The organism is Streptomyces sp. NPDC050164 (assembly GCF_044459945.1).
GTDB classification, from domain to species: Bacteria; Actinomycetota; Actinomycetes; order Streptomycetales; family Streptomycetaceae; genus Streptomyces; species Streptomyces coeruleorubidus_A.
On sequence record NZ_JBITJK010000016.1, the window covers coordinates 38344 to 93690 of the forward strand.

Annotated in this window: 56 protein-coding genes, 1 tRNA gene and 2 pseudogenes (1 of these 59 only partly in view); 33 read left to right on the forward strand and 26 right to left on the reverse strand. The window is 70.0% G+C overall.

Translation table 11 applies throughout. The features are described from left to right. Together ACIBNA_RS21875 and ACIBNA_RS21880 are read left to right on the forward strand one after the other, a co-directional pair. On the forward strand, window positions 1-742 hold a 742-nt coding region (locus ACIBNA_RS21875), incomplete at its 5' end, for a tetratricopeptide repeat protein (RefSeq protein WP_399166817.1). A 49-nt stretch (window positions 743-791) separates the two neighbouring features. Next, a pseudogene (locus ACIBNA_RS21880) lies at window positions 792-1872 on the forward strand (tyrosine-type recombinase/integrase). A 79-nt stretch (window positions 1873-1951) separates the two neighbouring features. On the opposite strand, the gene ACIBNA_RS21885 reads toward ACIBNA_RS21880, so the two are convergent. Continuing rightward, a tRNA-Gly gene (locus tag ACIBNA_RS21885) sits at window positions 1952-2025 on the reverse strand. A gap of 515 nt (window positions 2026-2540) precedes the next feature. On the opposite strand from ACIBNA_RS21885, the gene dcd reads away from it, so the two are divergent. Next, window positions 2541-3116: a dCTP deaminase gene (dcd, locus tag ACIBNA_RS21890; RefSeq protein ID WP_399166818.1), complete on the forward strand. Its 576-nt coding sequence runs from the start codon at window positions 2541-2543 to the stop codon at window positions 3114-3116. A 26-nt stretch (window positions 3117-3142) separates the two neighbouring features. Next, entirely contained in the window at window positions 3143-3640 is a 498-nt protein-coding gene (locus ACIBNA_RS21895) for a phosphoribosyltransferase (RefSeq protein WP_399166936.1), read from the forward strand. 66 nt (window positions 3641-3706) lie between these two features. On the opposite strand, the gene ACIBNA_RS21900 is transcribed toward ACIBNA_RS21895, so the two are convergent. From ACIBNA_RS21900 to ACIBNA_RS21955, 12 genes are all read right to left on the reverse strand, one after another. Beyond that, window positions 3707-4723 carry a Yip1 family protein gene (locus tag ACIBNA_RS21900; RefSeq protein WP_399166819.1) on the reverse strand — a complete coding sequence of 339 codons (1017 nt, stop codon included), beginning with the start codon at window positions 4721-4723 and terminating at the stop codon, window positions 3707-3709. Between the two features lie 83 nt (window positions 4724-4806). Beyond that, the gene (locus ACIBNA_RS21905) at window positions 4807-6249 is read right to left on the reverse strand and encodes a VCBS repeat-containing protein (protein WP_399166820.1); all 1443 of its coding nucleotides are present in this window, start codon (window positions 6247-6249) and stop codon (window positions 4807-4809) included. Between the two features lie 55 nt (window positions 6250-6304). Then, complete coding sequence (locus ACIBNA_RS21910; protein WP_399166821.1) at window positions 6305-7657, reverse strand: FG-GAP and VCBS repeat-containing protein; 1353 nt, start codon at window positions 7655-7657, stop codon at window positions 6305-6307. Window positions 7658-7674: 17 nt separating this feature from the next. Continuing rightward, window positions 7675-9123, reverse strand: coding sequence for an FG-GAP repeat domain-containing protein (locus tag ACIBNA_RS21915; RefSeq protein ID WP_399166822.1), 1449 nt, complete (start codon window positions 9121-9123; stop codon window positions 7675-7677). Between the two features lie 23 nt (window positions 9124-9146). Continuing rightward, a complete protein-coding gene (locus ACIBNA_RS21920; protein ID WP_399166823.1) occupies window positions 9147-10571 on the reverse strand; it encodes a hypothetical protein in 1425 nt (474 codons plus the stop codon). A gap of 29 nt (window positions 10572-10600) precedes the next feature. Next, a complete protein-coding gene (locus ACIBNA_RS21925; RefSeq protein WP_399166824.1) occupies window positions 10601-12004 on the reverse strand; it encodes an FG-GAP-like repeat-containing protein in 1404 nt (467 codons plus the stop codon). A gap of 71 nt (window positions 12005-12075) precedes the next feature. Next, window positions 12076-12234 (reverse strand): hypothetical protein, encoded by a 159-nt coding sequence (locus ACIBNA_RS21930; protein WP_399166825.1) that lies wholly within the window; start codon window positions 12232-12234, stop codon window positions 12076-12078. A 230-nt stretch (window positions 12235-12464) separates the two neighbouring features. Beyond that, on the reverse strand, window positions 12465-13058 hold the full coding sequence (locus ACIBNA_RS21935; protein ID WP_399166826.1) for a dihydrofolate reductase family protein: 594 nt from the start codon (window positions 13056-13058) through the stop codon (window positions 12465-12467). Beyond that, entirely contained in the window at window positions 13055-13636 is a 582-nt protein-coding gene (locus ACIBNA_RS21940) for a dihydrofolate reductase family protein (RefSeq protein ID WP_399166827.1), read from the reverse strand. The genes ACIBNA_RS21935 and ACIBNA_RS21940 overlap by 4 nt, the downstream gene beginning before the upstream one ends. A 96-nt stretch (window positions 13637-13732) precedes the next feature. Next, on the reverse strand, window positions 13733-15067 hold the full coding sequence (locus ACIBNA_RS21945) for a glycosyltransferase (RefSeq protein ID WP_399166828.1): 1335 nt from the start codon (window positions 15065-15067) through the stop codon (window positions 13733-13735). Continuing rightward, the gene (locus ACIBNA_RS21950; RefSeq protein ID WP_020269611.1) at window positions 15064-15237 is read right to left on the reverse strand and encodes a hypothetical protein; all 174 of its coding nucleotides are present in this window, start codon (window positions 15235-15237) and stop codon (window positions 15064-15066) included. Before ACIBNA_RS21950 ends, ACIBNA_RS21945 begins: the two co-directional genes overlap by 4 nt. 27 nt (window positions 15238-15264) lie before the next feature. Next, the gene (locus tag ACIBNA_RS21955) at window positions 15265-16530 is read right to left on the reverse strand and encodes a nucleotide sugar dehydrogenase (protein WP_399166829.1); all 1266 of its coding nucleotides are present in this window, start codon (window positions 16528-16530) and stop codon (window positions 15265-15267) included. Between the two features lie 601 nt (window positions 16531-17131). Here ACIBNA_RS21955 and ACIBNA_RS21960 point away from each other — a divergent pair. Further along, window positions 17132-18154 (forward strand): type II CAAX prenyl endopeptidase Rce1 family protein, encoded by a 1023-nt coding sequence (locus tag ACIBNA_RS21960; protein WP_399166830.1) that lies wholly within the window; start codon window positions 17132-17134, stop codon window positions 18152-18154. A 41-nt stretch (window positions 18155-18195) separates the two neighbouring features. Here ACIBNA_RS21960 and ACIBNA_RS21965 read toward each other — a convergent pair whose 3' ends face one another. Both ACIBNA_RS21965 and ACIBNA_RS21970 read right to left on the reverse strand, forming a co-directional pair. Beyond that, window positions 18196-18858, reverse strand: coding sequence for a response regulator (locus tag ACIBNA_RS21965; protein WP_399166831.1), 663 nt, complete (start codon window positions 18856-18858; stop codon window positions 18196-18198). After that, window positions 18855-19982, reverse strand: a complete 1128-nt coding sequence (locus tag ACIBNA_RS21970; protein WP_399166832.1) for a sensor histidine kinase — start codon at window positions 19980-19982, stop codon at window positions 18855-18857. The genes ACIBNA_RS21965 and ACIBNA_RS21970 overlap by 4 nt, the downstream gene beginning before the upstream one ends. A 227-nt stretch (window positions 19983-20209) precedes the next feature. Between ACIBNA_RS21970 and ACIBNA_RS21975 the strand changes: the two genes are divergently transcribed. After that, window positions 20210-20602, forward strand: coding sequence for a DUF6223 family protein (locus tag ACIBNA_RS21975; protein WP_399166833.1), 393 nt, complete (start codon window positions 20210-20212; stop codon window positions 20600-20602). A gap of 87 nt (window positions 20603-20689) precedes the next feature. On the opposite strand, the gene ACIBNA_RS21980 is transcribed toward ACIBNA_RS21975, so the two are convergent. The 4 genes from ACIBNA_RS21980 to ACIBNA_RS21995 all read right to left on the reverse strand — a co-directional run bounded on the left by ACIBNA_RS21980 (window position 20690) and on the right by ACIBNA_RS21995 (window position 23358). Continuing rightward, window positions 20690-21010, reverse strand: a complete 321-nt coding sequence (locus ACIBNA_RS21980; protein ID WP_399166834.1) for an antibiotic biosynthesis monooxygenase family protein — start codon at window positions 21008-21010, stop codon at window positions 20690-20692. 82 nt (window positions 21011-21092) lie between these two features. Next, window positions 21093-21485, reverse strand: a complete 393-nt coding sequence (locus ACIBNA_RS21985; protein WP_399166835.1) for a DUF5958 family protein — start codon at window positions 21483-21485, stop codon at window positions 21093-21095. 41 nt (window positions 21486-21526) lie between these two features. Then, complete coding sequence (locus tag ACIBNA_RS21990; RefSeq protein ID WP_399166836.1) at window positions 21527-22078, reverse strand: flavoprotein; 552 nt, start codon at window positions 22076-22078, stop codon at window positions 21527-21529. After that, window positions 22075-23358 carry a helix-turn-helix domain-containing protein gene (locus ACIBNA_RS21995; protein WP_399166937.1) on the reverse strand — a complete coding sequence of 428 codons (1284 nt, stop codon included), beginning with the start codon at window positions 23356-23358 and terminating at the stop codon, window positions 22075-22077. The genes ACIBNA_RS21990 and ACIBNA_RS21995 overlap by 4 nt, the downstream gene beginning before the upstream one ends. 537 nt (window positions 23359-23895) lie before the next feature. Between ACIBNA_RS21995 and ACIBNA_RS22000 the strand changes: the two genes are divergently transcribed. Further along, window positions 23896-24231, forward strand: a complete 336-nt coding sequence (locus ACIBNA_RS22000) for a hypothetical protein (protein ID WP_399166837.1) — start codon at window positions 23896-23898, stop codon at window positions 24229-24231. 266 nt (window positions 24232-24497) lie between these two features. On the opposite strand, the gene ACIBNA_RS22005 is transcribed toward ACIBNA_RS22000, so the two are convergent. Next, window positions 24498-26828, reverse strand: a complete 2331-nt coding sequence (locus ACIBNA_RS22005; RefSeq protein ID WP_399166838.1) for a (Fe-S)-binding protein — start codon at window positions 26826-26828, stop codon at window positions 24498-24500. Between the two features lie 216 nt (window positions 26829-27044). Here ACIBNA_RS22005 and ACIBNA_RS22010 point away from each other — a divergent pair, with 216 nt between their 5' ends. The 7 genes from ACIBNA_RS22010 (at window position 27045) to ACIBNA_RS22040 (ending at window position 34860) form a co-directional block, all read left to right on the forward strand. Then, window positions 27045-27962 (forward strand): MraY family glycosyltransferase, encoded by a 918-nt coding sequence (locus ACIBNA_RS22010; protein WP_399166839.1) that lies wholly within the window; start codon window positions 27045-27047, stop codon window positions 27960-27962. 94 nt (window positions 27963-28056) lie between these two features. Continuing rightward, window positions 28057-29919 (forward strand): molecular chaperone DnaK, encoded by a 1863-nt coding sequence (gene dnaK, locus ACIBNA_RS22015; protein ID WP_399166840.1) that lies wholly within the window; start codon window positions 28057-28059, stop codon window positions 29917-29919. Continuing rightward, window positions 29916-30572, forward strand: a complete 657-nt coding sequence (gene grpE / locus ACIBNA_RS22020; RefSeq protein ID WP_399166841.1) for a nucleotide exchange factor GrpE — start codon at window positions 29916-29918, stop codon at window positions 30570-30572. The genes dnaK and grpE overlap by 4 nt, the downstream gene beginning before the upstream one ends. Before the next feature lie 36 nt (window positions 30573-30608). Further along, complete coding sequence (gene dnaJ / locus ACIBNA_RS22025) at window positions 30609-31799, forward strand: molecular chaperone DnaJ (RefSeq protein WP_399166842.1); 1191 nt, start codon at window positions 30609-30611, stop codon at window positions 31797-31799. A gap of 5 nt (window positions 31800-31804) precedes the next feature. Beyond that, entirely contained in the window at window positions 31805-32257 is a 453-nt protein-coding gene (locus ACIBNA_RS22030) for a heat shock protein transcriptional repressor HspR (protein ID WP_020269597.1), read from the forward strand. A gap of 271 nt (window positions 32258-32528) precedes the next feature. After that, on the forward strand, window positions 32529-33638 hold the full coding sequence (locus ACIBNA_RS22035; protein WP_399166843.1) for a sugar ABC transporter substrate-binding protein: 1110 nt from the start codon (window positions 32529-32531) through the stop codon (window positions 33636-33638). A gap of 184 nt (window positions 33639-33822) precedes the next feature. Further along, window positions 33823-34860 (forward strand): LuxR C-terminal-related transcriptional regulator, encoded by a 1038-nt coding sequence (locus ACIBNA_RS22040; protein ID WP_399166844.1) that lies wholly within the window; start codon window positions 33823-33825, stop codon window positions 34858-34860. Here ACIBNA_RS22040 and ACIBNA_RS22045 read toward each other — a convergent pair. Further along, a complete protein-coding gene (locus ACIBNA_RS22045) occupies window positions 34823-35809 on the reverse strand; it encodes a LuxR C-terminal-related transcriptional regulator (RefSeq protein WP_399166845.1) in 987 nt (328 codons plus the stop codon). The two genes, ACIBNA_RS22040 and ACIBNA_RS22045, sit on opposite strands and share 38 nt — an antisense overlap. Then, on the reverse strand, window positions 35806-36825 hold the full coding sequence (locus ACIBNA_RS22050) for a helix-turn-helix transcriptional regulator (protein ID WP_399166846.1): 1020 nt from the start codon (window positions 36823-36825) through the stop codon (window positions 35806-35808). Before ACIBNA_RS22050 ends, ACIBNA_RS22045 begins: the two co-directional genes overlap by 4 nt. A gap of 116 nt (window positions 36826-36941) precedes the next feature. On the opposite strand from ACIBNA_RS22050, the gene ACIBNA_RS22055 reads away from it, so the two are divergent. Both ACIBNA_RS22055 and ACIBNA_RS22060 read left to right on the forward strand, forming a co-directional pair. Further along, the gene (locus ACIBNA_RS22055) at window positions 36942-37124 is read left to right on the forward strand and encodes a hypothetical protein (protein WP_399166847.1); all 183 of its coding nucleotides are present in this window, start codon (window positions 36942-36944) and stop codon (window positions 37122-37124) included. 2 nt (window positions 37125-37126) lie between these two features. Continuing rightward, complete coding sequence (locus tag ACIBNA_RS22060) at window positions 37127-37462, forward strand: hypothetical protein (RefSeq protein WP_399166848.1); 336 nt, start codon at window positions 37127-37129, stop codon at window positions 37460-37462. Between the two features lie 167 nt (window positions 37463-37629). Here ACIBNA_RS22060 and ACIBNA_RS22065 read toward each other — a convergent pair whose 3' ends face one another. Further along, the gene (locus ACIBNA_RS22065) at window positions 37630-38046 is read right to left on the reverse strand and encodes a pyridoxamine 5'-phosphate oxidase family protein (RefSeq protein WP_399166849.1); all 417 of its coding nucleotides are present in this window, start codon (window positions 38044-38046) and stop codon (window positions 37630-37632) included. A gap of 104 nt (window positions 38047-38150) precedes the next feature. Here ACIBNA_RS22065 and clpB point away from each other — a divergent pair, with 104 nt between their 5' ends. Continuing rightward, window positions 38151-40772 (forward strand): ATP-dependent chaperone ClpB, encoded by a 2622-nt coding sequence (gene clpB / locus ACIBNA_RS22070; RefSeq protein WP_399166850.1) that lies wholly within the window; start codon window positions 38151-38153, stop codon window positions 40770-40772. 4 nt (window positions 40773-40776) lie between these two features. Here the strand turns inward: clpB and ACIBNA_RS22075 are convergent, their stop codons facing one another. Further along, the gene (locus ACIBNA_RS22075; RefSeq protein ID WP_399166851.1) at window positions 40777-41214 is read right to left on the reverse strand and encodes a hypothetical protein; all 438 of its coding nucleotides are present in this window, start codon (window positions 41212-41214) and stop codon (window positions 40777-40779) included. A gap of 198 nt (window positions 41215-41412) precedes the next feature. Between ACIBNA_RS22075 and ACIBNA_RS22080 the strand changes: the two genes are divergently transcribed. Continuing rightward, the gene (locus ACIBNA_RS22080; RefSeq protein WP_010032094.1) at window positions 41413-41940 is read left to right on the forward strand and encodes a YbjN domain-containing protein; all 528 of its coding nucleotides are present in this window, start codon (window positions 41413-41415) and stop codon (window positions 41938-41940) included. A gap of 151 nt (window positions 41941-42091) precedes the next feature. Then, window positions 42092-42646, forward strand: coding sequence for a Uma2 family endonuclease (locus tag ACIBNA_RS22085; RefSeq protein ID WP_399166852.1), 555 nt, complete (start codon window positions 42092-42094; stop codon window positions 42644-42646). A 20-nt stretch (window positions 42647-42666) separates the two neighbouring features. On the opposite strand, the gene ACIBNA_RS22090 is transcribed toward ACIBNA_RS22085, so the two are convergent. Then, a complete protein-coding gene (locus ACIBNA_RS22090) occupies window positions 42667-43116 on the reverse strand; it encodes an ATP-binding protein (protein WP_399166853.1) in 450 nt (149 codons plus the stop codon). Between the two features lie 177 nt (window positions 43117-43293). Here ACIBNA_RS22090 and ACIBNA_RS22095 point away from each other — a divergent pair, with 177 nt between their 5' ends. The 6 genes and pseudogenes from ACIBNA_RS22095 to ACIBNA_RS22120 all read left to right on the forward strand — a co-directional run bounded on the left by ACIBNA_RS22095 (window position 43294) and on the right by ACIBNA_RS22120 (window position 46583). Beyond that, window positions 43294-44208: a helix-turn-helix domain-containing protein gene (locus tag ACIBNA_RS22095; protein ID WP_399166938.1), complete on the forward strand. Its 915-nt coding sequence runs from the start codon at window positions 43294-43296 to the stop codon at window positions 44206-44208. After that, entirely contained in the window at window positions 44171-44302 is a 132-nt protein-coding gene (locus tag ACIBNA_RS22100; RefSeq protein WP_399166939.1) for a DUF397 domain-containing protein, read from the forward strand. Before ACIBNA_RS22095 ends, ACIBNA_RS22100 begins: the two co-directional genes overlap by 38 nt. A gap of 282 nt (window positions 44303-44584) precedes the next feature. Further along, the gene (locus ACIBNA_RS22105; protein ID WP_399166854.1) at window positions 44585-45454 is read left to right on the forward strand and encodes a hypothetical protein; all 870 of its coding nucleotides are present in this window, start codon (window positions 44585-44587) and stop codon (window positions 45452-45454) included. Between the two features lie 97 nt (window positions 45455-45551). Beyond that, window positions 45552-46208 carry a DUF433 domain-containing protein gene (locus tag ACIBNA_RS22110; protein ID WP_399166940.1) on the forward strand — a complete coding sequence of 219 codons (657 nt, stop codon included), beginning with the start codon at window positions 45552-45554 and terminating at the stop codon, window positions 46206-46208. Continuing rightward, window positions 46171-46347, forward strand: a pseudogene (locus ACIBNA_RS22115) (hypothetical protein); the annotation flags it as partial. The gene ACIBNA_RS22110 and the pseudogene ACIBNA_RS22115, both read left to right, overlap by 38 nt. Before the next feature lie 83 nt (window positions 46348-46430). Continuing rightward, on the forward strand, window positions 46431-46583 hold the full coding sequence (locus tag ACIBNA_RS22120) for a hypothetical protein (protein ID WP_399166941.1): 153 nt from the start codon (window positions 46431-46433) through the stop codon (window positions 46581-46583). Between the two features lie 36 nt (window positions 46584-46619). Here ACIBNA_RS22120 and ACIBNA_RS22125 read toward each other — a convergent pair whose 3' ends face one another. Beyond that, window positions 46620-47804 carry a pyridoxal phosphate-dependent aminotransferase gene (locus ACIBNA_RS22125; protein ID WP_399166855.1) on the reverse strand — a complete coding sequence of 395 codons (1185 nt, stop codon included), beginning with the start codon at window positions 47802-47804 and terminating at the stop codon, window positions 46620-46622. Window positions 47805-47931: 127 nt separating this feature from the next. Here ACIBNA_RS22125 and ACIBNA_RS22130 point away from each other — a divergent pair, with 127 nt between their 5' ends. The 8 genes from ACIBNA_RS22130 to ACIBNA_RS22165 form a co-directional block, all read left to right on the forward strand. Further along, a complete protein-coding gene (locus ACIBNA_RS22130; RefSeq protein ID WP_399166856.1) occupies window positions 47932-48198 on the forward strand; it encodes a hypothetical protein in 267 nt (88 codons plus the stop codon). Between the two features lie 546 nt (window positions 48199-48744). Beyond that, window positions 48745-49275, forward strand: a complete 531-nt coding sequence (locus tag ACIBNA_RS22135) for a DUF2617 family protein (protein ID WP_399166857.1) — start codon at window positions 48745-48747, stop codon at window positions 49273-49275. A 120-nt stretch (window positions 49276-49395) separates the two neighbouring features. Next, window positions 49396-51051 (forward strand): polyamine aminopropyltransferase, encoded by a 1656-nt coding sequence (locus ACIBNA_RS22140; protein WP_399166858.1) that lies wholly within the window; start codon window positions 49396-49398, stop codon window positions 51049-51051. 112 nt (window positions 51052-51163) lie between these two features. Continuing rightward, window positions 51164-52291, forward strand: coding sequence for an SRPBCC domain-containing protein (locus ACIBNA_RS22145; protein ID WP_399166859.1), 1128 nt, complete (start codon window positions 51164-51166; stop codon window positions 52289-52291). 52 nt (window positions 52292-52343) lie between these two features. Beyond that, window positions 52344-53132, forward strand: a complete 789-nt coding sequence (locus ACIBNA_RS22150) for an aldose 1-epimerase (protein ID WP_399166860.1) — start codon at window positions 52344-52346, stop codon at window positions 53130-53132. A gap of 10 nt (window positions 53133-53142) precedes the next feature. Next, window positions 53143-53691 carry an orotate phosphoribosyltransferase gene (gene pyrE, locus ACIBNA_RS22155; RefSeq protein ID WP_399166861.1) on the forward strand — a complete coding sequence of 183 codons (549 nt, stop codon included), beginning with the start codon at window positions 53143-53145 and terminating at the stop codon, window positions 53689-53691. 144 nt (window positions 53692-53835) lie between these two features. Beyond that, window positions 53836-54858 carry a class II fructose-bisphosphate aldolase gene (gene fbaA / locus ACIBNA_RS22160; RefSeq protein WP_399166862.1) on the forward strand — a complete coding sequence of 341 codons (1023 nt, stop codon included), beginning with the start codon at window positions 53836-53838 and terminating at the stop codon, window positions 54856-54858. A gap of 65 nt (window positions 54859-54923) precedes the next feature. Then, window positions 54924-55347: the beginning of an MFS transporter gene (locus ACIBNA_RS22165; RefSeq protein WP_399166863.1), read on the forward strand. The gene runs 1046 nt beyond the window's last position; 424 of the gene's 1470 nt are visible here — the first part of the coding sequence; the start codon lies at window positions 54924-54926; the stop codon falls past the right edge of the window.

Consider the following 55347-nt stretch of genomic DNA (forward strand, 5'->3'; position numbering starts at 1 on the left):
CAGCTATGCCTGGGCCCTCGGTACCCGCGGCGAAACACACCGGCAGGCCGGCCACTACGACCAGGCCATTGCCGACCTCACCGCCGCACTCGAAATCGACCCCAGCTATGCCTGGGCCCTCGGTACCCGCGGCGAAACACACCGGCAGGCCGGCCACTACGACCAGGCCATTGCCGACCTCACCGCCGCACTCGAAATCAAGCCCAGCTATGCCTGGGCCCTCGGCACCCGCGGCGAAACACACCAGCAGGCCGGCCACTACGACCAGGCCATCGCCGACCTCACCGCCGCACTCGAAATTGACCCCACACTCGCCTGGGCACTTAGCATCCGCGGCAGGGCACACCGACAAGCAGGCCATTACGAGCAGGCGCGAGTAGACCTGGAGCGGGCAGTGGAAGTAGATCCCGAAGACCTCTCCTGCAGGTTCGAGAAGCTCATGTTCGACACCGTGGAGGGAGGGCTCGAAGGGTGTGCCGAACGGTGGAGTCAACTGCTCGCGTCCCCCATCAGCCCGCCGGACGGGGCTAGTGCAGAGACTTTGAACCTTTTTCGAGCCCTGCTCGTCGAACCGGAAAACCGTGTGCCGGAAGCAACAGAGGATTTGCTCGCTACACAACCGGGGCCGGGCAACCTCACGGAGATACTGAGCTATTTGGCTGAGCTCTCTGCTGTGGGAAACAGGGTGGCTGGCCGGGCACGGCAGTGCCATAACCTGATCATTGAGCACACGTCAAGTTGAGCCGTCATTGACGGCACCAAAGGTCACGCAAATCGTGGCGCTGGTATTTCTGGAGCTCGCCCACTCACACAAGCCCACCACCCACCCCAGCTCCCATCCCGTCTGCCGTCGACCCACACACCGTGGAGCGGGCGTGGTCCCTGGTGTCCAGGTGGAGCGCGCCACTGTACGAACGACCTGGGCGCCAGGGGCCGCCGAGATCTGGCTCTCCCAGGTGGAGGCGGACCTCAGCCGCGGGGACTGGCGCGCCCCCGACGCCGGAGCCGTCAACTTCCGGGTGTACGCCGAGAAGTGGGTCGAAGAGCGGCAGCTGTCCGTCCGCACCGACGATTTGTACAAGCATCTCCTGCGCCTGTACATCTTCCCGACCTTCGCCCCCCTCGACTCTCAAGGCCATCCTGGAGACGGCGGTCGACGACGACCTGATCAGCCGTAATCCGTGCCGGATCAAGGGCGCGGGCAAGGAGTCGGCCGCCGAACGCCGTATCGCCACTGTCGCCCAGGTCGACGCTCTCGCCGACGCGATCGGCATCCGCTGGCGTCTCATGGTCTACCTGGGCGCGTACGGTCCGATGCGCCCGGAGGAGCTGGCCGGCCTTCGCCGCCGAGACGTCGACCTGGACAACCTCGTCATCCGCGTCCGCGTCGCCGAGCCCGAGCGAACGAACGGCAGACGCGCCCCCGGCGAGACCAAGTCCGACGCGGGCGTCCGCACCGTCGTCCTCCCGGCCTTCCTCCACAAGGAGGTGAAGCGGCACCTCGCTTGGTACGCCGAGAAGGGACCAGATGGCCTGGTCTTCGTCGGCGAGAAGGGCGCCCCCTTCCGGCGTACCTCCTTCGGTCGGAAGTGGCGCCGCGCTCGCACGGTCGCCGGTCTCCCGGACGGCTTCCGCTTCTACGACCTCCGTCACACCGGGCACACCCTGTCGACCCGCTCCGGCGCCACCCTCAAGGACACGATGGTCCGTGCCGGGCAGTCCTCCGAGAAGGCCGCGCTGATCTACCAGCACTCCGACGAGGAGCGGCAGCGGGAGGTGGCTGCCGGGCTCGACGACCTGGTGCGTGCCGAGCGTGCGAAGTGCCACAAGGACGACCCCGCGCACCACAGCGAAGAGGCTGCCGAGAGCTAATGGTGCGGTTGTGGTGCGCGACCGGCCCACCGGTCTAGACAACAAAGAACCCCCGGGTCTCTGACCTGGGGGTTTCACATGGAGCGGGTGACGAGAATCGAACTCGCGCTCTCAGCTTGGGAAGCTGATGTTCTACCATTAAACTACACCCGCGTAAGACGCCGACCGGAGGCGGTGTCCGAACGGTCGCCACTTTACCTCATCTCAGGCTCCCGGTGTTCATGCCCGTGGAGCCTGAGGGCGTTTCAGGGGCAGGACGCGGCTGCGGGTGACCGGAGTTGGGGCGTACGGTGGGGGCGCGGGCGAGGGCCCGGACGGGACCGGAGTGCCGCCTACAGGGCCGTCCCTTTGATCCCGTACTGTGGCTTTTGTCGTCAGGCAAGCAGCAGCCCGACGCGGCTCTTGGGGAAGGGACTCTTGGACTTGATGGAGCGCACCGTCGTCCGTTGTGCGGATGGGCACGTGTTCACCACCGCTTCGTTCCCGATGCAGCAGGCCGAGCGGCTCGGCCCCGGCCGGCTGCTTCGGTGTCCGCGATGTGCGCGGCTGAGGAGCGTGGTGCCCGTGAGCTACGAGAAGCGGTAGCGGCCCGGCAGTAGAAGCACGCAGGCAGGCGCGCGGAGACGTCCGGTTGTGGTCGCTCCGCGCGCCTTGCGTATCCTCGGGGCGTGCTTCTCTCAGACAAGGACATCCGGGCCGAGATCGACGCCGGGCGGGTACGGATCGATCCCTATGACGACGCGATGGTGCAGCCGTCGAGCATCGACGTGCGGCTCGACCGCTACTTCCGGGTGTTCGAGAATCACCGGTACCCGCACATCGACCCCTCGATCGAGCAGGCCGATCTGACCCGGCTCGTCGAGCCGGAGGGGGACGAGCCGTTCATCCTGCATCCCGGGGAGTTCGTGCTCGCCAGTACGTACGAGGTCATCTCGCTGCCCGACGATCTCGCCTCCCGGCTGGAGGGGAAGAGTTCGCTGGGGCGGCTCGGGCTGGTCACGCATTCGACGGCCGGCTTCATCGACCCCGGGTTCAGCGGGCACGTGACCCTCGAGCTGTCCAACCTGGCCACCCTGCCCATCAAGCTGTGGCCGGGGATGAAGATCGGGCAGCTGTGCATGTTCCGGCTCAGCTCGCCCGCCGACTACCCGTACGGGAGCGAGCGGTACGGGTCGCGGTACCAGGGGCAGCGGGGGCCGACCGCCTCCCGGTCCTTCCTCAACTTCCATCGGACCCAGGTGTGAGTGACCCGAGCATGAGCGACACAAGCATGAGTGGCGTGCGGGAGAACCTCTCCTACGAGCAGTTCGGCGTCGCCGTGCGCGAGCTCGCGCAGACCATCGCCGACGACGGGTACGAGCCCGACATAGTGCTCAGCATCGCCCGCGGCGGTGTCTTCGTGGCCGGCGGGCTCGCCTACGCCCTCGACTGCAAGAACATCCATCTCGTGAATGTGGAGTTTTATACGGGTGTGGGCACGACGCTTGCGATGCCCGTCATGCTCGCTCCCGTCCCCAATGTGATCGACTTCTCCGAGAAGAAGGTGCTGATCACCGACGACGTCGCCGACACCGGCAAGACGCTCAAGCTGGTCCGCGACTTCTGCCTCGACACCGTCGCCGAGGTGCGCAGCGCCGTCGTCTACGAGAAGTCACAGTCGCTGGTGAAGTGCGAGTACGTGTGGAAGCGGACCGACGAGTGGATCAACTTCCCGTGGTCCGTGGAGCCGCCCGTGGTGCGGCGGCCCGACCAGGTGCTCGACGCCTGACACCAAGGAACATCAGAAAAGGGGCTCACCCTTCCGGGGAGCCCCTTTCCTGCGCCGTGCCGAGCCTCAGACCGTGCCCAGCTTCACGATCGACAGCAGCGCGATCAGCTGGATCGCCGACGCGCCCAGCGCCTTCGGCCAGGGCAGGTCGTGGGAGCGGCCGACCATGAGGGTCAGCAGCACGCCGCCCGCGATCCAGGTGGCCCAGCCCAGCAGCTGCACGAACGTCGCGTCGCCGCCGGCGAACATCGCGAAGACCAGGCGGGGTGCGTCCGTGATGGACATGATCAGCATGGACAGGCCGACCGTGGGCTGCCAGGCGCCGTCGCCGCCGAGCTGGCGGGCCAGGCTGTGGGTGACCACGCCCAGGATGAACGCGCTGATCACCATCGCGACCGCCGTCGTCAGGACGATGGGGATCGCGTTCGAGAGTGTCGCGTTTATCGCATCCTTGCGGGCGCCGTCGAAGCCGAAGACCGCGAGCAGGCCGTAGAGGAACGTGACGATGAGGGCCGGGCCCCACATCGTGTAGTCCCGCATCTGGAGGAACGTCTGCTTGGGGGCGAGGACGATGCCCCTCAGCAGGGCCTTCCAGTGCAGGCGCGGGCCGACCGGGCCGGGCGGCTGGGCGGCCGAGCCGGCGCGGTAGGTGTCGCCCTGGTTGTAGGGGTCCTCGCCGACCGAGAAGGCCTGGGTGTGGCCCGGGTTGTTCGCCGCGTACGGGTCGTGCGGGCCCTGGGGGCCGGGCGGGTACGCGCCGTCGCCGAAGTACTCCGGCTCGCCCTGGTCGCCGTAGCCACCGCCGGGCCGCCCGGCGTTCGGCTGCGGCCACGTGGGGCCGCCGCCGTTGCCGTGCGGCGGCTGCTGCGGGTACGGCTGAGGCGGCGCCGGCGGGTAGCCGTACGACGGTCCCTGCGGCGTCTGCTGCCCGTACGGAGGGTTTTGCGGTCGCGTCTGAGGAGCGCCGTTGTTCCGGCCGCGTCCGATCCTGAATCCAGCCACGTCTTCGAACGTACCTGGTCCCGCGCGGTGGCGTGCCGGGCCCGGGCTTCCGGGCCCGGCTTTGCGGCCGAGCTGTGACATCCCTTAGGGGGTAAGGGCCTTGGGCGTCCGTGGGCGGTCAGGGTTCCGCCGTACGGGCAGCGCCACGGCCCCTCGCGGCGGCGTCAGCCGAGCATGTCCTGGCCGAGCCTCAGGTAGCCGGTCGTCGACATGCCGAGCGAGCCGGGGCCGAAGCTGATCGCGTTCTTCGTCGTCACGCCCGAGGCCGAGCCGCGCAGGCTGTAGACGGCGCCGGAGGGGTGGTTCTCGCCGTCGGCGCCCACGGACAGGTCCGCCTTGCCGTCGCCGGTGAGGTCGGACAGGCGTACGGAGGCGCCGAAGCGGTCGGCGGACTCGGCGGTGCCGGGGACGCCGGCCGTGTTCTGGGTGAACGACTGGGCGCCGGTGGCGGTCAGGCCGGTGGCCGAGCCGCGCAGGACGGTGACGCTGCCGGCGATCTTCGCGGTGCCGATGGTCTCGTGGAGCGTGCCGACGGCCAGGTCGCCGTAGCCGTCGCCGTTGACGTCGGCGATGGAGAGGGCGTTGCCGAACCAGTCGCCTTCCTCGTCGGCGCCGGGGACTCCGGCGGTGTCCTGGTCGATCGTGGTCTGCGGCTGGGTGCGGACGCCGTTCGCGCTGCCGAGGTAGGCGCTGACGGAGCCGCCGAGGCTCTTGCCGTCGCCGCCGTACGCCGCCGAGACCACGTCGTCGTAGCCGTCGCCGTTCAGGTCGCCGACGGTCGCCAGCTCCCAGCCGCCGCTCCTGAGGAACGTCTGGTACGTGAAGCCGGAGGCGGAGCCGAGGTAGATCATGTTGCCGTCGTCGTACGTCGACGCCTCGCTGCCCGTGACGACCAGGTCGTCGGTGCCGTCGTTGTCGAGGTCGCCGGCGGAGAGGTCCTGGGCGCCGTAGATGCTGCTGCCGGTCTGGAGGCCGGTGGCGAGTTCGTGGCGGGCCGCGGGGCCGGAGGTCTTGGTGAAGCTCTCGTGGATCCAGATGTCGCTGCCGGTGCTGCCGACGGCGAGGTCGGGGCGGCCGTCCCCGTCGAAGTCGCCGACGGTGAGGGACATGCCGTACTCGTCGTGGGCCGACACGGCCGGGTCGGGGACGCCCTTGCCGCCGGACAGGCCGCTCTTGCCGCCCCAGACGACCGTGACGGAGCCGCCGTCGGCGTCGGACCCGACGTCCTCGCCGACGCTGCCGATCACGAGGTCGGCGTACCCGTCGGCGTTGAGGTCGCCGGAGGTGAGGGACTTGCCGAAGCGGTCGCCCTGCTCGGCGGTGCCGGGAATGCCGGCCGTGTCCTGGGTGAGGACGGTGCGGCGGGCGGCACTGATGCCGTTCGCCGAGCCGTAGGTGACGACGACCGCGCCCGCGTCGGTCTTGCCGCCGACGGGGGTGTAGGGCGCGGCGGTGGCCAGGTCGCGGTAGCCGTCGCCGTTGAAGTCGTCGGCGTACTTGGCGGGGGCCGCGGTGGCGGCCGGTACGGCGGTGAAGAGGGCGGCGCCCAGCGCGGCCGTGGCGGTCAGGGCCGCGAGGGCGTGGGGGGTGCGGGTGGGTCGGGGCATGCGTGGTCCTTGCGGTCGAGTCGAGTCGATTCGGGTCGGGGCCGGCCCGGGCCGGTCAGTCGGGAAGCGAGCCGCCGAACTCCGGCAGGACGATCGCGCCCGTCTTCGTCGGCACCGTGCCCGTGCCCCGCATCAGCAGCGCGCCGCTCGCCGCGCCCACGGCCAGGTCGGCCCGGCCGTCGGCGGTCAGGTCGCGCAGGCGGAGGGTGTAGCCGAAGGAGGCGTGGGAGTCGGCCGGGCCCAGCACCGTCTGGGCGATCCACGAGGAGCGGGCGCCGCTGAGGCCGCCGGAGCCGCCGCGGAAGACGTGGACACCGCCCTGGTCCTGAAGGCCCTCGACGTCCTCGTGCGGCACGCCGACCGCGAGGTCCGCGTAGCCGTCGCCGCCCGCGTCGGCCGCCGAGATCGCGTAGCCGAAGTTGTCGTCGGCCTCCGGGCTGCCGGAGACGCCCGAGGTGGCCTGGGTGAACGTGGTCGACGTGCCGGGGCCCGACGCCGTGCCGCGCCAGATCGTGACCGCGCCCTTGCCGTTGTCCTTGTCGGGCAGGCCGAGGGCGATGTCGCCGTAGCCGTTCTTGTCGAAGTCGCCGACGACCGGGCTCGGGTAGAGGCCCTGCTGCCGGTCGCTGAGGGTCCTGGACGCGCCCGAGGCGAGGCCGGAGGACGTGCCCTTGAGGAACCAGGCGCGCTCGCGGATGTCGCTGCCGGTGATCTCCGTGCCGATCACCACCAGGTCCGTCCTGCCGTCACCGTCGACCTTTCCGGCCCCGAGAGCGGAGGAGTACCAGCCGCCGGACCCCTTGTCGATCTTGCTGACCTTCCCGGTCGTGCCCGATTTGGTGAACGGGCCGCGGTACAGCCACGCCTCCTCACCGCCGATCACCGCCAGGTCGGGCGAGCCGTCGCCGGTGAAGTCGCCGGTCGCCAGGTCACGGCCGAAGTGGCCGCCCGCGCCGCCGGCGGGCGTGAGGTTCGTGCCGCCGGACAGGCCGGACTTCGAGCCCCAGAGGACCGTGACGGTGCCGCGGTAGTCGGCGCTGCCCACGTGCTCGGTGGGGTTGCCGACGACGAGGTCCGCGTAGCCGTCCTTGTTGAGGTCGGCGCTCGCGAGGGACGCGCCGAACTGGTCGTCCCCCTCCCCGGACCCGGGGACGCCGGCACTGTCCTGGTGGAGGTACTTGGGGTGGGCGGTGTCGAGGCCGGTGGCGGTGTTGTACACGACGGTGACGGTGCCGCCCTGGCGGTCGACGTCGTTGTAGCCGCCGTAGGCGAGGTCGCGGCGGCCGTCGCCGTTGAAGTCGTCGTAGTGCCTGGCCACCGCCGCGGAGGCGGGACCGGTGAGGAACACGGGGGTGACGCCGGTCGCCAGCAGGGCGGCGACCAGGGCGATCGTGGTGGATCTGCGCATGGGGCTCTCCTGGTTCGTCAGCCGATGAGGCCGGTGCCGAAGGCACCGTAGGAGCGGGTCTGGCCGAGGCTGCCCGGGCCGAAGGAGCGGGCGCCGTCGGTGACGGGGCCGGTGGCCGAGCCGCGCAGCGTCGTGATGGCGCCGATGCCCTCGTCCTCGAAGCCGGCGGTGACGGTGAACTCGGCGCGGCCGTCCTTGGTGACGTCGGCCAGCAGGACGTCCGAGCCGAAGTAGTCCATGGCCTCGGCGGTGCCCGGGACACCGGCGGTGGCCTGGGTCAGGGTGCGGCCGCCGGTGCGCGAGACACCCGAGGCCGAGCCGTTCATCAGGACCGTGGAACCGGCGTCCTCGAGGGTGCCGACGTCCTCGAAGACGACGCCGATGGCCAGGTCGCCGTAGCCGTCGCCGTTGGCGTCGCCGATGGAGACCGAGCCGCCGAAGCCGTCGTCCGCCTCGTCGGCGCCGGGGACGCCGGTGGAGGCCTGGGTCAGCTCGGCCATGGGGGCGTCGCCGTTGACCGGGCCACCCTCGGAGCCGCGGATGACGACCACCCGGCCGCCGAGGGAGCCGCTGTGGTCGTCGTCCTTCGTGAAGACGTTGCCGATGGCTATCTCGTCGTAGCCGTCGCCGTCGATGTCACCGAGGGCTAGGGAGGTGCCGCCGTTCAGGGGGCGGGGGAGCGAGGTGTCCGGGCCGGTGGGGGAGCCGAGGTAGGCGACGCCCTTGGACCAGCTGCCCGACTCGGCCGAGTCGAGGCGGACGCGGTAGGTGAGGACCAGGTCCGACCGGCCGTCGCCGTTGGTGTCGCCCGCCTTCATGGCGTCGACGCTGTACGCCGTCTCGGGCGTGTTGACGCGCTTCGCGGCGCCGGTGGTGCCGGTCGTGGTGAAGCCGCCGCGGATGACGTAGACGTGGGAGGAGCCGGTGCCGACGGCCAGGTCCGCCTTGCCGTCGCCGTCGAAGTCACCCGCGGTCAGCAGCCGGCCCCAGTGGTCGTGCCCGGAGACCGCCGGGTCCTTGACCGTGGTGCCGTTCTTCAGGCCGGCCGCCGAGCCCCACAGCACGGTGACGGAGCCGCCGTCGGTGTCGGTGCCGACGTCCTCGCCGGAGGAGCCGACCGCGAGGTCGGTGTAGCCGTCGCCGTTGAGGTCGGCGATGGCGAGCGCGTCACCGAAGGTGTCCTCGGCCTCGGCGGCACCGGGCACACCGGCGGTGTTCTGGCTGACCACGGTCCGCCTGGCCGGGTCGAGGCCGGTGGCGCCGCCGTAGACCACGGCGACATAGCCGGCCATGCCGTGGCCGTCGACCTTGGCGTACGGGGCGGCGAAGGCGACGTCGCCGTGGCCGTCGCCGTTGAAGTCGGCCCTCGGGCCGGTGGCGGTGGCGGCGGTGGCCGCCGTCGTGGGCAGGGCGGTGAGCAGGCCGGTGGTGAGGGCCGTGGCCAGGAGGAGGGTGCGCTTGCGCATGCGTCGATTCCCAGGTGTCGTGATCAGGAGTTGAGTGCGGTGCCGTAGCCCGGCGTGCCGGCCGTGGAGACGCCGGTCGTGCCCGGGCCGAAGCTGACGGAGCCGGTGGCCGTCGGGCCGGTGGTGGTGGAGCGCAGGGACCAGACCGCGCCGTCGCCGGCGTTCTCGCCCGGCGCGGAGACGGACAGGTCGGCGCGGTGGTCGCCGGTGTGGTCGGTGAGGGTCACGCGGGCGCCGAAACGGTCGCCCTTCTCCGAACTCCCGGGCACACCGGCGGTGTTCTGGGTGTACGACCTCGCACCCTTGGTGGTCAGGCCGGACGCCGAGCCGAAGAGCACGGTGACGGCACCGGCGGCGGAGTTCTCGCCCGCGACGCCGATCGCCAGGTCGGCGAACCCGTCGCCGTTGACGTCGCCGAGCGAGACGCCGCTGCCGAAGCGGTCGCCCTTCTCGGAGGCGCCGGGCACACCGGCGGTGTCCTGGGTGAGGACGAGCGGGGCGCGGCTCGTGTCCCGGCCGTCGGGTCCGCCGTAGACGACCGTGACCTGGCCGCCGAGTGCGCCCGCCGGGTCGGCGGAGGTCTCGCGGTCGTTGCCGATGGCGATGTCGTCGTGACCGTCGCCGTCGATGTCGCCGACGGCGGAGACGTAGCCGGCGGGCAGGTCCTGCTGCCAGTCGACGTAGTTGCCGATCTTCATGTCGGCCAGGCCGGTGGCCGCGTGGGCGGTGTTCGCGGCGCGGCCGTGCAGGACCACCCAGGGGTGGCCGTCGCCGGTGATGTCGCCGGAGGAGAGGTGGGTGGTGCCGTGCGAGGTGGACCACCGGTCGTTGCGCGAGCCGGAACCGCCGTTGTGCGCGCCGGTCTTGGTGATCGGCCCGTTCACGAGGGACAGGGTGACCGGGCCGGTGGAGCCGACCGCGACGTCCGCGTCCCCGTCGGCGTCGAAGTCGCCCGCGGCGAGCGCCTGGCCGTAGCGGTCGTAGTCGGTGCTGAAGAAGCTGAACAGCGTACGGGCGCCGGACAGGCCGGACGCCGAGCCCCAGACGATGGTGACCGTGCCGTCGTTGGTGTCGCTGCCGTCCTCGCCGGGGGTGCCGATCAGGAGGTCGGCGTAGCCGTCGGTGTTCAGGTCCGCGGAGGCGAGGGCCGAGCCGAAGGCGTCGTCGGCCTCGGCGGCGCCGGGCATACCGGCCGTGTTCTGGGTGAGCAGCGTGCGCGTCGAGCTCTTCGGTCCGGTGGAGCTGCCGTAGACGACGGCCACGGCGCCCGCCCTCGCCTGCCCGGCGACCGTGGCGCCGGGTGCGCCGATGGCCAGGTCGGCGCGGCCGTCGCCGTTGAAGTCGTACGGGGCGGCGGCCGTGGCGGCGTGCGCGGCGGGTGCGGACAGGGTCAGGGCGAGCGGGGTGAGGGCCGCCGCGAGGACGGCGGCGGTGACACGGGTGCGCATGAGGGCTCCGGGAGTGAGCTGTCGGGGTGTCACTGGGCGATCACCGAGCCGAAGCCGTTGCCGGCCTTCAGGGAGACGCCGGCGGCGGTCAGGCCCTTGGCGCCGGTGGTGGTCAGGCCCGTGGAGGTGCCGCGCAGGGTCCAGACGCCGCCGGAGCCGTTCTCGCCGTCGACGCCGACGGCCAGGTCCGCCTTGCCGTCCTTGGTGATGTCGGTCAGGTCGACGGCGGAGCCGAAGCGGTCCCAGGCCTCGGCGGTGCCGGGGACGCCGGTGGTGTTCTGGGTGTAGGACTTGGCGCCGCTGGTCTTCAGGCCGGAAGCGGAGCCGAACAGGACGGTCACGGAACCCGCCTCCTTCACGGTGCCGAGGTCCTCGCCGGGAGCGGCGACCGCGACGTCGGCGTAGCCGTCGCCGTTGATGTCGCCGGTGCTGACGGCCGAGCCGAAGGCGTCGTCGGTCTCGCCCGCGCCGGGCACGCCGGTGGTGTCCTGGTGCACGACGGTCGGTGTCTGCGCCGGGGCGGGGCCGTTCGGGCCGCCGTACCAGACGGTGATCTGGCCGCCCTTGTGGCCGCCGGGCTTGTACGCGTAGGGGTCCGTGGAGTCACCGAGGACGAGGTCGCCGTAGCCGTCGCCGTTGATGTCGCCGACCGAGCCGGGGAAGCCGTCGGCGTTCGGCAGCTCGGCGAACTTGTAGCCCGTGCCGGTCCAGCGGTAGTACCAGATCTGGCCGCCGGAGTCGCCGTCCACGGCGTGCGGGTAGACGCGCTCGGCCGCGCCGTCGCCGGTCATGTCGCCCGCTATCACCTCAAACGTGGTGCCGAGCTCGCCGACGCGGTAGTGGCTCAGCGGACCGCCGGTGCGGGTGAACGGGCCCAGGTAGAGACGGGTGTGGCTCTGGCCCGTCAGCGTCACGTCCGTGTCGCCGTCACCGTCGAAGTCGCCGGTCGCGATGCCGTGGGAGAAGCCGCCCCACTCGCTGAGCGTGGACGGCTGCGGCAGGCCCTTGCCGCCGGACAGGCCGGACGTGCCGCCCCACAGGACGGTGCCGGAGCCGACGCCGTCCCGGTCGCCGATGCTCTCGCCGGGGGAGCCCACGACGAGGTCGGAGTAGCCGTCGCGGTCCAGGTCGGCGGCGGCGAGGGCGGAGCCGAACAGGTCGGTCGACTCGGCGGTGCCCGGGACGCCGGGGGAGTTCTGGGTGATGATCGCCTTACGGGTGGCCGAGACGCCGGACGACGAGCCGTAGAGCACGACGACGGCGCCGGCGCAGGAGGCCGAGCCGACGTCGGAGCAGGGGGCGCCGACCGCGACGTCCCGGTACCCGTCGCCGTTGAAGTCCCCGGCGAGGCCCGAGGGCGCGGCGGCGGCCGGGGTGATGGTGAGCAGGCCGGTGGTGAGCGTGGCGGCCAGGAGAAGGGTGCGCTTGCGCAAGGTGGGGCTCCGGAGGGGAAGTGGCGGGCCGGGCGTGAGGGCCGGGTCCCGGGTACGGAGAGCGGGGCGGCTCAGGCGGCGGGGCAGGCCGGTGGGGCGGAGTCCCGGGGTGTCGCCGTGCCGGTCGCGGGCACGGACAGGCCGCCCGCCGGCGTGGCCGGGCCGGTGGCCGTCGTGAGGGCGGGGCGCGGGTGCGGACGTCCGTGGGGGCGTCGCCGGTGCTGATGCATGCGGGGATCTCCTGCGGCATGCGGGATGCCTGGCGGGCATCCACAGTCGATGAGGCGCCGGGGCCGTCCGTGTTCGCCGGGAGGTGTCCGGGCGTTCACGGGTGGTCGGCGATCAGGAGACCTGTGTGAGGACGTAAGGGTTGTACGTGAGTTCGGTTAATTCTTGAGGTTCGGTTAATTTCTTGCGGCGGCTGGAGGGGAGCCCGAAGGGGAGTCGCGGAGGCAGTGGATCAGCCGGCCGGCACGGGCCGGTACCGCACGTCGACCGCGGCCTTACGGTCGTCCCCGACGAGCAGCTCCAGCCGTACGGGCGCGCCCCCGGGGTTGTCGAACAGCCGGATACCGTCGCCGAGCAGCACGGGCACGATGTGCAGGTCGATCTCGTCGATCAGCCCGCGCTCCAGGAGCTGCCGGCCGATGGTCGGCGAGAAGACCTCGACGTTCTTCCCGCCGGCGGCCTCCCGCGCGATCCGGAGCGCCTCGCCGACGTCGCAGCTCAGGAAGGTCACGCCCGGGGTGGGGTGCGCGTCCTCCGGGTGGTGCGTGAGCACGAACACGGGCCCCTGCCAGGCGCCGCCGTAGATCCCGGTGGGGTCGGGATGGGCGTCCCAGCCGGCCCGGCCGCCCAGCACGGCGCCCGTCGTCTCGGCGTACTCCTCGGTGAGGCCGGGGCGGAAGGTCGCGTCGGTCATCCAGTCCATCGTGTGGTTCGGCCCGGCGACGAATCCGTCCAGGGACATCGAGAAGTGCCAGAGCACCTTGCCGGCGGCGGTCTGCGGATCCATGTCGTCCATGTCGGTCGACCTCTCCTCGTACGTGGTCACGGCTGCTTGCGGACCCGGTAGCGCAGGTGCAGCACCCGCTCGCCCTGGATCACGGTGTGCGGATCCTCCAGCAGGTACTGGGCGTCGACCGACCCGAAGTACCGCTTGCCCGAGCCGAACACCACGGGCACGACGTCCATCGCCACCTCGTCGACCAGCCCCAGCGTGAACGCCTGCCCGCCGACGTCGCCCGCCGCCACACCCACGTCACGGCCTTCCCGGGTCAGCTCCTTGGCCTTGGCGACGGCCTCCTCCACACCGTCGACGAAGTGGAACGGCGCGTCCGGGTGCCACCCCTCGGGCCGGGGCCGGTGCGACACGACCACCAGGTGCTCACCGGCCGGCGGAACACCGCCCCACCCGTCGGTCATGTCGAACACATGCCGCCCGACGACCAGCGTCCCGATCTTCGCCATGGTCGGCTGCACGTAGTCGGCGGAGGCCTTGGACACCTTTGCGTACTGGTTGATGAGGACGTCACCGTTGCCGTACCAGTCGAAGAGCGGCCCCACCTGATCGTCCGCGTCGGCGATGAAGCCGTCCACGGACACGACGTTGTGCATCACGACGGTGGTCATCGCGGCTCCTGTCGGTTCGGGGGGCCGGGAGCGGCCCTTGTGCATCCATAGACCGGACGCAGGCCGGAAACTCATCGCACGGGTCGCGCGCGACGGTCAGGCGTTCAGCAGGTCCTTGGAACCGGCACGATGACGACCACCCTTCGGCAGCGCCGTCTTCGCCGTCAGGCCTCGCGACTGCCAGGCGTTGTCACGGAGCTTGAACAGGGCCCAGTAGCGGGTCGGGCACAGCAGCACGATGTTCATGAACACGGCCGCCGGGGTGCCGACGAGCCAGGAGCGCCAGCGCTGGCGTGCGGTCATGTCCGGCCGCATGAGCACGTACAGCCCCGACTGGCCGTACCGCACCACCAGGTACACGGCGAGGTACACCAGGGCGATGCCGGGGTTGTGGTACCGCCCGCCCAGGGTCATGAGCGTCATGACGACGATCCAGGCCAGCATCACCGGGGTGATGACGAGCTGGAGCAGGCCGAACGTCGGCGAGATGAGCTGCTTCAGCGACAGCCGCGCGTACACGAACGGCAGCATCCACCACCACGACCGGGCCCAGCGCAGCCGCTGCCGGTAGGTCTTCTTCAGCGTCGTCGGCATGTCGGTGACGACGCCGGCCTCGTTGACGGCCACGACCTCACCGCGCATGAGCGCCCGCAGCGCCAGCCAGCGGTCGTCTCCCGTGCCGCACTCCACCTCGTAGGCGTCCAGGTGGTCGTAGAGCAGCTCGGCCCGGTAGAGCGCCAGCGCGCCCGAGGTCGTCTCCAGGGCTCCGAGCATGGAGCGCGAGGAGCGCATCATCACGCACGAGGTGCCGATGTCGATGTCCGCGGCCCGGGAAACCCACGTCTCCTCGAAGTTGCGGATGTAGATCATGCCGGTGGTGGCCTGGATCCGCGGGTTGCTCATGGCCCGCAGCTGCTGTTCGAGCGCGTCCGGGAAGGGCTCGCCGTCGGAGTCGATGGTGAGCACGTAGTCGAAGTGCTTGTGCTGCTCCTGGAGGTGCCGGAGCACGGTGACCTGGGCCCCGCGCTTGCCCTTGTTCTCCTGCCGGTGCCAGAAGACCCGGGGGTGGTCGAAGGGTTCCACGGGATGCTGCTGAGAGCCGTCGTCGATCACGTGGATCTCGTCGACCGGATGCGTCTGGGCCAGCAGTGACCGCACCGTGCGGTGCAGGTTCTCCGAGGGCTCCTCGAAGGCCGGGATGATCGCCACCGTCCGGCCCGGAGCGACGGGGAGGTGGGTGAAGGAGCGGCCCTTCAGGAACGAGACCAGGCAGAGGACGATCACCGTCATGCCCAGCCACCAGTAGAACGTCAGGATCGGGCTCTTCGACTGGAGGTGCACCACCACGGTGGCAGCGGCCAGAGCCGCCACCACCACGGTCGTCACCACGGTGAACCTCAGGTGTGAGGCGCGGCCCGGGAAGGCGCTCAAGCGGTCACTCGCTTGCCGCGGGTCGCCGTGCGGAACACCGCGACGCCACCGATCACGAGGAGCATGGCTCCCAGCACGATCCACCCGAGCGCGGTTCCGCCGGTGGCGGCCAGGGCGGCTCCGCCGGTGGCGGTCCCGATCGCGGCGCCCACACCGTTCTGTCCGTACATGTTGTCCCTCTTTCCATCCGGGGCTCTTCAGAGCCGTTCGATGTGCGGTGCGGCGGCCATGACGCCGCGGGTGTCGAGTACGTAGGCGGCCTCGGCGGCGAGACGTACGAGGTCGAACTCGCCGTGCGGGGTGAGCAGGACGACGGCGTCGAAGTCGGCGACGGTCGCTGATGCGGTCGTCGTCTGGAAGGGAATCTCCCGGCAACCGCCGTCCGCCACCGGCAGATAGGGGTCTACGACGGTGACGTCCGCCCCCATCGCCCGCAGCCGGTCGGTGACTTCGACGGCCGGCGACTGGCGGGCGTCCGAGGTGCCCGGCTTGTAGGCGGCGCCGAGGGCGAGGATGCGCGCCCCGTGCACGCTCCGCCGGAAGCGCCGGCTGAGGGCGTCCTGAAGCCGGCGCACCACATAGTCCGGCTGGCTCTCGTTGATGTCCTGGGCCAGCTCGATGAGCCGGAAGGTCTGTCCGTGCCGTGCCTTGACGTGATGGCTGAGGTAGACCGGGTCGATGGGCAGGCAGTGCCCGCCGACGCCGGGGCCGGGCAGGAACCTGGTGAACCCGAACGGCTTGGTCGCCGCCAGCTCCAGGGTGTGCCACACGTCCACGCCCAGCGTGTGGGCCATCCGCGAAAGCTCGTTGACCAGGGCGATGTTGACGTGCCGGTAGGTGTTCTCGAACACCTTGGCCAGCTCCGCCTCTTCGAGCCCCGAGGCGGGCACGGTGACGTCGGTGACCGTGTCGTAGAAGCCCTTCACGCGCCGCAGACAGTCGTCCGTCAGCCCGGCGACGATCTTCGGGGTGTTCTCCAGCCGCCAGTCGGCGTTGCCCGGGTCGATGCGCTCGGGGCTGAACCCGACGTGGAAGTCCCGGCCGGCGACGAGCCCGGAGCCCTCCTCCAGCAACGGTATGAGCACGTCACGGGTCGTGCCGGGATGGGTGGTCGACTCGAGCACGACGGTGGCACCCGGCTCGATCCACTCCGCGAGCACGCGGCCGGCGTCCCGTACGCAGCTCAGGTCGGGCGCGCGGTCGGTCAGCGGAGTGGGCACGGTGATGACCGCGACGTCGAAGCCCTTGAGGTCCTGCGGGTCGGCGGTGGCGTTGTACGCACCTGAACCCAGCACCGCCCGGAGCCGGTCGTCGCCGATGTCCTCGACATACGACGCCCCCGCGGCCAGCGCCTCGCAACGCGTCCGGTCGGGCTCGTAGCCGGTCACGGTATGACCGACCTCGGCGGCCCTCACGGCCAGGGGCAGGCCGACATAGCCCTGCCCCAGCACACATATGTGCATGGTGGATTCCTCACCCCTGAAGTACGGCCGCCTGTTCCTGAGGCAGGCGGCCGTGGCGTGGTACTGCGTGAGAAGCGGTGTGGGAACGGCACCATCACCGCATCACCGGTCTGCCAGGGCCCCCTGCCCGAGCGTGCGCAAAGCGCAACCAGCGATCTTCACAAACCCCCCTTATTTGTGGACCTTCATGGTTCAACAAGGATTCGCTGAACGGAACCCTCTTTACTCATTCGATATCTGTGAAGTGTTGCGGGGCTGATGGGCGTTGCGGGGTGAGGGTTGGCCAAGTGGCCCCTGGACCTCGTGAGTGATCTTCACATTTCACGGGTTGGCGAGCCTGCGTTTGCAGTCTCCGGCGAATGCACTCGCGAACAACGCGCGCCTTTTGTGCGCCCCCTGTACCACCCCCGCGACTCGTCACCGGTTACCCGTGGTTATCCCAGGCGGCAGGGAGGGTGTCCCGCATCGGTGACCCACCGCCGGGGCGGCCGGGCTGTGCGACGTCGTAACGCTCATGCCACTTCTCCCAGTTCATGGGCGCGGCCATACGGGGGCTGCAAATCAGCGGCGATGACGGCCCCCGCCTGGGAAGCTGCTGATCATGACCATCCCCTTACCACCGCACCCCACCGGCCTCCCTTACCACCGCATGGGTCACTGCACCGGCCGTCACCGCTGGTGGCGGCCAGTGCTCGGCACTCTGCTGGCTCTTGGTGTGTACGTCGTGCTCAGCCTCTTGCTGTTCGCCCTCTCCTACGGTTTCGGGGCAGCGGCCGGGCTCCGTGAACTGCCGGACGGGGGCTACGACTTCGGCCTACTCGTCAACACGGCCCTGGACCTCACCTTCATCGCGGTCGCCTTGCCCGTGATCCTGCTGGCCGTATGGTGGCCAGGGCGGCGACCGCCCGGCACCCTGTCGTCGGTCGACGGACGGCTGCGGTGGCGCTGGCTGGCCCGGTGTCTGCTTGCCGCCGTGCTCCCCGTGGCTGTGCTGGCGGTCTCCGCCGTCCTCCTGCCCGACAGCGGAAGCGACTCGGGGGAGTCCGTCGTATGGGTGGGCTGGCGATCGTTCCTCACCTCGCTGGTCGTGCTGGCCGTCTTCGTTCCGGTGCAGGCCGCGGCCGAGGAGTACGTCTTCCGGGGCTGGCTGACGCAGGCGGTCGGCGCTTTCGTCCGTTCTCCGTGGTTCGCGGTGATCCCGCAGGCCGTGCTGTTCGCCGCCGCCCACGGCTGGGGCACCAGGTGGGGCTTCATGGGCCTGCTGGTCTTCGGTCTGGTCTGCGGTTGGCTGACCATCCGTACCGGCGGCCTGGAGGCTGCCGTCGCCCTGCACGTCCTGAACAACCTGCTGGCCTTCGGCGTCGCCGCCGCGATCGTCGACGGGCTGAAGTCCGACGAGACCGCTGCCGACTCATCCTGGCAAGTCGGCCTCGTGGACGTGGCAACGACCCTGATCTACGCCGCGATCGTGCTGTGGCTCGCCCGACGCCACCACCCCCAGCGCCTCTCACCGCCGGTGGCCGGGCCCGCCTCATCGCCCGCGCCGCACCTGCACCCGCAGGGCGCTACGACGCTCCAGGTCCCGCCCGGCCGTGGAGATGTCCCGCCTTCACCATGGCCGTAGCCTCGATGGGACGTCCGGCCGCCGAGTAGACGACACGGATGTCAGGAGCTGCGCGGCGTCACCAGGCCGGACTCGTAGGCGAACACGACGAGTTGGGCGCGGTCGCGGGCGTGGAGTTTGGTCATGGCCCGGTTGATGTGGGTCTTGGCGGTCAGCGGGCTGATCACCATGCGGTCGGCGATCTGGTCGTTGGACAGGCCCTGCGCGACCAGGGCGACGGCCTCGCGCTCGCGGCCGGTCAGTTCGTCCAGCCCGGTGCCGGCGGCGGAGGGGAGTGGCTGGGTGACGTACCGGTCGATCAGCTTGCGGGTGATGGACGGGGCGAGCAGCGCGTCCCCACGTGCGGCGACGCGCACGGCGTGCACGAAGTCGTCCGGCACGATGTCCTTGACGAGGAATCCGGCGGCGCCGGCGCGCAGCGCGTCGAGGACGTACTCGTCCATGCCGTAGTTGGTGAGGACGACGACGTGCACCTGGGCCAGGGCCGGGTCCGCGGCGATGCGCCGGGTGGCCTCGATGCCGTCGACGACCGGCATCTGGATGTCGATCAGCACGACGTCGGGCAGGTGCTGCTTGGCGAGCGCCAGGCCCTCCGCGCCGTCGGCGGCCTCGGCCACCACCTCGATGTCGTCCTCGAGGTCGAGAAGTGCACGGAATCCGCTGCGAATGAGCGGCTGGTCGTCGACGAGCAGGACACGGATCATGAGGTGTGGTCCACGGGGAGTTCGGCCCGGACGGTGAAGCCGTGCTCGGTGCGCGGCTGAGCGCGCAGCAGGCCGCCGAGGGCGGTGACGCGTTCCCGCATGCCGAGCAGCCCCAGGCCGGGCGTCGGCACGGTGTCCGGCGTGGCCTTGCCGTCGTCGTCGACCTGGACGACGAGTGAGTCGGTCAGGTAGTCGATGCGGACCGAGGCGGTCGCGGCGCAGGCGTGCCGGGCGATGTTGGTCAGCGACTCCTGAACGATCCGGTAGGCGGTCCGGCCCACCGCGGCCGGCAGGTCGGGCCGCTGTCCCTCGATCGTCAGCGTCGCGTCGAGGCCGGCCCTGCTCGCCTGTTCCACCAGCTCCGGGATGTGGTCGAGCCCGCGGGGCGGGGAGGTGTCGTCATCGCGCAGCGCCTCCAGGGTGGCGCGCAGTTCCCGGGTCGCCTCACGTCCGGCCTCCTGGATCGCCAGCAGGGGCTCGGGTACCTGTTCACCCCGCCTGCGGGCCACGTGGACGGCGACTTCCGCCTGCACCTTGATGATCGAGATCTGGTGGGTGAGCGAGTCGTGCAGTTCCCGGGCGATGCGCAGCCGTTCCTCATCGGCGCGGCGCCGCGCGGTCTCCTCCCGGGTGCGTTCGGCTTCGTCCGCCCGCCGCTCGGCCTGGCGCAGTGCCTCGCCCGCGGCGAACGCGGCGATCAGCCATGCGATCTCAAGGACGTGCCGGGCCTGCGCCAACGCCTCGCCCGCAGGCCCGTCGTGGAAGACCAGCGCGGTGAGGAGAAGAACAACCAGCATGGTCACGGACGCCGCCACCGTGAGGGCGCGGTGCCCGGCCCGCACCGCGCCGTAGACCGCAACCAGGTACGAGACGGCGAGCACGTCGAAACCGGCCGCCTCGTAACCCACCGCGCACAGCCCGGTGACGACCAGGACGGCCAGCGGAGCGCGGCGACGCGCGGCCAGCGCGAGACCGCCGGCCGCCAGCAGCGCGTAGCCGAGCACGTCGGGGTCCGCGTCCGGGTGCTCCTCGGACAGCCCGGTGCCCAGCAGCAGGGCCGCCACGCCGAGGGCGATCGCCCAGTCCCTGACCGCGGCCGGGACGCCGAACCGACCTGTATCCATGCGCGCACCTTAGCCAGACGCCGCCGCGGACGAGTCCAACTCGCGGACGAGCGGCCGGCTACCGCGCCTGCGGTATCCGCGCGGCTCCTGCCGCATCCGCAGCAGGAGCCTGCGGCATCGACGGCAGCACGAAGTGTCTGCGCCTGCGGGACGACCGGCGACGGGGCCGGCGGACACGATCGGAGGCATCCGGATCCCCGAAACGAAACGCGTGAGAGGAGAGCGACATGAACTCGCTGAACCCCGTGAACTCCCCTGAAGCCCTGACGATGTCGATCCAACTCGTTACCGCCGCCGAGGGGTACGGCGTCCAAGGCCGAGGTCCGTCCATCGCGGCTGATCTGGTGGCGCTGGCCGGTATGGCCATCGGCGCGCTGGCCCTGGCCCGGGCCAAGGGACGTGCCGGCACCGGCAGCGGGCGAACCGGTGCCGTCGTGGCCATGGCGGTGGGTCTGACCGGCATGATCCTCGCCGGGGTGGCGCTGGCCATCGCTGACGGCGGCCCCGGCACCGGAAACGGGGTGGTCGGATCCGCCTTCGCCCTCGTGCTGGGGTTGTTCGGCATCGTCCTCGGGGTCCGGGCTCGGGCGCGCTCGCGCCGCGAGGGCCTGACGGGCTGACGCTCCGCCGCAGGGATCCGCTGGGGACGGCAGACCACAACAAACAGCAGCCTTCAGACAGAACTGGTAAACCTTCCGGCCACAAACCTACGGCCGGTGTACGGACACGACCTCGTACGGTACGAGGTCGAGCGTCGCGATCTTCAGTATCTGCTCCATGCACGCCCGTACTTCGGCGTCTTCGCGGGCGGCCGCCAGATCCGCTTGCGAGCGCCACTGGTTGTAGTTGGCCACTCGAGTGCCCTCAAGACCCCGGTGAATATTGGCCTGCACATAGCCAGGCTGCTTCGGCATGACCTCCCGCGCCATGTATTGGAGCAGCTCGATGAGACGTTGCTGATTCTCCGGAGCGACGGTGAAGACATTGATGTAAGTGACCAGGTCGCCGCCCGTGCTGATCTGGGTCATGCTCAATGCCTCCAAGCGAGTCGTGGCCACCTGGGCAACGAAGTCCCGTGATTACGAATGAGCCCCAGGGCAAGGAGTCACCTCAGGTGGCTTTTCGTGGCGGATCCGGCAGGTTGTGCCACGCGTGACGGCATCCCCCGGCGCAGTACACCCTCCGTCTGCGGGCATCCGCGATGCTGAAGAGCGCGATGAGCAGGCGGAAGGACTTGGGGAGTTCGTAGCTCGGAAGGCCTTCCATCCCGAAGCGCCACCTCGTGAGCATCACGGCCGGCGTGTGAGTGGGGCGGATGCCGGAACGCGCGATGCTCTCCGGTACGTCCTCCTCGCAGGCGCGGGCCTGCCCGCAGAACGACACCAGCGTGTGCAGGACCTTGCGTTGGTCGTCCTCCGGAAGGGCCTCGAACCACTCGACGCCCTCGGCCGTCGGTCTGAGTCCCTGGGCGAGTTCGTTCAGGATCACCTCATGTGCGTACAACTTCCACTTCCTCGGTTCAGACCGACGGTACGCGCAGGGATTCACAGCGCGTCGGCGCGAGAGACCAAAATGTCGATGGCCTCCGTCCAACGGAAGCGATCCGCGCCACCACCGGCCTTGGGACGGTGAGGTTCGTAGGAGCCGATATGGACGCCCATCTCCCGCAGTTGTTCCAGGCTCCGCTGGTAGGCGGGGTGCGCAGCCTGGGCCGCATTCAGGTAGGGGAGTGCGACCGTAGGGATGCCCATGCCGTATGCCTCGCACAGGATTCCCAGGGCGAGAGTGTCCGAGATGCCGGCGGCCCACTTGTTGATCGTGTTGAAGGTCGCCGGGGCGACCGCGATGGCGTCGGCGGGTGGGAGCGAGCGGGTCTCTCCAGGGGTGCGCCAGGCGGAGCGGATCGGGTAGCCGGTCTGGGATCGGATCGCCTCTGCGTCCAGGAAGCCGAGGCCTTGGGGAGTGGCGATGACGCCTACGTCCCAATGCCGTTCCTGTGCGTGGGTAATCAGTTTGCCGACATCACCGGCGACTCCGGCCGCGCACACGACGACGTACAAGAAGGGCTTCTTGCCCTGCACGCTGGACTCGGTCACGCGGGAACTCCCAGTCGGTGGCTGAAGCGGTGCAGTTCCGGCAGGGTACGTCGGTGGTCACGGGCGGCCATGTCCGCTGCCAGGTGGCGGATGGCGGGGCGGCGTACGTCCTGAGCCGCACACGTTTCGGCCATGCGCAGTGCCTGGTAACCATCAGCGAGGCGTCCTAGCTGGCTGTGGGCGCGAGCGATCTCCACCCACAGCGCCGCCCGGCGTTCCGGTACGGGGATGGGGCGTTTTCTGAAGGGCCGTGCTGTCTGCAGAGCAAGTCCTGCATCTCCGAGAGCCACCAATGCACTGACTTCGTGCAGGGCGACGTTGGTCTGGCAGAAGTTGGCCCATGCGTCGGGCTGGTCGAGTGTGACGTATCGCGCGACTTCCTTGGCCTCTGTCAGGAATTCCGCCGTAGCGGCACGGTCGCCTCCGCTGCTCGATGCGGTGACTCCGCGGAGCAGTAACAGCCCCACTGCTGCGAGGTACTTCGGTGAGCGCTGATCGTACGAGCCCGACAACTGGTCGGCGGTATGACGGACGAGGGCGACGGCCTGAGTGGTGTGCTTCTCGCGGGCCAGGACGTGGGCCTGAACGCGGACGCTTGAGGCAAGTACGACCGGATCACCCGAGCGTTCGGCCTCTGCCATCGCCCGGCCGACAGCGAGCCAGGCGCTGCCCTGATCGTGCTGCTTGAGCAGGAGGCTCGTAGCGGTCTGATAGGCCGTTGCGAGCAGGCCGGACAGCGTTGAAGCGTCGATCGTGCCGACGTCGGAGGCGCACCGGAGGTCGGCGATCACTCCAGGCAGAATGCGCTCCAGCGTGGCGTAGTCGCAGGTGTGGAACAGCCGACGGGCCGCACCTACCCGGTTCCGCAGGGAAGTTACGTTCGGCGCAGCCCGGGGAACAGGGTCAGCCGCGACAGTCGATCCAGGCAGCAAAGCCTGGACGAGGGCATCGCGCGTAGCGGCGGGGGAGGACGCCACCCCGAGTGCGGCGATGCCGGCGGCGAGGAACGTGCGGCGTTGCACCCCATCCGGCTCGGGAGCGGCGGTACGAGAGGGTGGCACGGGCGCTAACCCCAACTTGTGGGGCGGAATCTCCAATTCCTGCGCGATAGCCCGAAGGACGCTCATGTCGTCCGTGCCCCGGCCGCTTTCCAAGCGGCTCACCTTGGACTGGTGGTAACCGAGTGCGGCGGCGACGTTCTTCTGCGAGCGTCGCTGTAACACCCTTGCCTGACGGATGACCTCGCCGATCCGTTGTGGCGCCTCGTGTCCTCCGGCCATCTGCCACGGACCCTTTCGCCGTCGCCGATCCTGCCTCTTCAAACGAGCGTAGATCAGCAGTGATTCACCCTCATGCAGCTTCTGCATAACTGATGCTGCCGCTGCTCCCAAGCCCGCCGTTCAGCTTGGCCTGGTGGTTGCTTGAAGCGTCGCACTTGCCACAGAACCCCCGCGACGGGTCGAGCCGTCCGGGGGCGTGGTCACCAGCTGAACCCGATGGAGCTGACGACATGACTGACCTTATTCGCCGCCTCATTGCCTGGGGGGGCTCATGGCCACACCGCCCGGCAAGCATCACCGGGCGTCGAGCTCTTCGCTGCCTTCGTATGCCGTTCCGACGTTCCCTGCCCCCGCTTCTCTGCCCGCTCACCGCAGTCCATACGGCCTGGACACGCGTATCGACGGCTCCTCCACGGTTGCCGTGCGTCCCTACCTCGTCGCTCACGAGCAGCGGCAACGGCGTCATGAACCGGCTTGGCTCGCCGCGCGGTCGCCAGCAGCAGGGCCTTACTGGCTCCACGGTGTGGAGGTGGCCTGATGGCAACGGAGGCCGATGCAGCTGAGCCCGAGAGCCCTCATCCACGCCGCAAGCTTCGTCTCTTGCCATGGACGGGCACAGAGGCCAAGCCGTGCTTCCTGATCACGGACGACGAGGGTGGACGCGTGTCTCGTCTGGCCGACATCGCAGAAGAGGTCCAGCTCGAAATGGGCGCCCACCTTCTCGCCTACGCAGCCGACATGCTGACGAACGCCACCGAGGATCAACTGCGTTTCCTGGCCGAGCGCCTGACCGAAGCCCTTCGCGACTCGCTGCGCATCGCCGAGAGCCGGAAGGAGAGGACATGCGGCATTCAGGAGCGGTCCGGCCGATGAGGGCTGCGGCCTCCGAACCGCCCTCGTCCCCCGAGTGCGCCCTCGCCGCCCGCCCCGGCTACCAAGACCTGCACGCCCACTGCCGCCAGACCCGCGACCTACCCCTACCCTTCGCCTTCGGCATCCTGCTCCAGCGACGCTGTGAATGCGCCTGTCACAGGTACGACAGCGAGAGTCCTTGCGGCCTGTAGGCGGCGGGAAACGTCGACGCCCCCTGCCCGATAAACCCGGGACAGGGGGCGTCAAGAACAACCCGCGGCAACCGCCTACTTCACCGGCTCCGGCTCCGGCGCACTCTCCGAGTCCGCCGCCCCCGCCGGCGGCTCCCCGCCGTCGTCGCCGTCACCGTCGTCGCCCTCGCCCTCCGCGGACACCGGCGTCTTCACCGAGTCCAGCAGCAGCTGGGCCACGTCCACCACCTGGATGGACTCCTTCGCCTTGCCGTCGTTCTTCTTGCCGTTGACCGAGTCGGTCAGCATCACGAGGCAGAAGGGGCACGCCGTCGACACGATGTCGGGGTTCACCGACAGCGCCTCGTCGACACGCTCGTTGTTGATGCGCTTGCCGATGCGCTCTTCCATCCACATCCGCGCACCACCCGCACCGCAGCAGAAGCCCCGCTCCTTGTGGCGGTGCATCTCCTCGTTGCGGATGCCGGGGACGCTGGCGATGATCTCGCGCGGGGGCGTGTAGATCTTGTTGTGGCGGCCCAGGTAGCAGGGGTCGTGGTAGGTGATGATGCCCTCGACCGGGGTGACCGGGATGAGCTTGCCCTCGTCCACCAGGTGCTGGAGCAGCTGAGTGTGGTGGATGACCTCGTAGTCGCCGCCGAGCTGCGGGTACTCGTTGCCGAGGGTGTTGAGGCAGTGCGGGCAGGTGGCGACGATCTTCTTCGCCGACTTGGGCTTCGCGGACTCCGGGACGACCTTGCCGTCGTCGTCCATCTCCTCTCCGAACGCCATGTTCAGTGCCATGACGTTCTCCATGCCGAGCTCCTGGAACAGGGGCTCGTTGCCGAGCCTGCGCGCCGAGTCGCCCGTGCACTTCTCGTCGCCGCCCATGATGGCGAACTTGACGCCCGCGATGTGGAGGAGTTCGGCGAAGGCCTTCGTGGTCTTCTTCGCGCGGTCCTCCAGGGCGCCGGCGCAGCCGACCCAGTACAGGTACTCGACCTCGGACAGGTCCTCGATGTCCTTGCCGACGACCGGGACCTCGAAGTCGACCTCCTTGAGCCACTCCAGGCGCTGCTTCTTCGCCAGGCCCCAGGGGTTGCCCTTCTTCTCCAGGTTCTTGAGCATCGTGCCCGCCTCGGACGGGAACGCGGACTCGATCATCACCTGGTAGCGGCGCATGTCGACGATGTGGTCGACGTGCTCGATGTCCACCGGGCACTGCTCGACGCAGGCACCGCAGGTGGTGCAGGACCACAGGACGTCCGGGTCGATGACGCCGTTGTCCTCCAGCGTGCCGACCAGGGGGCGCTCGGCCTCCGCCAGCGCGGACGCCGGGACACCCGCCAGCTGCTCTTCGGACGCCTTTTCCTCGCCCTCCATCGTCTTGCCGCCGCCCGCCAGCAGATACGGCGCCTTGGCGTGCGCGTGGTCACGCAGCGACATGATCAGCAGCTTCGGGGAGAGCGGCTTGCCCGTGTTCCACGCCGGGCACTGCGACTGGCAGCGGCCGCACTCGGTGCACGTGGAGAAGTCCAGCAGGCCCTTCCAGGAGAACTGCTCGACCTGGGAGACGCCGAAGACGTCGTCCTCGCCCGGGTCGGTGAAGTCGATCGGCTCGCCGCCGGAGGTCATGGGCTGGAGCGCGCCCAGCGCCGTCCCGCCCGTCGCCTCGCGCTTGAACCAGATGTTCGGGAAGGCGAGGAAGCGGTGCCAGGCGACACCCATGTTGGTGTTGAGCGACACCACGATCATCCAGATGAACGAGGTGCCGATCTTGATCATCGCGACCAGGTAGACCAGGTTCTGCAGCGCCGTGACCGACAGGCCCTCGAAGGCGAGGACCAGGGGGTACGAGGCGAAGTACGAGGCCTCGTAGTGGTCGACGTGGTGGAGCGCGCCCTCCAGGCCCCGCAGGACGTAGATCGCCAGGCCGATGGTGAGGATGACGTACTCGACGAAGTACGCCTGGCCGGCCTTGGAACCGGCGAAGCGGGACTTGCGGCCGGCCCGCGAGGGCAGGCTCAGCAGCCGGATCACCATGAGCACCGCGATGCCCAGGACCGTCATCACGCCGATGAACTCGATGTACAGCTCGAACGGCAGGAAGTCGCCGATGACCGGCAGCACCCAGTCGGCCTGGAACAGCTGGCCGAAGGCCTGGGCCAGGGTGGGCGGCAGTGTCAGGAAGCCCACGGCGACGAACCAGTGGGCGACACCGACGATCCCCCACCGGTTCATGCGCGTGTGGCCGAGGAACTCCTTCACCAGGGTCACGCTGCGCTGGTAGGGGTTGTCGGTCCGGGTACCGGCGGGCACGGGCTGGCCCAGCTTGAAGTACCGGACGAACTGGCCGATCGCGCGTGCGAGCAGCGCGACGCCGACCACGGTCAAGACCAGCGACACGATGATCGCGGCGAGTTGCATGGGGGCTCCTCGGGCCTGCGAGGGTTTGTCGGGGGAACTTGTCTCTCTGGAAAGTTCCCCGAGATTACTAAGCGGTAACTTATGCAGTCCGTCTGAGACTACCCCTATCCTCCGCCGCACTGTAGCCGGGTGGGCAGTGATCTGAATCGCTGAGGGTTGCCTCAGAAACTCGTGTTATTCGTACCGAATTGTCATAGTGACGCCTAACTTATATCCGTGCTCTACGGGATCGTCGCCGCCGCCACCGCCCTTCTCCTCGCCGCCCTGCTCGCGGCCCTCCTCCGGGCCCCCGCCCTGCGCCTTCGCGTCCTCGACCGGCGGCGGCAGGGGGAGGTGCCGTTGTCCGGGGGTGTCGTCGCCGTGCTCGGGCTCGTCGACGACGTGTGGCGGTTGCGGCGCCGGGTGCTCGTCGCCGGTACGGCCGTGGCGGCGGCGTGCGTCGCGCCGTACGGCGAGACCGGGATTGGGGGCGGGCTGCTCGCCGCCGGGTGGGTCGTGGGGGTGACCTTCGCCTTCCGGGGGCTCGATCACGCCGACGGGCTCGCGGGGTCCGCGGGCGTGCTGACCGCCTTCGGGGTGGCGGCCTGTGCGGCCGTGGAGGTGATGGACGGGATCGCGGTGCTGATGAGCGTGCTGGCCGCCGCGCTGACCGGGTTCCTCCTGCGCGACTGGCATCCCGCCCGGGCCGCGCTCGGGGCGTGCGGGTCGATGTCCGCGGGGTTCGTGCTGGCAGCCGGGGCTGTGTACACACGGGCCGGGTTCGGGGTCGGGGAGAGTGCCGGGGTGCTGTTCGCGCTGACCGCCGTGGTGTGCGCCGACGCCGTGCTGGTGCTGCTGTCGCGGCGGCTGGGCGGGCGGGCCGTCCTCCGGAGCGGGCCCGATCATCTGGCGCACCGGCTGCGATGGCTCGGGCTGACCGTGCCGGGGGCGACTGTCCTGCTGGGGGCCGGGGCGTTCTCCGGTGTGCTCGTCGGGGTACTCGCGCACGCCGGGTGGGTCGGGGGCGACGCCCTGTGGTGGGTGGCCGGATTGGCTCTTGTGGCCGTGTTCGCCCTCTCCCGTGTTCCCGTATACGCCGATCGACGCACCGTATCGCCGCAGGCCAGAGCGCCGTTGCGTGTAAGGAGCGGATAAGACTTGAGCCCGGTCGACTCAGCTCTGTTGACCGGTTGGGAGCCGTCGTGCACACTTGAGTCCGTTCCACTCAAGTCAGCTGGAGGAATCAACCATGGCACGTGCGGTCGGCATCGACCTGGGCACGACTAACTCCGTCGTCAGCGTTCTGGAGGGCGGCGAGCCCACCGTCATCACCAACGCCGAGGGCGCCAGGACCACGCCGTCCGTCGTCGCCTTCGCCAAGAACGGTGAGGTGCTCGTCGGAGAGGTGGCCAAGCGTCAGGCGGTCACCAACGTGGACCGGACCATTCGGTCGGTCAAGCGGCACATGGGCACCGACTGGAAGATCGAGCTCGACGGGAAGCCCTTCAACCCACAGCAGATCAGCGCCTTCGTGCTGCAGAAGCTGAAGCGGGACGCCGAGTCCTACCTGGGCGAGAAGGTGACCGACGCGGTCATCACCGTCCCGGCGTACTTCAACGACTCCGAGCGCCAGGCCACGAAGGAGGCCGGCGAGATCGCCGGTCTGAACGTGCTGCGCATCGTCAACGAGCCCACCGCGGCCGCCCTGGCGTACGGCCTCGACAAGGACGACCAGACCATCCTGGTCTTCGACCTCGGTGGCGGTACGTTCGACGTCTCGCTGCTGGAGATCGGCGACGGTGTCGTCGAGGTGAAGGCCACCAACGGTGACAACCACCTCGGTGGTGACGACTGGGACCAGCGCATCGTCGACTACCTGGTCCAGCAGTTCCAGTCCGGCCACGGCGTGGACCTGGGCAAGGACAAGATGGCCCTGCAGCGTCTTCGCGAGGCCGCCGAGAAGGCCAAGATCGAGCTGTCCTCGTCCACCGAGACCTCGATCAACCTGCCCTACATCACCGCCTCCGCCGAGGGCCCCCTGCACCTCGACGAGAAGCTCACCCGCGCCCAGTTCCAGCAGCTGACCGCGGACCTCCTGGAGCGCTGCAAGACGCCGTTCCACAACGTCATCAAGGACGCTGGCATCTCCATCAGCGAGATCGACCACGTCGTCCTGGTCGGCGGCTCGACCCGTATGCCCGCCGTCGCCGAGCTCGTCAAGGAGCTGACCGGCGGCAAGGACGCCAACAAGGGCGTCAACCCGGACGAGGTCGTCGCCATCGGCGCCGCCCTGCAGGCCGGTGTCCTCAAGGGCGAGGTCAAGGACGTCCTGCTCCTCGACGTCACCCCGCTGTCCCTCGGTATCGAGACCAAGGGCGGCATCATGACCAAGCTCATCGAGCGCAACACCACGATCCCGACCAAGCGGTCCGAGATCTTCACGACGGCCGAGGACAACCAGCCCTCCGTGCAGATCCAGGTCTACCAGGGCGAGCGCGAGATCGCGGCGTACAACAAGAAGCTCGGGATGTTCGAGCTGACCGGTCTGCCCCCGGCGCCGCGCGGTGTCCCGCAGATCGAGGTCTCCTTCGACATCGACGCCAACGGCATCATGCACGTGACCGCGAAGGACCTGGGCACGGGCAAGGAGCAGAAGATGACCGTCACCGGCGGCTCCTCGCTGCCGAAGGACGAGGTCGACCGCATGCGCCAGGAGGCCGAGCAGTACGCGGAGGAGGACCACAAGCGCCGCGAGGCCGCCGAGTCCCGCAACCAGGGCGAGCAGCTCGTCTACCAGACGGAGAAGTTCCTCAAGGACAACGAGGACAAGGTCCCCGGCGACATCAAGACCGAGGTCGAGGAAGCCGTCGGTGAGCTGAAGGAGAAGCTCAAGGGCGAGGACACGGCCGAGATCCGCACCGCCACGGAGAAGGTCGCGGCCGTCTCGCAGAAGCTCGGCCAGGCCATGTACGCCGACGCGGGCGCCGCGCAGGCCGCCGACGGCGCCTCCGCCGGAGCCGGCGCGGGTGCCGGTGCCGGTGACGCCAAGGCCGACGACGACGTGGTCGACGCCGAGATCGTGGACGACGAGCGGAAGGACGGTGCCGCGTGACGGAGGAGACCCCGGGCTTCGACGAGCAGCAGCCCGACGTCCCTTCCGGCGCCACCTCCGATGACGCCGAGCCGAAGGCTGCCGCCTCCTCCCCGGAGGAGGCGGCAGCCCCGGCCGGGGACACGGGCCAGGACGTGGCTCTGGTGGCCCAGCTGGACCAGGCCCGCACGGCGCTCAGCGAGCGCACGGCGGACCTCCAGCGCCTCCAGGCCGAGTTCCAGAACTACCGCCGCCGGGTCGAGCGTGACCGGATCGCGGTCAAGGAGATCGCCATCGCGAACCTCCTGACCGAGCTCCTGCCCGTACTCGACGACATCGGCCGCGCGCGGGAACACGGCGAACTGGTCGGCGGCTTCAAGTCCGTCGCCGAGTCGCTGGAAGGTACCGCGGCCAAGATGGGCCTCCAGCAGTTCGGCAAGGAGGGCGAGCCCTTCGACCCGACGATCCACGAAGCCCTGATGCACAGCTACGCACCGGACGTCACCGAGACGACGTGCGTGGCGATTCTGCAGCCCGGGTACCGGATCGGCGAGCGCACCATCCGCCCCGCGCGGGTGGCGGTGGCCGAGCCCCAGCCGGGGGCACAGACGGTCAAGGCGGACGAGACCGCCGAAGCCGACGACAAGGAGAGCGGTGGCCCGGAAGAGGGCTGACGACATAGCGGACGAAGGGAAGGAGGGGCGTCGAGGATGAGCACCAAGGACTTCATCGAGAAGGACTACTACAAGGTCCTCGGCGTCCCCAAGGACGCCACCGAGGCCGAGATCAAGAAGGCGTACCGGAAGCTCGCCCGCGAGTACCACCCGGACGCCAACAAGGGCAATGTCAAGGCGGAGGAGCGCTTCAAGGAGATCTCCGAGGCCAACGACATCCTCGGCGATCCCAAGAAGCGCAAGGAGTACGACGAGGCACGCGCCCTCTTCGGCAACGGCGGCTTCCGCCCGGGGCCCGGCGCGGGCGGCGGCTCCTTCAACTTCGACCTGGGTGACCTCTTCGGGGGCGCCCCGGGCGCCCCGGGCGGCCAGGGCGCCGGCGGTTTCGGCGGTGGACTCGGTGACGTCTTCGGGGGCCTGTTCAACCGTGGCGGCGCGGGCGGACCGGGGACGCGCACGCATCCGCGGCGCGGCCAGGACATCGAGTCCGAGGTCACGCTGAGCTTCACGGAGGCGATCGAGGGCGCGACCGTCCCGCTGCGCATGTCCTCGCAGTCGCCCTGCAAGGCCTGCTCGGGCACCGGCGACAAGAACGGCACACCGCGCGTGTGCCCGACCTGCGTCGGCACCGGGCAGGTCGCCCGGGGCAGCGGCGGTGGCTTCTCCCTCACCGACCCCTGCCCGGACTGCAAGGGCCGCGGCCTGATCGCGGAGAACGCCTGCGAGGTCTGCAAGGGCAGCGGCCGGGCCAAGTCCTCGCGGACCATGCAGGTGCGCATCCCCGCGGGCGTCAGCGACGGCCAGCGGATCCGGCTGCGCGGCAAGGGAGCCCCGGGCGAGCGCGGCGGCCCGGCGGGCGATCTGTACGTGGTCGTGCACGTCGACTCCCACCCGGTCTTCGGCCGCAAGGACGACAACCTCACCGTCACCGTCCCGGTGACCTTCGCCGAGGCGGCCCTCGGCGGCGAGGTCCGGGTGCCGACGCTGGGCGGGCCGCCCGTCACGCTGAAGCTGCCGCCGGGCACGCCCAACGGCCGCACCATGCGCGCCCGGGGCAAGGGCGCGGTCCGCAAGGACGGCACCCGCGGCGACCTCCTGGTCACCGTGGAGGTGAGTGTTCCGAAGGACCTGACGGGGAAGGCTCGTGACGCACTCCAGGCGTATCGCGAGGCGACCGCGGGTGAGGATCCGCGGGCGGAGCTGTTCCAGGCCGCGAAGGGAGCATGAGTCAGATGGACGGTCGTCGACGCAACCCGTATGAACTGACCGAGGAGACCCCGGTCTACGTCATCTCGGTGGCGGCCCAGCTGTCCGGCCTGCACCCGCAGACCCTGCGTCAGTACGACCGCCTGGGCCTGGTGTCTCCGGACCGCACCCCGGGCCGGGGTCGCCGCTACTCGGCCCGGGACATCGAACTGCTGCGCACCGTCCAGCAGTTGTCGCAGGACGAGGGCATCAACCTGGCCGGCATCAAGCGCATCATCGAACTGGAGAACCAGGTCGCCGCGCTCCAGGCCCGCGTGGCCGAGCTGGAGGACGCGCTCGACGGCGCGGCGGCGGCCATGCGCCAGCGCGAGGCGGCGGTGCACGCGTCGTACCGCCGCGACCTGGTGCCGTACCAGGAGGTCCAGCAGACCAGCGCGCTGGTGGTGTGGCGGCCGAAGCGGCAGCAGCAGTCGGACTGACGCGCGTACGCCTGTGAAAGGGGCCGGGAGGAGACTCCCGGCCCCTTTCGTACGTCTTGGGCCGTTTTCCGCCGGGTCTCCCGTGGATGACTGCATGGTGCATGGCACTTGGAGACGATTCCGCAGAGCCTTCACAACACTCGCGGAGCGTGGTGTTGTCATCTCGTTAAGTGGTTCCGCTTGACGCTGGGGGCGCGTCCGCGTTGGCTTTTCAGTCACATGGGCCACAAAGGTGTGCCCACGTCCGAATCACACGCGAAGTGAGCTCCGCATGCGTCGTCGTATCTCCATATCCGTGGCCGCGGCCACGATGTCCGTCACGCTCGCCGGCTGCGGCGTGCTCAACGCGACCGGGAGCAGTGACGACGCGAGCCCGACCAAGGGCAACGACATCACGGTGGGTCTGCTCCTCCCGGAGAAGGCGAACACGCGGTACGAGAACTTCGACTACCCCATCATCAAGACGAAGGTCGAGTCCCTCACCAACGACCAGGGCCGCGTCGAGTACGCGAACGCCGAGGCGAGCGCGGACAAGCAGGCCGACCAGTTGCAGAAGATGATCGACGACCGGGTCGACGTGATCCTGCTGGACGCCGTCGACGCGCACGCCATCGCGGGCGGCGTGCAGAAGGCCAAGGACGCGGGCATCCCGGTCATCGCCTACGACCGGCTGGCCGAGGGCCCGATCGACGCGTACATCTCCTTCGACAACGAACTGGTCGGCGAGGTCCAGGGCCGCACCCTGCTGGAGGCCATCGGTGAGAAGGCGAGCCTCTCCGACAAGATCGTCATGATGAACGGCTCGTCGACGGACCCGAACGCCAAGCAGTTCAAGGCCGGTGCGATGTCCGAGCTGAACGGCAAGGTGACGATCGCGCAGTCCTTCGACACCAAGGACTGGAAGCCGGAGAACGCGCAGGCCAACATGGCCGAGGCGATCGAGAAGATCGGCAAGGACAACATCGACGCGGTGTACTCCGCCAACGACGGCATGGCCGGCGGCATCGTCAAGGCCCTGGAGGCCGCGGGCGTGACCGAACTGCCGCCGATCACCGGCCAGGACGCGGAGCTCCCGGCCGTGCAGCGGATCATCACCGGTGAGCAGTACATGAGCGTGTACAAGTCGTACCCGCAGGAGGCCGAGAACGCCGCGGAGATGGCCGTGGCCAAGGTCCAGGGCCGCGACATCCAGTTCGCCGCCCTCGCCCGCGACAAGGTCGACAGCCCCACCCACAAGGGCATCCCCGCCCAGCTCGTGCCGGTGGTCGCCCTGACGAAGGCCAACATCAAGGACACGGTCGTGGCCGACGAGGTCTACAAGCTGGCGGACATCTGCACGGCGAAGTACAAGGCGGCCTGCCAGGCGATCGGCCTGAAGTAACCGCTTGGTTCGTCGTCTTCCGCTCTCCCTGGATGCCTCCTCCTCACCCCGGAGGGATCCGGCGGCATCCGGTGGTCACCGGTGGTTTCCGGCGAGGGCGGCGCGGGGAGCCGTGTTGCGGAGCAGGTCCCGTCCGCGCATAGTTGCGCTGCGAAGGACGGCGAAACCGGGGGTGGGATGGGCGATGGCCGGGCACGGGGCGGAGGAGCATCCACATGGTGCTGACCGACTGTGCGAGGCCGGGGATCGCGTGTATTCCCGGGCCGTACGGCGGGGCCGCGTGCCGCGCCGGGACGCGGATCCGGTGCCGTGCCTGCTGGAACTCGCCCTGCTGCACCCGGACCCCGACGACATGGACTGGCTGGTGCCGACCTCCCCGCAGGAGGTCATGACCCGGCTGCTGCGCGGGATGTACGACGAGGTCAGCGCGAGTCAGCGGCGGGTGGGTTCGGCCGTCGCGGCGTTCGAGTGGTACGCCGGGCTGGGGCGCCACGTGCAGCCGGCCCCGTCGGCGGGCGAGGGCTCGGCGATCCGGGTGCTGGACGGCCTCGCCCGGATCCAGGCCGCGATGGACGAGGCGACCCAGGCGTGCACGACCGAGGTGCTCACCGTGCAGCCCGGCGGCATCCGGCGCGAGGCGGAACTCTCCGAGGGGCTGCACCGGGCGCTGACGCTGCGCGGCCGTGGCGTGCGGATGCGGGACCTGTACACGCATGTCGCCCGGCACGGGCACGGGCTGCTGAACTACCTGGAGCTGATGGGCGACGCGGTGGAGGCGCGCACGCTGGACGAGGTGATCGACCGGCTGATCCTCTTCGACCGGACGGTGGCCTTCATCCCCGCCAACACCGACCGCACGATGGCCCTGGAGCTACGGCACCCGGCGATCGTCGAGTACCTGGTCACGGTGTTCGAACGGCTGTGGCGCCTCGCCATCCCCCTGACCGCCCCGCTCCCCGACACCGGCATCGAGGGCATCTCCCACCGGGAGCAGTCCATCGCCGCGCTGCTGGCCGAGGGACACCAGGACGCGGTGATCGCGGAGCGGCTGGGGATAAGCGTGCGGACGTGCCGGGCGCACATCGCCCGGCTGTCGGAGACGCTGGGGGCGGCGAGCCGTACGCAGTTGGGGGTGCGGATCGCCCAGGTGGGCCTGGACGGACAGCCGCGCTCGGCGGCGTCCCTCAGCATCCCTGATCAAGAATCCCCGAGCGTGCGATGAGGAACCCGAGCTGCGCCCGGCTCTGACTGCCCAGCGTCGCCGCGAGCTTGGCGATGTGGACGCGGGCTGTGCGGATGTTCATGCCGAGACGGTCTGCGATGACGGCGTCGGTGTGGCCTTCGGTGAGGAGGGCGGCTATGGCGCGCTGGCGGGCGGTGATGCCCTTTGGGGAAGGCTCGGGTGCGGCTTCGGGGAACATGGGGGTGGCCAGGCGCCAGAGGCGGTCGAAGGTGGTGGCCAGGTGGTCGACTACGGCCGGTTGCCGGATCTCCAGGGCGAGTGCGTCGTCCTTGTCGGCCGGCACGAAGGCCACGGTGCGGTCGACAAGGATGAGACGGTCGGGGACTTCGTCCAGGGATCGCGCTTCGACGTCGCCCTTCAGGCGCTCGTGACGGGCGGTGATCGTCGGGAAGTGGCGCATCGTGTGCGGGTACAGGGTGCGCAGGCGGCAGCCGCGGTCCAGCGCGGCCTGGTCACGGCCGAACGCCGTGGCGTCGGCCACCTGGCCGCGTTCGCCGGTGAGTCCGGCGCGGGGCTGGACGGTGGCTGTTTCCTCAGAGGCTTCGGCCATGGCTTCGGTGATGGCCTGGTTGATCCGCTCCGTGCCGGTGAGCAGCCGGATCGTGGGGGTGTCGGTGACCGCGGGGTGTGGGCCGGCCATCCTCATGAGGGAGCCGAACGTCTCGGCCAGCCGTGCCTCACGCCGCCGTTCGCTCGCTATCCGCTCCTCGGAGGTCCGCAGCAGCCGGTGCAGCGCGACGACCGGGGCGACGGGCTCCAGCCGGGTCGGTTCGTCGACGGCGGGGTGCAGCAGACCCAGGTCGACGAGGCAGGGGGCGGCCTGGGCTTCCTCCGCCGGCAGCTGCCCCTGGCGCAGGGCCCGTTCGTACAGCTCCGTGCCCGCGGAGCACAGGTCCTCCATGCCGTGCTCGCGGTGCGGCGCGCTCACTCGGGCGCTCCCTCCCGTTCCAGGATGCCCGACTGTGCGATGAGATAGCCGAGTTGGGCTCGGCTGCCGCTGCCCAGGAGCGAGGCCAGCTTGGCTATGTGGGCCCGGCATGTACGCACGTTCATGCCCAGGCGGCGGGCGATGGCCTCGTCGACGTGGCCCTCAACGAGGAGCTTGGCAATGGAGTACTGGATCTCTGTTATGCCGTCGGGCGCGATCTCGTAGGGGGTGCTCTCGCTCAGCGGGACCGCACGGTTCCACATGAACTCGAACACCTTGATCAGGTAGCGGATGATCCCCGGGTGCCGCAGCTCCAGCGCGACCTGCTGGTCGTCACGGGTGGGGATGAAGGCGACGGTCTCGTCGCAGATGATCAGGCGCTCCACGAGCTCGTCGATCGTGCGGTACTCCGCCTTGCCGTCGGCGAGCCGGGCGGAGTAAGCCAGTTGCTCCGGGTTGTACCGGGCCGTGTGCTGGTACACCGTGCGTATCCGCACGCCACGTTCTATCAACGGCCTGTCGCGCATCATCCCCTGGAGGAGGCTGTGCTCGGACACCCGGTCGCTCGGTTGCAGCGTGAGCATCTCGCTCTGGCACTGGGCCGTGGCCATGTTCAGCGCGGCGTTGATCCGCTCACCGCCCTCCAGGACGGTGATGGAGTCGCTGGTCGTGGCCATCTGGGCGCCGAGCGTCATGAACGGCTGAAAGGTCTCTGCGAGTTCGACCGCCCGCCGCCTGCGCGCCGCTATCTCCTGTTCCAGAGGGTTGAGCTGCCGGGAGAGGGCGACCACGGGGGGAACCGGGCGAAGCCAGGTCGGGTCGTCGGGATCGGGGTGGAGCAGGGCCAGCTCGATCAGGCAGGGAGCGGGGTCGGCGTCCTCGCGCGCCAGGCGTCCGGCGCGCAGGGCGATGGTGTATAGACGGCCGCCTTCCTCGCACAACTCCGTAATCGGATGGGGATGTGTCGCATTAGTCTGATTCGATCCCAAATCTGCACCCCCCAGGGTCCTGAACATGCAGGAACATGATGCATTGATTCTGTGGCCATGACGTGCCCGAATGAGCCATCGTCGTACCTGACGGGGGAAAAGGGGACCTTCAAGTGAGGACGAAGCCGACTATGTGCAGCAGAATGCTTCGCTCGGTGCTTGTCGCCGCCTTCTCCGCCGCCGCGGCCCTGGGGGTGCTCGGGGGCTTCTCCGACGCGAAGGACGAGGTGCGGGCGAACAGTACCTGGCCTTCGGTGGCGGTGAACGCCGACGCCGCCAGCAGTGGAAACTCCGCGGGTTCCGCTGCTGACGAAGCCGGGAGCTGACCGTGACCACTCCACCCGACGACCGCTCCTTCCGCCGTGAAATGGCCACCGCCTACCGCTCGGGCTGGCACTTCATCGACCTGGTCACCGCCATCCCCCACAGCGGCGACTCGTTGATGGTGACCGTTTTCGGCGAGCCGGTGGTCGTCACGCGGGACGAGGAAGAGGACGTACGGGCTTACCGGTGTCTGCGGCGGCCTCGGGGGGCGCCGCAGCCCGTCCGGTGTGCCGTACGGTACGGAATGATCTTTGTGAACCTGGATAAAAGGGACCATGAGCAGGTGGAGGCCGACTCTCCTGCTCCGAGGACCATCTCTGCCACCCCCCGCAGTGCCTGACGCGATTCCCCCGTCGTAACAGATCGCTCAGGTGCTTCCCCCCGCAGCGGCGTCACCGTGACCTGAACACGGTGACGCCGCTGCAGTTTCTGGCGACATTTCCGGTTATCGCCCCAGTCACACGGTGGCTGGATCCAGTCGATCACCGGTGTGGATTTTCACTCGGGTCAACCTCGCCCCATCGCTCGCGTCAGCTCTATCTCGATCACCACGCGTGCGGGGTTCGGTGAAGGGGTTCGCCCGTAGCGCTCCGCGTAGCGGCGCTCCGCCTCCGCGACCCGGTCCGGTTCGGTGCGGACGAAGGCCCGGCCCTCCAGCGTCGCCCAGCGCTTGCCCTCCAGCTGGCAGACGGCGACCGCAGCCCCTTGTTCCCCCGCGGCCAGCACGTGCCGCGCCTTCGCGCTCGCCTTGTTCGTGATCACCCGAGCGAGCCGGGCCGCGGGATCGTATGTGACCCCGACGGGTACCACGTGCGGAGTGCCGTCCGGGCGGGGAGTCGTCAGGGTGCACACGTGCCGTTCCCGCCAGAAGCTGAGATACGGCTCGTCCGGAGCGCCCGGATCAACGGAGTACTTGGTCGCCATGCCCAGGAACTTAGCTCCTGTGACCCTCCCCGAACCGGCATTGAGTGGACTAGACTCAACTTTGTGCAAGTCGTTCGGGTCAGTGCAAGGAGGAGAACGCGAACGTGGACGCCGAGCTGACCAACCGGAGCCGGGACGCGATCAACGCGGCCAGCAACAGGGCGGTGACCGAGGGGCACCCCGACCTCACCCCCGCCCACCTGCTTCTCGCACTGCTCCAGGGGCAGGACAACGAGAACATCACCGATCTGCTCGCCGCGGTCGACGCCGACCAGGCGGCCGTACGCGCCGGAGCCGAGCGCGTGCTCGCCGGGCTGCCCAGTGTGACCGGGTCCACCGTGGCGCCGCCCCAGCCCAACCGCGAGATGCTCGCCGTCGTCGCCGACGCGCAGGCCCGCGCCAAGGACCTCGGGGACGAGTACCTCTCCACGGAGCACCTCCTCGTCGGCATCGCCGCGAAGGGCGGCGCGGCCGGCGAGGTGCTGTCCCAGCAGGGCGCCGACGCCAGGAAGCTCCAGGACGCCTTCCAGAAGACGCGGGGAGCGCGCCGGGTGACCACGGCCGACCCCGAGGGCCAGTACAAGGCCCTGGAGAAGTTCGGGACCGACTTCACCGCCGCCGCGCGGGAAGGCAAGCTCGATCCCGTCATCGGGCGGGACCAGGAGATCCGGCGCGTGGTGCAGGTGCTGTCCCGGCGGACCAAGAACAACCCCGTCCTCATCGGTGAGCCCGGCGTCGGCAAGACCGCCGTCGTCGAAGGGCTCGCCCAGCGGATCGTCAAGGGGGACGTGCCGGAGTCCCTCAAGGACAAGCGGCTCGTCGCGCTCGACCTGGGGGCCATGGTCGCCGGAGCCAAGTACCGGGGCGAGTTCGAGGAGCGGCTGAAGACCGTCCTCGCCGAGATCAAGGAATCCGATGGGCAGATCATCACCTTCATCGACGAGCTGCACACCGTCGTCGGGGCGGGCGCCGGCGGCGACTCGGCCATGGACGCGGGCAACATGCTGAAGCCCATGCTCGCCCGCGGTGAGCTGCGCATGGTCGGTGCCACGACCCTCGACGAGTACCGGGAGCGGATCGAGAAGGACGCCGCCCTGGAGCGGCGCTTCCAGCAGGTGCTGGTCTCCGAGCCGACCGTCGAGGACTCCATCGCGATCCTGCGCGGGCTCAAGGGCCGCTACGAGGCCCACCACAAGGTGCAGATCGCCGACAGCGCGCTGGTCGCCGCCGCCACCCTCTCCGACCGGTACATCACCTCCCGCTTCCTGCCCGACAAGGCCATCGACCTCGTCGACGAGGCGGCGTCGCGGCTGCGCATGGAGATCGACTCCTCCCCTGTGGAGATCGACGAACTGCAGCGCGCCGTCGACCGGCTGAAGATGGAGGAGCTCGCGATCGGCAAGGAGACCGACGCGGCCTCCCGCGAGCGCCTGGAGAAGCTGCGCCGCGACCTCGCCGACAAGGAGGAGGAGCTGCGCGGCCTCACCGCCCGCTGGGAGAAGGAGAAGCAGTCCCTCAACCGCGTCGGCGAGCTGAAGGAACGCCTCGACGAACTGCGCGGCCAGGCCGAGCGCGCCCAGCGCGACGGCGACTTCGACACCGCCTCCAAGCTCCTCTACGGCGAGATCCCCGCCCTGGAGAAGGAACTGGAGGCCGCTTCCGAGGCCGAGGAGGCGCTGACATCTTCCGCCTCCGGCGGGGGCGCCAAGGACACCATGGTCAAGGAGGAGGTCGGCGCCGACGACATCGCCGACGTCGTCGCCTCCTGGACCGGCATCCCCGCCGGGCGCCTGCTGGAGGGCGAGACGCAGAAGCTGCTGCGCATGGAGGACGAGCTCGGCAAGCGGCTCATCGGCCAGACCGAGGCCGTGCAGGCGGTCAGCGACGCCGTGCGGCGGTCCCGCGCCGGGATCTCCGACCCCGACCGCCCCACCGGCTCCTTCCTCTTCCTCGGCCCGACCGGTGTCGGCAAGACGGAACTGGCCAAGGCCCTCGCCGACTTCCTCTTCGACGACGAGCGGGCGATGGTCCGCATCGACATGTCGGAGTACAGCGAGAAGCACAGCGTGGCCCGGCTGGTCGGCGCCCCGCCCGGATACGTCGGCTACGAGGAGGGCGGCCAGCTCACGGAGGCGGTGCGCCGCCGTCCGTACTCCGTCGTCCTGCTGGACGAGGTGGAGAAGGCCCACCCCGAGGTCTTCGACATCCTGCTCCAGGTGCTCGACGACGGGCGTCTCACGGACGGCCAGGGCCGCACGGTCGACTTCCGCAACACCATCCTCGTCCTGACGTCGAACCTGGGCAGCCAGTTCCTGGTCGACCCGATCACCAGTGAGGCGGAGAAGAAGGAGCAGGTCCTGGAGGTGGTGCGGACCTCCTTCAAGCCGGAGTTCCTCAACCGCCTGGACGACCTGGTCGTCTTCTCGGCCCTGACCAAGCCCGAGCTGGAGCGCATCGCGAAGCTCCAGACCGAGCGCCTCGCCAAGCGCCTCGCCGAGCGGCGCCTCACCCTGGACATCACGCCCGAGGCCCTGGCCTGGCTCGCCGAGGAGGGCATGGACCCGGCGTACGGCGCGCGTCCGCTGCGCCGCCTCGTCCAGACCGCCATCGGCGACCGCCTCGCCAAGGAGATCCTCTCCGGCGAGATCAAGGACGGCGACACGGTACGGGTGGACCGCTTCGGCGACGAACTGCTGGTGGGACCGGCGACGGGCAAGACGCTGTAGGACCTCACATGGTGAACGCCGAGAAGCGCACCCGCGCTGTCTCGGCGTTCTCGTACTCCACCCGCACCTGCACCACGTGTGCCTCGGCCGTGGCGGGCAGGCCGTCCTCGTGGCTCACGTCGAGACAGACAGCCCCGCAGGAGGCATCCGAGCGGGCCTGAGGCGCGTTCGGATACGTCTCGCGCAGCCAGTCGCGTACGTCCTCGCGCGGCATCCGCAGCACCGCCGCATACGCGGTGTCGATGCCCTGCTGCATGGTGCAGTTCCCGACGTGGGCGTGCGCCGGGGGCGAGGCACCGCCGAAGGCCAGTGCCTCGGCGCAGGTCACCTTCTTCAGGGCCCCCGCGCGTGGGTCCCCCTCGTCCGACAGGGCCCATATGAAGAGGGCGGCGATCAGGAATCCGAGGACGAGCACCGGCACGGCCAGGACGGTCAGGATCATCCGCCACCGCGTGTAACCCCTGCCCGGTTCCGCCACTGCCGCCCCCTCCGTCCGCTATTCAGGAGGACGGCGTGCGGCACCTGGAGGTTGCGGTTGACCGGATCGTGTCAGCCATGGGCTTAGAGGGTCTGTCGGGGCTTGCCACCCCCCTCCCCGCATGGGGGAGGATGGCGGAATCCGTACGAAGGGAAATTCACGGTGACCATCGACCCGTCCTCGATTCCGAACTTCGGGGGCCAGCCCGAGCCGCAGCCGCAAGGACCGGCGGGCCCCGTCGTCCCGGATCAGGACCTCGTGAAGCAGCTCCTCGACCAGATGGAGCTCAAGTACGTCGTCGACGACGAGGGAGACCTCGCGGCGCCGTGGGAGCAGTTCCGCACCTACTTCATGTTCCGGGGTGAGGGAGACCAGCAGGTCTTCTCCGTGCGGACGTTCTACGACCGGCCCCACGAGATCGAGGCCAAGCCTCAGATCCTGGAGTCCATCGACGACTGGAACCGCCGCACCCTGTGGCCCAAGGTCTACAGCCACACCCACGACGACGGCACGGTCCGCCTGATCGGCGAGGCCCAGATGCTGATCGGCATGGGCGTGAGCCTGGAGCACTTCGTCTCCTCGACGGTCAGCTGGGTGCGGGCCGCGATCGAGTTCGACAAGTGGCTCATCGAGCAGCTCGGTCTCGAGGAGGAGATCAACGAGGCGGAGAAGCCCGAGGACGAGGAGTAGGCCCAGCAGGCCCCCGCCCCAGCGGCGCGTCGGCGCGTACGAGCAGGTACGTGCTGTACGCGCCGTTTGCCTTTTCCGGGGCCGGTGCGGGCAGGCCCGGTGACACGGCGCTGTCCGCCGTATCCTGACCACACACGGGAAGGAGCCGTCCATGAGCGTCGAGGCGATCGTGCACACCGAGTTCCCCAAGGGGTACACGGTCCTGTTCGGGGCCGACGGAAAGGTGATCATGACCCCGCAGAGCGAAGAGCACTCCAGCACCATCAGGTCGATGCAGATCGACTCCGCTCTCGCCCTCGGTCGTCACGCGAAGGTCACCTCCGATGTCTACATCGACTTCCCCGCCGATGAGAACTCCGCCCCCGATCTCGCGATCCTGCGCGAGGACGCACGCAAGGAAGGCAAGCGCTACAGCTTCGAGGACGTCCTGCTGATCTCCGAGGTCGTCTCGACCTCCTCCGCACGCAAGGACTACGACGACTGCACCGCGAAGTACGGCCGCTACGGCATCCCGATCTATCTGGTCGTGGACCCGTACGCCCAGGAAGTCGTCCTCCACACCCAGCCGACCGCCACGGGTTACATCGCGGCCCACACCCACAAGTACGGCACGGGCAAGCTCCCCATTCCCCTGGCCGACGGCCGCACCTTCACCCTCGACCTCGACGAGCTCCCGCGCCCGGAGCCGGACGCGGACGCTCGCTGAGGACGGATCCCGGATCGCCTTCAGATCTGAAGACACAGCTCCGCCCATACCGTCTTGCCCACCGGGCTGCGTGGCGCCGACCCCCAGCGCACGGCCAGGACGTCCACCAGGAGCAGCCCCCGGCCGGACTCACCATCGGGGGACGACGAGGGCGCGGCCGTAGGCAGTCGCCTCGCGGAGGCGGCGTCCGCGACCTCGACACGCAGCAGCCCCGCAGCCCGGTCGAGGGCGAGCCGGAGACCGAACTCCCGGCCGGGAACCCGGCCGTGCTGTACGGCGTTCGCCGCGAGCTCACCGACGACGAGGGCGACCGCGCAGGACACGTCCGACGCCGGCGGGCAGCCCCGTTCCTCCATCCACCGGACGGCGTGCCGCCGGGCGAGCTGCGCACCACGCGGGGAGGAGGGGAACTGCAGGGTGAGCGAGTGGAGTTCATGCTCGCCTCCGGGGGTGGCGATTTCTGTCAGCACGGCCCGTTCGTCCTTTGTTCGTTGGGTCGAGGCGCTCCGTGGCGCACACGAGTCATCACGTTCCGTGCTCAAGAGTCGGCCGATCGTCCTACGCTCGACAGGGGGCGCAGCCTTACTTTTCAGCCCGTAAGGAACGGAAGTGACGCTTTGGCCAACGGAATTGACCCCAGTACGTCGATGGCGGCGCTGTTCGGCGCGCGGGTACGCAGGCTCCGTACGGCGGCCGGGCTGACCCAGGCCGAGTTCGGCGAGAGAACACATGTGGTGAGCACGCGGATCACGCAGATCGAGCGAGCCTCCGGAGCGAAGCCGACGCTGGAGCTGGCGCGTGCGCTGGATGTGGCCCTCGGTGCGGACGGTCTCCTGGTCGACTTGTGGCCGTACGTGTACCGGGAGGCGTTTCCGGACTGGTCGCGGAGGTTCATGGAGTGCTCGGCGCGGGCGGTGGCCATCCGCGAGTACGCGGCTCATGTGGTGCCAGGCTTGTTGCAGACGAAGGCCTACGCGCGGGCGGTGCTGAGCGTCGGCCGGACGCTCGGCAGTAAAGAGCAGTTGGAAGAGCGGGTCGCCCTTCGCATGGGACGACAGGAGCGTCTCGGCGCGCCCGATCGGCCCGAGCTGTGGGTGGTCCTCGACGAGGCGGTGCTCAGGCGCCCGGTCGGCGGCCGGGCGGTGATGCGTGAGCAGTTGGCGCGGCTGCTCGGGACCACGGAGGAACCTCACATCACCGTGCAGGTGCTGCCGTTCGACCAGGGCGAGCACGAGGTCATGGGCGGCTCGCTCACGGTGCTCACCATGCCGGACGGCTCGGAGATCGCCTACACGGAAGGCGTGCACTACGGCCAACTCATCGAGGATCCGGACGAGGTCAGGTACTTCGCGCTGACCTACGATCGGCTGCGGGCGGCAGCTCTGCCCCCGCTCATGTCACTCGACATGATCCGATCAGTGATGGAGGACAACCACCGTGAAGCGAAGGTCCCGTCCCGATCTGAACGGCGCCGCCTGGCGCAAGAGCAGCTACAGCAATCAGGAGGGCGGCAACTGCGTGGAGGTGGCCGACGGGTTCCCGGCCGTCGTCCCCGTCCGTGACAGCAAGGTCCCGACTGGTCCGGCGCTGTGCTTCGAAGCCGCCTCCTGGGCCGCCTTCATAGGTGAGTTGAAGGCGCGGCGCGGCCGTCCCTGAGGGAGGCCGGTTCCCGGTCGCCGTCCGCATCGCGGGTTCACCGGGCCCTTGTCCGCGAGGGTCCGGCGAGCCGCTGACCTCCTCAAAGAACCGGGGAAAGAACTACCCGCCCACCCACCCTCCCCGCGCCAGAGGGCGGGCGTCACCCGTGCGAGTGACCGGCTTGCAGGCGCGGGACACGGACCGTTACGTTCGCCGCGACAACCGCAAACAGATACGGCCCCCGGCCGGGACTGGCATCCCGATCGAGGGCCTGACCGATCAGGAAGTAGTGCCTTCCCGATGGCTGACCCGCAGTCTAACGCGCCCCTGCGCGCCGACGCCGGAGTTCCGACCTCCGGTGTGATCCACGTACGAACCCGGCTGGCGACCGACTTCACGGTGATCTCCAACGCCCTCGCGCAACGGCGCGGCAGCGCGGTCACGGTCGGTGTCGCGGCGTATATCGCCTCTCTGCCCGACGGTTCCTCGGTGACCATCACCGCTCTGTGCGAGCACTTCAGCGAGGGCGAGATCCTCATCTCGCGAGCGCTCCGGGAACTCGAAGCGGCCGGATACCTGGAGCGCCGCCGGGAGCGGACGCCCACCGGGCAGGTACGTACCAGGACGTACTTCTACGACGTACCCCGCGGCGAAGGCCCTGACGACCCGCCCGAGCCGCCCCGCCCCCGGCCCGCTGTCCGGGAGGCCGCGCCCCGACGGGAGGCGGCCCCCGCTTGCCGTCCTGAGGAGACCGAGAGCCCGGCACCCACGCTCGGCGATGCCGACCCGAAGGCGGTCGCCGTACTGGCCGCCCTGCGCCGGGTCGACCCTCGTCTCGTCCTGTCCGCCCAGGAGGCCGCCCGACTGGCGCCGGCCGTCGCGGAGTGGCTGGCGGCCGGTGTCGGACCACGGGAGATCACGGAGTTGCTGACCGTACGGCTCCCCGACCGTTTCCGGGCCCGACCGGCAAGCGTCCTCGCCTTCCGGCTCCGCGAGACGCCGCTGCCGGCGCCTCCTCCGATCCCACTGCCCCCGAGCGTCGAGCGCCCGGCCGTACTGCCCTTCCAGACCTGTGACGGCTGCGAGCGTGCCTTCCGCGCCCCGGCGCCCGGACACTGCCGGAGCTGCCGGGACCGCTTGGGCGAGGAACGCCTGCGTGCGGCCGGATGAGCCGGTGGGCGGGTGTGCTGTTCACCCCTGGGTGGCAGGCTTGATGTGCGACGATGCGAAACGCGGTACTGGGCACGACGGCAGGAGGAGGTGGGGCATGGTCGACAGGTTCAGGGACGGACTTCTGACTCCCACGGAAACAGCCTCCTACCTGGAAATTCCACAGTCGACGCTCCACTCGTGGCTCAAGGGCAGGGCTGCGGGGGCGCCCTTGGTGCACCAGGTCGAGCCGTCGCGCAAGGGGCAGCCCTCGGTGCCCTTCATCGCAGTCGCCGAGGCTCACGTCCTCCGTTCCCTGCGCTCCCTGGGGCTCCGGATGAGCGAGATCAGGGAAGCCGCCGCCGCCGTACGGGACGCCTTCGCCACTCCGTACGGTCTCGTGTCGAAGCGGATCGCGACGGACGGCGTGGACATCTTCGTCGAGCATGGCCTAGGCGATCTCCGCAGGGCCCGAGACGGTCAGGCGCCCATCCATGAGGTGGTCTCCGATTACCTCCGCTACCTGAACTGGGAAGCCGATGACGACTTTCCCTCCAGCCTGCGGCTCAGGCAGTACCCGGACTCCGTCCCTGTCGTGATCGACCCGAGGTTCGGGCACGGGACACCCGTGGTTGCCGCCTATCGGGTCGCGGTCAAGGCCATCACCGACCTGTGGGAGGCCGGGGAGAGCGTCGAGGACATCGCGTACGACTTCGATATGACGCCCGAGCAGGTCAATGAGCTGTGCAAGGCAGTGGTGCGCCTTGCCGCCTGAGTTCTTCCTCGACCGCAATCTCGGACGTCGCGTCGCGGAAGGGCTGAGGGCGTGCGGCTGGATCGTTCACCGCATCGGTGACGTCTTCTCCGACGACGGACAGGACGTCGCCGACGAGGAGTGGATCGCTCACGGTCTTGACCAGTCCTGGGTCCCACTCTCGAAGGACGGCCGGATCAAGAGCCGGGACCTGGAATCCGACCGGTCCTGGAGCAGGAGGCAGTGCTGTTCTACCTCGACAATCAGCAACTGCGCAGTGTCGAGATGGTCGAACGGCTCGACGCACACCGCGAGGCGATCCATCGGGCAGTCGACAGGGGTGGACCCGCCACCTACGCGGTACGACGCGACCGCATCGAGCGCACCTGGCCATGATGGGCCGTCAGGCACTGGCGTGGCCAGCCGGCGTGTCTAAAGTGTTCTGAGCCGTTTCACGGCCTCCTCCAGTACCCCCGTCCGCTTGCAGAACGCGAACCGGACGAACGGTGCGCCCTCCTCGCGGTGGTCGTAGAAGACCGCGTTGGGAATGGCCACCACGCCCGCGCGCTCCGGAAGGGCGCGGCAGAAGGCGAAGCCGTCCTTCTCGCCGAGGGGGCGGATGTCGGTGGTGATGAAGTAGGTGCCGGCCGACTTGAAGACCCCGAAACCGGCCTCCGCCAGGCCGCCCGCCAGCAGGTCCCGCTTGGCGAGCATGTCGTCGCGGAAGGCGGTGAAGTAGCTGTCCGGGAGGGCGAGTGCCTCGGCGACCGCGTACTGGAACGGGCCCGAGGAGACGTACGTCAGGAACTGCTTCGCCGAGCGCACCGCCGTGACCAGCTCCGGAGCCGCCGTAACCCAGCCGACCTTCCAGCCGGTGAACGAGAACGTCTTGCCGGCCGACCCGATGGTGACCGTGCGCTCGCGCATCCCCGGAAACGTCGCCGGCGGCACGTGCTCGGCGTCGTCGAAGACCAGGTGCTCGTACACCTCGTCCGTCACCACGAGCAGGTCCCGCTCCACCGCCAGCTCGGCGATGGCGGCCAGCTCCTCGCGGGTGAGGACCGTGCCGGTCGGGTTGTGCGGGGTGTTGATCAGCAGCAGGCGGGTGCGGTCGGTGACGGCGTCGCGCAGTTCGTCGAGGTCGAGGCGGAAGCTGCCCTCGTGCGGGCGGAGCGTGACCGGTACCCGGCGACCGCCCGCCATCGCGATGCACGCCGCGTACGAGTCGTAGTACGGCTCGAAGGCGATCACCTCGTCGCCGGGCTCCACCAGGGCCAGCAGCGAGGCGGCGATGGCCTCGGTGGCCCCTGCGGTGACCAGGACCTCCGTGTCGGGGTCGCAGGACAGGCCGTAGCGCCGCTGCTGGTGGGCGGCGATCGCGGTGCGCAGCTCGGGGACGCCGGGGCCCGGCGGGTACTGGTTGCCCAGGCCGTCCCGCAGCGCCCGTACGGCGGCCTCCCTGACCTCCTCGGGGCCGTCGGTGTCGGGGAAGCCCTGCCCGAGGTTGATGGCGCCGGTGCTCAGGGCCAGGGCGGACATCTCGGCGAAGATCGTCGTCCCGAACTCGGCGAGCCGGCGGTTCAGGAGGGGGCGCGCGCTGGAGGTCATGCGGGTCATCCTCCGCCGAAGCTCTGGACTTCCTCAACTCTGCTTTGGGTCGTGCGAGGGGCGGGCATCTCCTGTTCACGCAAGAGCGAGGCGCCCACGGGGGGCCGCTTCGGGGGAACGGAAGGAGGGTGACGCCATGGTCGTCGGCATCATCCTGGCGGTGATCGGAGTCGTCCTGGTCGGGGCGCTGGTGTCCAAGGCCCGCAGCGGCGGATCCGGACGGACGACCCGTCGCGGGGCGGGGGCGTCCACCGGATCACGCCACGACAGCGGCGGCAGCTGGTGGGCCGGGGGCTCAGACTCCGGCTCGTCCGGCGGACACCACGGGGGGCACTCCTGCGGCGGCGGTTCGTCCTGCGGCGGGGGTGGAGGAGGAGGTGGCTGCGGCGGCGGAGGCAGCTGACGTACGTCGGCCGCGCTCCCGACGGGGGAGCCGCAACCATTGAACGCGGGGTCCGCACCTGGGGCGGGCCCCGCGTTTGCGTGCCTGCCGGAGGTCCGGGGTTCCCGTCCGGCGGATGCGTCGAACCTCTGTCGGCAACTCGGAGTGTGTGCCCGCAATTTCGCATGTCTGTAGGGCAACTGCCGCCGGGGAGTGACGGACCAGGGCGTGACTCCGGCAACTGCGTGTGTCAAACAGGCACTTCGTTCGGCTCCGGGCGTGATCCACGGCGCACCGGCGCACGCCTCCCCGGCATCGGCGCACGCCGTGGTTGAACAGTTGAGCTGTGGAGCCCTCTGAGGGATGGAAACCCTACGAACTTGGGTAAAGACGCTGTTGCGGCGCCACAGTTCATGATTCCCTCTAAAACACCAACGCAGCCTCTCGGACGTTCTGCGGACACCTTCCCGAAACCGGCCGACCGGTTTATCCCGGGCCGAATCCCCCGGTGCGACCGGGGTGCAGCGGACCCATCTCCCTCTCCTTGTGTGCTTGCGGAGCCGATCCATGCTCACGACCCTGAACACCTCCTACACCGACACGCGTGCGGCCGATCTCGCCTGGGCCCTGGGGCGCGAGCCGCTGCCCGCACTGGCCACCCTCGACCTCGAACTGGCGGGCACCAGCCTTCAGTTGCGACTGCTCGGCGCGTCCCACCAGGTCCTGCTGGAGGAGGAACGGGGCGTCTGCTCGGAGACGGTGGCGTGCATTCCGGGCAGCAGCATGCCGCTTCCGCTCGGCGTCGCCACGCGGGTGGGCGACTGGGAGTACGAGTTCGCGGCCCGGGTCGAGGTCCTCTCGCCGGGCTCCTTCGCTGGTCGCGCCCAGGAGTTGCTGGCCCTCGTCTCCGACCATCCGCACGGCCTGGCCGGCGTCTTCCCCGGCAGCCCGCACGCCTTCACGGCACTGCTGGCCCAGCACCACGAGGGACAGGTGCACTGGCGGACCTGGCACGCGTACCCGCAGGACGGACAGTTGGTGGCGACCCGCACGAAGGTGGGCGTACGGGTGCGGAAGCCGGCCGCTGTCGCCAACTGAATCTCTGCGGCACCTCACTCACTCGGCGAACCGGATCTCGTACCGTTACCGCGCCTCTGTAAACCAGCACCACACGTGTGGGTGACGAACCGCAGTGGAGGCGTGACGTAACGTCGCAGCGTGATCGAGCCGCCCATGCCCATCCCGCCCGGTTCCCCGCCGCCCTGGAGCGCCCCGGGCGGCCCCGGCGGCCCGGCGCGACTGCCCGTCCGGCCGGGCACCGGGCGGTTCCTGGTCCTCGCGGGCGTGTTCGTCTGCGCGGCCTGCGGACTGGTGTACGAACTGGAACTCGTCGCTCTCGCCTCGTACTTGATGGGCGACTCCGTCGCCCAGGCGTCCGTCGTGCTGTCCGTCATGGTCTTCGCGATGGGCATCGGCTCCCTCGCCGCGAAGCGGCTGCGCGGGCTCGCCGCGGCCGGCTTCGGCGCGGTCGAGGCGACCCTCGCCCTCGTCGGCGGATGCAGCGCGATGGCCCTGTACGCGGTCTTCGCCTGGACCGGCGACTGGGGCGGGATGTGGGCCAGCGGGCCGCGCTGCCTCCTGGTCGCCTTCTCCCTCGCGACCGGGCTGCTCATCGGCGCCGAGGTCCCGCTGCTGATGGAGCTGATCCAGCGCATCCGCCGCCAGGACCCGGGCGGCGCGGTGGCCGACCTGTTCGCCGCGGACTACGTCGGTGCGCTCGTCGGCGGACTCGCCTTCCCCTTCCTGCTACTGCCGTTCCTCGGCCAGCTGACCGGCGCGCTGATCACCGGCGCCGTCAACGCGGTCGTCGGGGGCGCGCTGGTGCTCGGCCTGTTCCGCCGGGACCTGACCCGGCGCGCCCGCTGGCTGCTGCTGCTCGCCAACGCGCTCGTGCTGGCGATCCTCGCCTCGGCCGCCGTCCTCGTCGACGATTTCGAACGGGCCGCGCGGCAGGCGGTGTACGGCGGGGACGTGCGGGTGGCGCTCCAGACCGGCGTGCAGGAGGTGGTCCTCGCCGGGGGCACGCACGGGCGGCCCCTCGACCTGTTCCTCGACGGCCGGCTGCGGGTCAGCGGGCGCGACGAACTGCGCTACCACGAGGCCCTCGTCCACCCGGCCATGACCGGACCGCACGCGCGCGTGCTGATCCTCGGCGGCGGTGACGGACTGGCGGCCCGCGAGGTGCTGCGGCATCCCGGGGTGGACCGGGTCGACGTCATCGAACTCGACGAGGAGGTGGTGCGGCTGGCCCGCACCGACTCGGCCCTGTCGGCGCTGAACAAGCACGCGTTCGGCGACCCGCGCGTGCGCGTGACGACGCAGGACGCTTTCGGCTGGCTGCGCGGAGCGCCCTCGGCGGCGTACGACGTGGTCCTCTCGGACTTGCCGGACCCGGACATCACGGCCAGTACGAAGCTGTACTCGCAGGAGTTCTACGGCCTCGCGCGGCGGGTGCTCGCCCCCGGCGGCCGGCTCGTGGTGTTCGCCGGGCCCGTCGCGTCCAGCCCGCGCGTGTACTGGACGGTGGACGCGACCCTCCGCGCGGCCGGCTTGTGCACCGCCCCGTACGGCACGGGCGGGCGGCACGCCGGTTTCGCCGTCGGCCCCGACCGCACCCCTGCCGACCGCTTCCGGGAGCCCCGGGACTGGGGTTTCGTCCTGGCCGCCCGCACGGAGCCGCGACCCCGCCTCGACCCGGACGGTCCGCGCCCGCACGTCCTTGACGACGTGTCCCTCGCGGTGGGGGAACGGGCGGCGCGGGGCACGCGGATCGCGGGGCTGCCCGCCTCGACGCTGGTGCATCCGCGCTACTGAGCGGGCCCGCTGCCCGGCGAGGGCCGGCGAGGATACGCCTGGCGGGGCGGATCGGGGGCGAATTCCGAAGGTGGGGGTGCGTTTCGGCCCATGCTGGGTAGAGTCCGTCGACATGGAGCACGAGGTGTTCGTTCCGGTTCCGGCCGAGCGGCTCAGGGAGGTGCTGGACGACCCCGCGCGGGTCGCCCGGGCGGTTCCGGGGCTCCAGCAGGACGCCGGCGCCGAGCCCGTCACCGGACGGCTGAAGATCAGGGTCGGCAGCCACTCCGTCACGTACCGGGGTGCCGTACGGGTGTCCCGGGGAGACGACGGGGCCTACGCCGTCGAAGGCGAGGCCACGGAGGCCCGCGGCACCGGCTCGGTGAAACTCGCGCTGCGGATCGCCCTGCGGGACGCGGAGTACGGCACGACGATCGTGTTCGGCGGTACGGCCGCCGTGGACGGACGGATCAAGGACCTCCCGTCCGACGCGGTGGAGGGCGCCGTCACCCGCCTGTTGAACCGTTTCGCGGAACAGCTGGCCGAGGCGGCCCCGGAAACCACCACGCCCCTCGCCACGCAGGACTTCGAACCCCGCGCCACGACCGACTACGAGACGACCCCGGACGCGGACGACGCGGCTGCGCCGCCTCCGCCTGTGGCGAGGACCGAGGGCAGCGCGAGGGCCGAGGCCGACGAGGAGGCCGGGACGTCGGGGACCGCCGGGGAGACTTCCGCCCCCGGACCCGACGACAGGACGCCGGCCTCCGGCCACACCGCCGATGACGCTCGTGCCTCAGGGGGCACCGAAGAGCCGACGGCCCCGGGGCACGCCGGCCAGGCGTCGCCTCGTGGTCACGCCGACGACGCTCGTGCCCCTGAGGCCGGCGACGAGCCCTCGGCTCCGGGGAGCGCCGACGAGTCCCCTGGCCCAGCAGCCGACGACGCTCCCGCCCCCGCCCCCGAGCCCCCCTCCGTCTTCGAGAGGGATACTCCGCCGTCCTCTCTCGGGCCCTCGGACGAGGACATTGAGGACGACGAGGACGACGAGGACATCGCCGAGGCGGCGCATGCGCGGCGGACGATGATCGGGCGCAGTGCCGAGGAGGTCGATCACGCCCCGCCGAGAGGGCGGTACGCGCCGGTGCCCGCGCCGCAGACCGTGATGCCTCCCGCCCCGCTGCGCTGGGCGGCCCCCGCGGCGGCGCTCGCGCTGGCGTCGGCCATCGTGGCGGTCCGGGCCCTGCGCAGGCGCCGCTGAAAACGCCCCGTACGGGGTGAGGCCCTCTTGATCACCCCAGTAGGGTCGTCCCGTGAGTGACGAAGACATCACGCTGACCGCGGGCGACGCGGAGGTGACCGTGCAGCCGGGCAACGGCGGCCGGGTCGGAGGGCTGCGGATCGGCGGCGTGGAGCTGCTCCGGCAGGGGGAGCGGTTCGGCTGCTTCCCGATGGTGCCGTGGTGCGGGCGGATCCGTGACGGGCGCTTCCTGGACGGCGCCGTCATACGGCAGATGCCCCTCAACGCCCCGCCCCACGCCATCCACGGCACCGCCCGCGACGGCGCCTGGCGCACCGCCCGCACGAGCACGGACGAGGCCGTCATCACCTACGAGCTCGTCGACCCCTGGCCCCACCCGGGCCGCGTCACCCAGGTCGTCGCCCTCACCGAGGACGCGCTGACGCTGACCATGTCCGTGGAGACGTACGAGTCGTCGTTCCCGGCGCAGATCGGCTGGCACCCGTGGTTCAACCGGAACCTCGGCGGCGAGGACGTACGCCTCGACTTCCACCCCGCCTGGCAGGAGGAACGCGGCGACGACCACCTGCCCACCGGCAACCGCGTCGAGCCGAAGCCCGGCCCCTGGGACGACTGCTTCGGGATGCCCGCCGGCGTCGACGTGACCCTCACCTGGCCCGGGCAGCTGGAGCTGAAGGTGACCAGCCGCCAGGAGTGGGTCGTCGTCTACGACGAGCAGGACGCGGCCGTGTGCGTGGAGCCGCAGACCGGCCCGCCCAACGGGCTCAACACCCTGCCGCGCCTGGTCACGCCCCTGGAGCCGCTGGAGGCCACCACGACCTGGAGCTGGCGCCGCCTCTAAGCTGGGCGGCATGACGGACACACGTGGCGCGCTGCTGCGACAGATCAAGGACAAGGCCGTGGTGCACGGCAAGGTGACCCTGTCGTCGGGTCTGGAGGCCGACTACTACGTCGACCTGCGCCGCATCACCCTCGACGGCGAGGCCGCGCCGCTGGTCGGGCAGGTGCTGCTCGACCTGACCGGTGACTTTGAGTTCGACGCGGTGGGCGGGCTCACCATGGGCGCCGACCCCGTCGCCGCCGCCATGCTGCACGCCGCCGCCGCGCGCGGGCGGCGCCTGGACGCCTTCGTCGTACGGAAGGCCGCGAAGGCGCACGGCCTGCAGCGGCGCGTCGAGGGCCCGGACATCGCGGGCCGCCGCGTGCTGGTCGTCGAGGACACCTCCACCACCGGCGGCTCCCCGCTCACCGCCGTCGAGGCCGTGCGCGAGGCCGGGGCCGAGGTCGTCGCCGTCGCGACCATCGTCGACCGGGCGACCGGCGCCGCGGAGAAGATCCAGGAGGGCACCGGGGTGCCGTATCTCTTCGCGTTCTCCAAGGACGAGCTGGGCCTGGACTGAGCCCGGACCGACCAGGGCGTGGACGGTGGCCTGGACCTTCCGGCCAAGTCTGGAAAGATGGGGCCGACGATGACGTCGCACCCCAAGGTCTAGGTCAGGGCCGACAACGCAGTACGCCAACCCGCAGATACAAGGAGCGGACGCATGCCCATCGCAACTCCCGAGGTCTACAACGAGATGCTGGACCGGGCGAAGGCAGGAAAGTTCGCCTACCCGGCCATCAACGTGACCTCCACCCAGACCCTGCACGCGGCCCTGCGCGGTTTCGCTGAGGCGGAGAGCGACGGCATCGTCCAGATCTCCACGGGTGGCGCCGAGTTCCTGGGCGGTCAGTACAGCAAGGACATGGTGACCGGAGCGGTCGCCCTGGCCGAGTTCGCGCACATCGTCGCCGAGAAGTACCCGGTGAACATCGCGCTGCACACGGACCACTGCCCCAAGGACAAGCTCGACGGCTACGTACGTCCGCTGCTGGCGCTCTCCAAGAGGCGCGTCGAGGCCGGCCTGAACCCGCTGTTCCAGTCGCACATGTGGGACGGCTCCGCCGAGACCCTCGCCGACAACCTCTCCGTCGCACAGGAGCTGCTGGAGCAGGCCCGCGCCGCGAAGATCATCCTCGAGGTGGAGATCACCCCGACCGGTGGCGAGGAGGACGGCGTCACCCACGAGATCAACGACTCCCTCTACACCACGGTCGACGACGCGATCCGCACCGCCGAGGCCCTGGGCCTGGGCGAGAAGGGCCGCTACCTGCTGGCCGCGTCCTTCGGCAACGTGCACGGCGTCTACAAGCCGGGCAACGTCGTCCTGCGCCCCGAGCTGCTGAAGGAGCTGAACGAGGGCGTCGCCGCCAAGTTCGGCAAGGCCTCCCCGTTCGACTTCGTCTTCCACGGCGGCTCCGGCTCCACGGAGGAGGAGATCCGCACCGCGCTGGAGAACGGCGTCGTGAAGATGAACATCGACACGGACACCCAGTACGCCTTCACGCGCCCGGTCGCGGACCACATGTTCCGCAACTACGACGGTGTCCTGAAGGTCGACGGCGAGGTCGGCAACAAGAAGACCTACGACCCGCGCACCTGGGGCAAGCTGGCCGAGGCCTCCATGTCCGCGCGTGTCGTCGAGGCCTGCGGCAACCTGCGCTCGACCGGTACGAAGATCAAGTAAGTCCCGTTCCGCTCGCGTGGAGCCCGGCACTCCTGTGGTGCCGGGCTCTTTCGTATGCTCCCTGCATGCCCGATGTACGGCTGGCCTCACCACAAGGCAAGTGGGTCCTGCTCACCACGGTCCTCGGCTCCAGCATGGCCCTGCTGGACTCGACCGTCGTCAACGTCGCGCTGCCGCGCATCGGCCGTGACCTCAACGCGGACATGGCGGCCCTGCAGTGGACCGTCAACGCGTACATGGTCACGCTGGCCGGGCTGATCCTGCTGGGCGGGGCGCTGGGCGACCGTTTCGGGCGCCGGAAGGTGTTCGTCGTCGGTGTGGTGTGGTTCGCGGTGGCGTCCCTGCTGTGCGGGATCGCGCCGAACGCCGGGGTGCTGATCGCCGCGCGCGCCCTGCAAGGGGTGGGCGGTGCCCTGCTCACGCCGGGGTCGCTGGCGCTGATCCAGGCGTCCTTCCACCCCGACGACCGGGGCCGCGCGGTGGGCCTGT

Bases quoted from the DNA above. Each gene is read 5' to 3' on its own strand.
- ACIBNA_RS22095 (WP_399166938.1), top strand. From the start codon at position 43,294: ATGGCGGCGCTGTTCGGCGCGCGGGTACGCAGGCTCCGTACGGCGGCC.
- ACIBNA_RS21920 (WP_399166823.1), bottom strand. From the start codon at position 10,571: ATGCGCACCCGTGTCACCGCCGCCGTCCTCGCGGCGGCCCTCACCCCG.
- ACIBNA_RS21970 (WP_399166832.1), bottom strand. From the start codon at position 19,982: ATGGATACAGGTCGGTTCGGCGTCCCGGCCGCGGTCAGGGACTGGGCG.
- ACIBNA_RS22055 (WP_399166847.1), top strand. From the start codon at position 36,942: ATGCTTCGCTCGGTGCTTGTCGCCGCCTTCTCCGCCGCCGCGGCCCTG.
- ACIBNA_RS22005 (WP_399166838.1), bottom strand. From the start codon at position 26,828: ATGCAACTCGCCGCGATCATCGTGTCGCTGGTCTTGACCGTGGTCGGC.
- ACIBNA_RS21910 (WP_399166821.1), bottom strand. From the start codon at position 7,657: ATGCGCAGATCCACCACGATCGCCCTGGTCGCCGCCCTGCTGGCGACC.
- ACIBNA_RS22125 (WP_399166855.1), bottom strand. From the start codon at position 47,804: ATGACCCGCATGACCTCCAGCGCGCGCCCCCTCCTGAACCGCCGGCTC.
- ACIBNA_RS22050 (WP_399166846.1), bottom strand. From the start codon at position 36,825: ATGTTCAGGACCCTGGGGGGTGCAGATTTGGGATCGAATCAGACTAAT.
- ACIBNA_RS21975 (WP_399166833.1), top strand. From the start codon at position 20,210: ATGAACTCGCTGAACCCCGTGAACTCCCCTGAAGCCCTGACGATGTCG.
- ACIBNA_RS22065 (WP_399166849.1), bottom strand. From the start codon at position 38,046: ATGGCGACCAAGTACTCCGTTGATCCGGGCGCTCCGGACGAGCCGTAT.
- ACIBNA_RS22110 (WP_399166940.1), top strand. From the start codon at position 45,552: ATGGTCGACAGGTTCAGGGACGGACTTCTGACTCCCACGGAAACAGCC.
- ACIBNA_RS21950 (WP_020269611.1), bottom strand. From the start codon at position 15,237: ATGTACGGACAGAACGGTGTGGGCGCCGCGATCGGGACCGCCACCGGC.
- ACIBNA_RS22145 (WP_399166859.1), top strand. From the start codon at position 51,164: ATGGAGCACGAGGTGTTCGTTCCGGTTCCGGCCGAGCGGCTCAGGGAG.
- ACIBNA_RS21965 (WP_399166831.1), bottom strand. From the start codon at position 18,858: ATGATCCGTGTCCTGCTCGTCGACGACCAGCCGCTCATTCGCAGCGGA.
- ACIBNA_RS22105 (WP_399166854.1), top strand. From the start codon at position 44,585: ATGGCTGACCCGCAGTCTAACGCGCCCCTGCGCGCCGACGCCGGAGTT.
- dnaK (WP_399166840.1), top strand. From the start codon at position 28,057: ATGGCACGTGCGGTCGGCATCGACCTGGGCACGACTAACTCCGTCGTC.
- fbaA (WP_399166862.1), top strand. From the start codon at position 53,836: ATGCCCATCGCAACTCCCGAGGTCTACAACGAGATGCTGGACCGGGCG.
- ACIBNA_RS22035 (WP_399166843.1), top strand. From the start codon at position 32,529: ATGCGTCGTCGTATCTCCATATCCGTGGCCGCGGCCACGATGTCCGTC.
- ACIBNA_RS21900 (WP_399166819.1), bottom strand. From the start codon at position 4,723: ATGTCACAGCTCGGCCGCAAAGCCGGGCCCGGAAGCCCGGGCCCGGCA.
- ACIBNA_RS21995 (WP_399166937.1), bottom strand. From the start codon at position 23,358: ATGGCCGGAGGACACGAGGCGCCACAACGGATCGGCGAGGTCATCCGT.
- pyrE (WP_399166861.1), top strand. From the start codon at position 53,143: ATGACGGACACACGTGGCGCGCTGCTGCGACAGATCAAGGACAAGGCC.
- ACIBNA_RS22135 (WP_399166857.1), top strand. From the start codon at position 48,745: ATGCTCACGACCCTGAACACCTCCTACACCGACACGCGTGCGGCCGAT.
- ACIBNA_RS22040 (WP_399166844.1), top strand. From the start codon at position 33,823: ATGGCCGGGCACGGGGCGGAGGAGCATCCACATGGTGCTGACCGACTG.
- ACIBNA_RS22130 (WP_399166856.1), top strand. From the start codon at position 47,932: ATGGTCGTCGGCATCATCCTGGCGGTGATCGGAGTCGTCCTGGTCGGG.
- ACIBNA_RS21895 (WP_399166936.1), top strand. From the start codon at position 3,143: ATGAGTGGCGTGCGGGAGAACCTCTCCTACGAGCAGTTCGGCGTCGCC.
- ACIBNA_RS21940 (WP_399166827.1), bottom strand. From the start codon at position 13,636: ATGACCACCGTCGTGATGCACAACGTCGTGTCCGTGGACGGCTTCATC.
- ACIBNA_RS22075 (WP_399166851.1), bottom strand. From the start codon at position 41,214: ATGATCCTGACCGTCCTGGCCGTGCCGGTGCTCGTCCTCGGATTCCTG.
- ACIBNA_RS21955 (WP_399166829.1), bottom strand. From the start codon at position 16,530: ATGCACATATGTGTGCTGGGGCAGGGCTATGTCGGCCTGCCCCTGGCC.
- ACIBNA_RS22085 (WP_399166852.1), top strand. From the start codon at position 42,092: ATGAGCGTCGAGGCGATCGTGCACACCGAGTTCCCCAAGGGGTACACG.
- dnaJ (WP_399166842.1), top strand. From the start codon at position 30,609: ATGAGCACCAAGGACTTCATCGAGAAGGACTACTACAAGGTCCTCGGC.
- ACIBNA_RS22030 (WP_020269597.1), top strand. From the start codon at position 31,805: ATGGACGGTCGTCGACGCAACCCGTATGAACTGACCGAGGAGACCCCG.
- ACIBNA_RS22000 (WP_399166837.1), top strand. From the start codon at position 23,896: ATGGCAACGGAGGCCGATGCAGCTGAGCCCGAGAGCCCTCATCCACGC.
- ACIBNA_RS21905 (WP_399166820.1), bottom strand. From the start codon at position 6,249: ATGCCCCGACCCACCCGCACCCCCCACGCCCTCGCGGCCCTGACCGCC.
- ACIBNA_RS21980 (WP_399166834.1), bottom strand. From the start codon at position 21,010: ATGACCCAGATCAGCACGGGCGGCGACCTGGTCACTTACATCAATGTC.
- ACIBNA_RS21915 (WP_399166822.1), bottom strand. From the start codon at position 9,123: ATGCGCAAGCGCACCCTCCTCCTGGCCACGGCCCTCACCACCGGCCTG.
- ACIBNA_RS21960 (WP_399166830.1), top strand. From the start codon at position 17,132: ATGACCATCCCCTTACCACCGCACCCCACCGGCCTCCCTTACCACCGC.
- ACIBNA_RS21930 (WP_399166825.1), bottom strand. From the start codon at position 12,234: ATGCATCAGCACCGGCGACGCCCCCACGGACGTCCGCACCCGCGCCCC.